The organism is Grimontia celer, from assembly GCF_900055185.1.
In the GTDB taxonomy this organism is placed as follows: domain Bacteria; phylum Pseudomonadota; class Gammaproteobacteria; order Enterobacterales; family Vibrionaceae; genus Enterovibrio; species Enterovibrio celer.
Map to the genome: position 1 here is coordinate 1,903,157 of NZ_FIZX01000001.1, position 57,671 is coordinate 1,960,827.

At 49.1% G+C, this 57,671-nt stretch carries 53 protein-coding genes and 1 other annotated feature (2 of these 54 running past the window's edge); of the genes, 30 read left to right on the plus strand and 23 right to left on the minus strand.

The features are described from left to right. Positions 1-332, minus strand: partial view of a GGDEF domain-containing protein gene (locus GCE9029_RS08330; RefSeq protein ID WP_062662528.1) — the beginning only. 520 nt of this gene lie to the left of the window's left edge; only the first 332 of its 852 coding nucleotides appear in the window; its start codon is at positions 330-332; the stop codon falls past the left edge of the window. Between the two features lie 227 nt (positions 333-559). On the opposite strand from GCE9029_RS08330, the gene GCE9029_RS08335 reads away from it, so the two are divergent. Then, positions 560-1,828, plus strand: coding sequence for an O-acetylhomoserine aminocarboxypropyltransferase/cysteine synthase family protein (locus GCE9029_RS08335; RefSeq protein WP_062662530.1), 1,269 nt, complete (start codon positions 560-562; stop codon positions 1,826-1,828). A 66-nt stretch (positions 1,829-1,894) separates the two neighbouring features. Here the strand turns inward: GCE9029_RS08335 and GCE9029_RS08340 are convergent, their stop codons facing one another. The 3 genes from GCE9029_RS08340 to GCE9029_RS08350 form a co-directional block, all read right to left on the minus strand. Further along, a complete protein-coding gene (locus GCE9029_RS08340) occupies positions 1,895-2,437 on the minus strand; it encodes a regulatory protein ToxS (protein ID WP_062662532.1) in 543 nt (180 codons plus the stop codon). After that, the gene (locus tag GCE9029_RS08345; protein ID WP_062662535.1) at positions 2,425-3,183 is read right to left on the minus strand and encodes a winged helix-turn-helix domain-containing protein; all 759 of its coding nucleotides are present in this window, start codon (positions 3,181-3,183) and stop codon (positions 2,425-2,427) included. Before GCE9029_RS08345 ends, GCE9029_RS08340 begins: the two co-directional genes overlap by 13 nt. 313 nt (positions 3,184-3,496) lie before the next feature. Further along, complete coding sequence (locus GCE9029_RS08350) at positions 3,497-4,456, minus strand: OmpA family protein (RefSeq protein WP_062662537.1); 960 nt, start codon at positions 4,454-4,456, stop codon at positions 3,497-3,499. A 506-nt stretch (positions 4,457-4,962) separates the two neighbouring features. Between GCE9029_RS08350 and GCE9029_RS08355 the strand changes: the two genes are divergently transcribed. Both GCE9029_RS08355 and GCE9029_RS08360 read left to right on the plus strand, forming a co-directional pair. Next, positions 4,963-5,472, plus strand: coding sequence for a VC2046/SO_2500 family protein (locus tag GCE9029_RS08355; protein WP_062662540.1), 510 nt, complete (start codon positions 4,963-4,965; stop codon positions 5,470-5,472). A gap of 268 nt (positions 5,473-5,740) precedes the next feature. Beyond that, positions 5,741-6,427 (plus strand): SDR family NAD(P)-dependent oxidoreductase, encoded by a 687-nt coding sequence (locus GCE9029_RS08360; protein WP_062662542.1) that lies wholly within the window; start codon positions 5,741-5,743, stop codon positions 6,425-6,427. A gap of 174 nt (positions 6,428-6,601) precedes the next feature. Here GCE9029_RS08360 and adhE read toward each other — a convergent pair whose 3' ends face one another. Further along, positions 6,602-9,310: a bifunctional acetaldehyde-CoA/alcohol dehydrogenase gene (gene adhE, locus GCE9029_RS08365; protein WP_062662544.1), complete on the minus strand. Its 2,709-nt coding sequence runs from the start codon at positions 9,308-9,310 to the stop codon at positions 6,602-6,604. Between the two features lie 605 nt (positions 9,311-9,915). On the opposite strand from adhE, the gene GCE9029_RS08370 reads away from it, so the two are divergent. After that, positions 9,916-10,554 (plus strand): YchE family NAAT transporter, encoded by a 639-nt coding sequence (locus tag GCE9029_RS08370; RefSeq protein WP_062662546.1) that lies wholly within the window; start codon positions 9,916-9,918, stop codon positions 10,552-10,554. A gap of 88 nt (positions 10,555-10,642) precedes the next feature. Next, a complete protein-coding gene (locus tag GCE9029_RS08375; protein ID WP_062662548.1) occupies positions 10,643-11,479 on the plus strand; it encodes an ion transporter in 837 nt (278 codons plus the stop codon). Between the two features lie 29 nt (positions 11,480-11,508). On the opposite strand, the gene GCE9029_RS08380 is transcribed toward GCE9029_RS08375, so the two are convergent. From GCE9029_RS08380 to cysS, 3 genes are all read right to left on the minus strand, one after another. Further along, on the minus strand, positions 11,509-12,462 hold the full coding sequence (locus GCE9029_RS08380; RefSeq protein ID WP_062662550.1) for a porin: 954 nt from the start codon (positions 12,460-12,462) through the stop codon (positions 11,509-11,511). Positions 12,463-13,011: 549 nt separating this feature from the next. Further along, a complete protein-coding gene (locus GCE9029_RS08385) occupies positions 13,012-13,980 on the minus strand; it encodes a porin (RefSeq protein ID WP_062662552.1) in 969 nt (322 codons plus the stop codon). A 339-nt stretch (positions 13,981-14,319) separates the two neighbouring features. Further along, positions 14,320-15,702, minus strand: coding sequence for a cysteine--tRNA ligase (gene cysS, locus GCE9029_RS08390; protein WP_062663180.1), 1,383 nt, complete (start codon positions 15,700-15,702; stop codon positions 14,320-14,322). Between the two features lie 224 nt (positions 15,703-15,926). Between cysS and GCE9029_RS08395 the strand changes: the two genes are divergently transcribed. The 3 genes from GCE9029_RS08395 (at position 15,927) to GCE9029_RS08405 (ending at position 17,965) form a co-directional block, all read left to right on the plus strand. Continuing rightward, a complete protein-coding gene (locus GCE9029_RS08395; RefSeq protein ID WP_062662554.1) occupies positions 15,927-16,424 on the plus strand; it encodes a peptidylprolyl isomerase in 498 nt (165 codons plus the stop codon). A 42-nt stretch (positions 16,425-16,466) separates the two neighbouring features. Next, positions 16,467-17,189: a UDP-2,3-diacylglucosamine diphosphatase gene (gene lpxH, locus GCE9029_RS08400; protein WP_062662557.1), complete on the plus strand. Its 723-nt coding sequence runs from the start codon at positions 16,467-16,469 to the stop codon at positions 17,187-17,189. Between the two features lie 167 nt (positions 17,190-17,356). Next, positions 17,357-17,965 (plus strand): EAL and HDOD domain-containing protein, encoded by a 609-nt coding sequence (locus GCE9029_RS08405; RefSeq protein ID WP_062662559.1) that lies wholly within the window; start codon positions 17,357-17,359, stop codon positions 17,963-17,965. A gap of 68 nt (positions 17,966-18,033) precedes the next feature. Here the strand turns inward: GCE9029_RS08405 and GCE9029_RS08410 are convergent, their stop codons facing one another. Together GCE9029_RS08410 and aptA are read right to left on the minus strand one after the other, a co-directional pair. Continuing rightward, positions 18,034-19,518 (minus strand): CoA-acylating methylmalonate-semialdehyde dehydrogenase, encoded by a 1,485-nt coding sequence (locus GCE9029_RS08410; RefSeq protein ID WP_062662561.1) that lies wholly within the window; start codon positions 19,516-19,518, stop codon positions 18,034-18,036. Positions 19,519-19,538: 20 nt separating this feature from the next. Continuing rightward, entirely contained in the window at positions 19,539-20,876 is a 1,338-nt protein-coding gene (gene aptA / locus GCE9029_RS08415) for an omega-aminotransferase AptA (RefSeq protein ID WP_062662562.1), read from the minus strand. Between the two features lie 197 nt (positions 20,877-21,073). On the opposite strand from aptA, the gene GCE9029_RS08420 reads away from it, so the two are divergent. Further along, complete coding sequence (locus GCE9029_RS08420) at positions 21,074-22,570, plus strand: aldehyde dehydrogenase (protein WP_062662564.1); 1,497 nt, start codon at positions 21,074-21,076, stop codon at positions 22,568-22,570. Positions 22,571-22,643: 73 nt separating this feature from the next. On the opposite strand, the gene GCE9029_RS08425 is transcribed toward GCE9029_RS08420, so the two are convergent. Together GCE9029_RS08425 and GCE9029_RS08430 are read right to left on the minus strand one after the other, a co-directional pair. Further along, positions 22,644-23,864, minus strand: a complete 1,221-nt coding sequence (locus tag GCE9029_RS08425; RefSeq protein WP_062662567.1) for a bifunctional alpha/beta hydrolase/OsmC family protein — start codon at positions 23,862-23,864, stop codon at positions 22,644-22,646. 143 nt (positions 23,865-24,007) lie between these two features. Next, on the minus strand, positions 24,008-25,312 hold the full coding sequence (locus GCE9029_RS08430) for an NAD(P)/FAD-dependent oxidoreductase (protein WP_062662569.1): 1,305 nt from the start codon (positions 25,310-25,312) through the stop codon (positions 24,008-24,010). Positions 25,313-25,660: 348 nt separating this feature from the next. Between GCE9029_RS08430 and GCE9029_RS08435 the strand changes: the two genes are divergently transcribed. After that, positions 25,661-26,209 (plus strand): cupin domain-containing protein, encoded by a 549-nt coding sequence (locus tag GCE9029_RS08435; protein ID WP_062662571.1) that lies wholly within the window; start codon positions 25,661-25,663, stop codon positions 26,207-26,209. Between the two features lie 45 nt (positions 26,210-26,254). Here the strand turns inward: GCE9029_RS08435 and GCE9029_RS08440 are convergent, their stop codons facing one another. From GCE9029_RS08440 to GCE9029_RS08475, 8 genes are all read right to left on the minus strand, one after another. Then, the gene (locus GCE9029_RS08440) at positions 26,255-27,595 is read right to left on the minus strand and encodes an NAD(P)/FAD-dependent oxidoreductase (RefSeq protein ID WP_157487787.1); all 1,341 of its coding nucleotides are present in this window, start codon (positions 27,593-27,595) and stop codon (positions 26,255-26,257) included. 10 nt (positions 27,596-27,605) lie between these two features. Then, positions 27,606-28,445: an ABC transporter permease subunit gene (locus GCE9029_RS08445; protein WP_002542171.1), complete on the minus strand. Its 840-nt coding sequence runs from the start codon at positions 28,443-28,445 to the stop codon at positions 27,606-27,608. After that, positions 28,442-29,299 carry an ABC transporter permease subunit gene (locus GCE9029_RS08450; RefSeq protein WP_002542170.1) on the minus strand — a complete coding sequence of 286 codons (858 nt, stop codon included), beginning with the start codon at positions 29,297-29,299 and terminating at the stop codon, positions 28,442-28,444. Before GCE9029_RS08450 ends, GCE9029_RS08445 begins: the two co-directional genes overlap by 4 nt. Before the next feature lie 92 nt (positions 29,300-29,391). Then, entirely contained in the window at positions 29,392-30,519 is a 1,128-nt protein-coding gene (locus tag GCE9029_RS08455) for an ABC transporter ATP-binding protein (RefSeq protein ID WP_062662577.1), read from the minus strand. Positions 30,520-30,593: 74 nt separating this feature from the next. Continuing rightward, on the minus strand, positions 30,594-31,694 hold the full coding sequence (locus GCE9029_RS08460) for a polyamine ABC transporter substrate-binding protein (protein ID WP_062662579.1): 1,101 nt from the start codon (positions 31,692-31,694) through the stop codon (positions 30,594-30,596). Between the two features lie 155 nt (positions 31,695-31,849). After that, positions 31,850-33,238 carry an aspartate aminotransferase family protein gene (locus GCE9029_RS08465; protein WP_062662581.1) on the minus strand — a complete coding sequence of 463 codons (1,389 nt, stop codon included), beginning with the start codon at positions 33,236-33,238 and terminating at the stop codon, positions 31,850-31,852. A 94-nt stretch (positions 33,239-33,332) separates the two neighbouring features. Continuing rightward, positions 33,333-34,679, minus strand: coding sequence for a glutamine synthetase family protein (locus GCE9029_RS08470; protein WP_062662583.1), 1,347 nt, complete (start codon positions 34,677-34,679; stop codon positions 33,333-33,335). Next, positions 34,666-35,445, minus strand: a complete 780-nt coding sequence (locus tag GCE9029_RS08475) for a gamma-glutamyl-gamma-aminobutyrate hydrolase family protein (RefSeq protein ID WP_062662585.1) — start codon at positions 35,443-35,445, stop codon at positions 34,666-34,668. The genes GCE9029_RS08470 and GCE9029_RS08475 overlap by 14 nt, the downstream gene beginning before the upstream one ends. Before the next feature lie 337 nt (positions 35,446-35,782). On the opposite strand from GCE9029_RS08475, the gene GCE9029_RS08480 reads away from it, so the two are divergent. The 20 genes from GCE9029_RS08480 (at position 35,783) to arsJ (ending at position 55,402) form a co-directional block, all read left to right on the plus strand. After that, positions 35,783-37,168 (plus strand): glutamine synthetase family protein, encoded by a 1,386-nt coding sequence (locus GCE9029_RS08480; RefSeq protein WP_062662587.1) that lies wholly within the window; start codon positions 35,783-35,785, stop codon positions 37,166-37,168. A 115-nt stretch (positions 37,169-37,283) separates the two neighbouring features. Beyond that, on the plus strand, positions 37,284-37,760 hold the full coding sequence (locus tag GCE9029_RS08485) for a YchJ family metal-binding protein (protein ID WP_062662589.1): 477 nt from the start codon (positions 37,284-37,286) through the stop codon (positions 37,758-37,760). A gap of 62 nt (positions 37,761-37,822) precedes the next feature. Beyond that, entirely contained in the window at positions 37,823-38,005 is a 183-nt protein-coding gene (locus GCE9029_RS08490; protein ID WP_062662591.1) for a hypothetical protein, read from the plus strand. A 211-nt stretch (positions 38,006-38,216) separates the two neighbouring features. Beyond that, the gene (locus GCE9029_RS08495; protein ID WP_062662594.1) at positions 38,217-39,470 is read left to right on the plus strand and encodes a beta-propeller fold lactonase family protein; all 1,254 of its coding nucleotides are present in this window, start codon (positions 38,217-38,219) and stop codon (positions 39,468-39,470) included. A 226-nt stretch (positions 39,471-39,696) separates the two neighbouring features. After that, positions 39,697-39,836: a sequence feature (His leader region), on the plus strand. Positions 39,837-39,913: 77 nt separating this feature from the next. Beyond that, entirely contained in the window at positions 39,914-40,810 is an 897-nt protein-coding gene (gene hisG, locus GCE9029_RS08500) for an ATP phosphoribosyltransferase (RefSeq protein ID WP_002542155.1), read from the plus strand. Positions 40,811-40,813: 3 nt separating this feature from the next. After that, complete coding sequence (hisD, locus tag GCE9029_RS08505; protein WP_062662597.1) at positions 40,814-42,109, plus strand: histidinol dehydrogenase; 1,296 nt, start codon at positions 40,814-40,816, stop codon at positions 42,107-42,109. A 19-nt stretch (positions 42,110-42,128) separates the two neighbouring features. Further along, positions 42,129-43,169 carry a histidinol-phosphate transaminase gene (gene hisC / locus GCE9029_RS08510; RefSeq protein WP_197475350.1) on the plus strand — a complete coding sequence of 347 codons (1,041 nt, stop codon included), beginning with the start codon at positions 42,129-42,131 and terminating at the stop codon, positions 43,167-43,169. Positions 43,170-43,193: 24 nt separating this feature from the next. Beyond that, complete coding sequence (hisB, locus tag GCE9029_RS08515; protein ID WP_062662601.1) at positions 43,194-44,261, plus strand: bifunctional histidinol-phosphatase/imidazoleglycerol-phosphate dehydratase HisB; 1,068 nt, start codon at positions 43,194-43,196, stop codon at positions 44,259-44,261. Continuing rightward, positions 44,261-44,863, plus strand: a complete 603-nt coding sequence (gene hisH / locus GCE9029_RS08520) for an imidazole glycerol phosphate synthase subunit HisH (RefSeq protein WP_062662602.1) — start codon at positions 44,261-44,263, stop codon at positions 44,861-44,863. The genes hisB and hisH overlap by 1 nt, the downstream gene beginning before the upstream one ends. A gap of 6 nt (positions 44,864-44,869) precedes the next feature. Beyond that, entirely contained in the window at positions 44,870-45,607 is a 738-nt protein-coding gene (hisA, locus tag GCE9029_RS08525; RefSeq protein ID WP_002542149.1) for a 1-(5-phosphoribosyl)-5-[(5-phosphoribosylamino)methylideneamino]imidazole-4-carboxamide isomerase, read from the plus strand. Beyond that, on the plus strand, positions 45,589-46,362 hold the full coding sequence (hisF, locus tag GCE9029_RS08530; protein WP_046305799.1) for an imidazole glycerol phosphate synthase subunit HisF: 774 nt from the start codon (positions 45,589-45,591) through the stop codon (positions 46,360-46,362). The genes hisA and hisF overlap by 19 nt, the downstream gene beginning before the upstream one ends. Beyond that, complete coding sequence (gene hisIE, locus GCE9029_RS08535) at positions 46,359-46,991, plus strand: bifunctional phosphoribosyl-AMP cyclohydrolase/phosphoribosyl-ATP diphosphatase HisIE (protein WP_046305797.1); 633 nt, start codon at positions 46,359-46,361, stop codon at positions 46,989-46,991. Before hisF ends, hisIE begins: the two co-directional genes overlap by 4 nt. Before the next feature lie 152 nt (positions 46,992-47,143). Further along, on the plus strand, positions 47,144-48,139 hold the full coding sequence (gene pseB / locus GCE9029_RS08540; RefSeq protein WP_062662604.1) for a UDP-N-acetylglucosamine 4,6-dehydratase (inverting): 996 nt from the start codon (positions 47,144-47,146) through the stop codon (positions 48,137-48,139). Next, on the plus strand, positions 48,136-49,284 hold the full coding sequence (gene pseC / locus GCE9029_RS08545) for a UDP-4-amino-4,6-dideoxy-N-acetyl-beta-L-altrosamine transaminase (RefSeq protein WP_062662606.1): 1,149 nt from the start codon (positions 48,136-48,138) through the stop codon (positions 49,282-49,284). The genes pseB and pseC overlap by 4 nt, the downstream gene beginning before the upstream one ends. Positions 49,285-49,291: 7 nt before the next feature. Then, the gene (pseF, locus tag GCE9029_RS08550) at positions 49,292-49,993 is read left to right on the plus strand and encodes a pseudaminic acid cytidylyltransferase (RefSeq protein ID WP_062662608.1); all 702 of its coding nucleotides are present in this window, start codon (positions 49,292-49,294) and stop codon (positions 49,991-49,993) included. Next, positions 49,990-51,576, plus strand: coding sequence for a UDP-2,4-diacetamido-2,4,6-trideoxy-beta-L-altropyranose hydrolase (gene pseG / locus GCE9029_RS08555; RefSeq protein ID WP_062662610.1), 1,587 nt, complete (start codon positions 49,990-49,992; stop codon positions 51,574-51,576). Before pseF ends, pseG begins: the two co-directional genes overlap by 4 nt. Further along, positions 51,573-52,625 carry a pseudaminic acid synthase gene (gene pseI / locus GCE9029_RS08560; RefSeq protein WP_062662612.1) on the plus strand — a complete coding sequence of 351 codons (1,053 nt, stop codon included), beginning with the start codon at positions 51,573-51,575 and terminating at the stop codon, positions 52,623-52,625. Before pseG ends, pseI begins: the two co-directional genes overlap by 4 nt. Positions 52,626-52,771: 146 nt before the next feature. After that, a complete protein-coding gene (locus tag GCE9029_RS08565) occupies positions 52,772-53,113 on the plus strand; it encodes a metalloregulator ArsR/SmtB family transcription factor (protein ID WP_002542138.1) in 342 nt (113 codons plus the stop codon). 12 nt (positions 53,114-53,125) lie between these two features. Continuing rightward, positions 53,126-54,127 (plus strand): ArsJ-associated glyceraldehyde-3-phosphate dehydrogenase, encoded by a 1,002-nt coding sequence (locus GCE9029_RS08570; RefSeq protein WP_062662613.1) that lies wholly within the window; start codon positions 53,126-53,128, stop codon positions 54,125-54,127. Between the two features lie 54 nt (positions 54,128-54,181). Beyond that, positions 54,182-55,402, plus strand: a complete 1,221-nt coding sequence (gene arsJ, locus GCE9029_RS08575) for an organoarsenical effux MFS transporter ArsJ (protein ID WP_062662615.1) — start codon at positions 54,182-54,184, stop codon at positions 55,400-55,402. 69 nt (positions 55,403-55,471) lie between these two features. On the opposite strand, the gene GCE9029_RS08580 is transcribed toward arsJ, so the two are convergent. The 3 genes in view from GCE9029_RS08580 to GCE9029_RS08590 are tightly spaced (at most 51 nt apart) and all read right to left on the minus strand, a layout consistent with a single transcriptional unit that may run on beyond the window. Then, positions 55,472-56,470 (minus strand): formate dehydrogenase subunit gamma, encoded by a 999-nt coding sequence (locus tag GCE9029_RS08580; protein ID WP_062662617.1) that lies wholly within the window; start codon positions 56,468-56,470, stop codon positions 55,472-55,474. Positions 56,471-56,521: 51 nt separating this feature from the next. Then, the gene (gene fdh3B, locus GCE9029_RS08585; RefSeq protein WP_062662619.1) at positions 56,522-57,127 is read right to left on the minus strand and encodes a formate dehydrogenase FDH3 subunit beta; all 606 of its coding nucleotides are present in this window, start codon (positions 57,125-57,127) and stop codon (positions 56,522-56,524) included. Between the two features lie 13 nt (positions 57,128-57,140). Continuing rightward, a protein-coding gene (locus GCE9029_RS08590; RefSeq protein ID WP_062662621.1) for a formate dehydrogenase subunit alpha crosses the window boundary here: on the minus strand, positions 57,141-57,671 show its final stretch. It continues 2,325 nt past the right edge of the window; 531 of the gene's 2,856 nt are visible here — the last part of the coding sequence; its start codon lies off the right edge, out of view; the stop codon is at positions 57,141-57,143.

Consider the following 57,671-nt stretch of genomic DNA (forward strand, 5'->3'; position numbering starts at 1 on the left):
AAGCCATACGAGATAAGCACCATCCCCATGATGGTCAGACTGGTATCGAGATAAAGTATTTTGAATTTCTCGCTGCTTACCAACTCATCAAGCACATCGAAGAGATTACCCAAGCCGTAGACGAGCCAGCCTATCCAGAGCCAAGTTGCCATTCGCATACTTTCATAGCGAAAGCACTCGAATGCCACAGATAAACCTATCCCTAACCCGATAATTTCCTCATAAATCCCGGCATCTTCTTTGATGGTGATGGCGTCAACACACACCATCATCGTGACGAGGATCGTCCAGATAACCAAATGGTACAGCCAACGTATTGAAATTCGATTCAAACCGCCCTCCTGGTTACTTTTCGATCGATTCAGGTCACTTTAAAAGAAATTCGATGCAAACCCTCATTCGAATTCATTTATTCGAGATGTGACTCGAAACTGCCAGAAACCCCTATTGACAGCTGTGTCAGCTAAAAATCGAGAAAATCTTGAACACGTACAAGTAAACCGAGCTGGCTTTGTGCCATAGTGAATCTTTTCGGTTAAATCACGCACAAGGACGAAGTATGAAAGACGAAACTCTCTCGATCCACGCTGGCTATCAGACGGACCCAACAACAAAGTCGGTAGCAACACCGATTTACCAAACCGTCGCCTATGAATTTGATAGCGCGCAACACGGCGCGGATCTGTTCAATCTTGAAGTCCCAGGGAATATTTACACCCGCATTATGAACCCAACCAATGATGTGCTGGAACAACGCATGGCCGCGTTGGAAGGTGGTTTGGCATCACTGGTTGTGAGTGCAGGTAGTGCGGCGATTAACTACGCTATCCTCACACTGGCGGAAGCTGGCGACAATATTGTTTCAACGCCGCAACTCTACGGTGGCACTTACACCCTTTTCGCGCATATGCTGCCGAAACAAGGTATTGAAGTGAAATTCGCTAAAGACGACAGCCCGGAATCACTGGCTGAACTTATCGATGACAACACCAAAGCAGTGTACTGTGAAAGTATCGGTAACCCTGCGGGTAACATTGTCGATCTTGGCCGAGTGGCAGAATTGGCTCATGCGAAAGGTGTACCGGTTATCGTGGATAACACAGTAGCTACACCAGTACTCTGTAAGCCAATCGAACATGGTGCAGATATCGTGGTGCATTCTCTGACCAAATATATTGGTGGTCACGGCACCACACTGGGCGGCGTGATTGTTGATTCCGGTAAGTTCCCTTGGGCGCAACACAAAGAACGTTTCCCTGTGTTTAACCAGCCAGAGCCTTCTTATCACGGTGTGGTTTATACCGAGGCGTTTGGTGAAGCTGCCTTTATTGGCCGCGCACGTACCGTACCGCTGCGCAACACCGGTGCCGCGCTATCGCCTATGAATGCCTTTATGTTGATGCAAGGTTTGGAAACCCTGCCGCTTCGCATGGAGCGTCACGTAGAGAATGCACTGAAAGTTGCCGAATACCTGAAGGGCCACGAGAAAGTGAGCTGGGTCAGCTATGCCGGCCTGCCAGAATCTGAGCACCATGAACTGGCGCAGAAATACATGGATGGCAAACCTTCGGCAATCCTCTCGTTCGGTCTGAAAGACGGTTACGACGCAGGTGTTCGCTTTTACGATGCGCTGGGTCTGTTCAAACGTTTGGTGAACATTGGTGATGCCAAGTCTCTGGCTTGTCACCCTGCTTCAACCACTCACCGCCAGTTGAGCGTGGAAGAGCAAGCGCAAGCTGGCGTTTCGCCGGAAATGATCCGTCTTTCCGTCGGTATCGAACATATCGATGACATCATTGCAGACTTGGAACAGGCACTGAACGCCTAAGTCCTATGCCCGCTAAAAGCCCGTCTTGTGCAAGGCGGGCTTTTTCATTGGCTTAGCACTAAACGGTCAGGGTTTCACGCGACGACTAAGCAACAAAGGGGCATTGTTAATGCTGTTCAGCATGACGGTATTATCGTCCAACCAATGCATATCCTGGCTTTGGTTGAAGGTCTGATGGATTACGTTTTTCACAATTTCTAAGCCATAAGCCTCGAAAGAACTGGTCTCTACTGGCTCCCACTCATCCATAAAGGTCGTTTTCAATAACAGCCTGTCACCATCGATCAGCCACTCACCGTTGTTAAGTAAATAGTAAGTTTCGCTATTTCCGCTTTTTACTGCCGTATAGGCAAATTGGAAGCTTGCTGAGTATGTGTTGTCACTGTTAAACACCACACTGCCCGACCAGTTTGCGTCGATATTGCCTTCCACACCCTCAAGTACCACCCGCTCGCCATCATTATTAAGGAAGTAATGAGATTCAAACGCCCATTTGTCTTTAGTCAGTGCCCGCTTGGCACCGAATACAGATTCAATCACCGCAGAGAATACAAAAAAGGAAATCACAAACACGATGAGATAGGACAGACACTTCTTCACAGTTGGCATTGGTTTTCCTCCAACAACAATGAAGAGTTCAGACCAATGCGAAAGGCATGACCCAGCGATTGTTCATGGAAAATAAGCAGGGAGATAGAATCGGCATGATTGGCAGCAACCAGTGCTTTGGAGACAGGTTTGTTTTCCTGTTCCACAATCACATTTACGCACCTTTCTATTACTGGTACCAACTTGGGGTTTATCTGGTTGCCCGCCAGTTTATAAATGGGAATGGGAATAGAGGCAGATTCAATGGCCTCCATATTCGAAGCTTGCGGTTTCTCGACTGCAAACCAAGCGGCAACAAAGGCGAGTAAAACCACTGCCAGATAAGGGCCCCAGCCCATCGACGCTTGGTGACTGTTCTCTGCCACTGATTCAGAAGGCGACATCACTTCACAAGGGTTCGCTTCCAAGACCAACAGATAGCCCATCTTGGGAATGGTTTTAATTACCATCTGATCTTTCGCGTTGTCATTAAACGCTTTGCGTAAAAGTGAAATGCTTTGGTTCACGCTGCTTTCATCCACCACCAGTCCGCGTGGTTCCCAAACATCCGCCAGAATTTGCTGGCGCGACACTATCTCCCCTTTCTCTTTGATCAACAGTTGAAGCAACAGTGATTCATTGAGCGATAACTCAGTCATCTCACTCGTGTCTTCATTGGTCAGGGTATGGAGCCGGGTGTCTAAGAGGAAGATATCCCCAATGCGGTAGTAGGCAGACACCTGCTCTGGGTTAGATTTGTTACTCACACGCTTACCAGTTCACTCAATGATATGGCAACAAAATTAGCTGATGGGACAAACCTAAGGCTGTCCAATTTCGATACAAAAACAGAATGGTTGGATAATACGAAAAAGGCATGTCGCTCCAGACATGCCTATATACCAATCGTAGTAAATATTTGCTCATCCTAGCTTGTTAAAATGCTCGATAACTGCGTTGAAAAATTTGATTGTAGAATAACTACTTATCGAAATTTTTCGCCTTGTTCTCGAGCATTTTTCCTACGCTATGTCTGACCACCTACCTACTGTGATTGGTATTATTCGATTCCTATGATGTTTACAGCAAGGTGATCTCTACCGAGCGCTCCAGCAATGCATCTGATTGGGAGATTGGCGACTGGTCTGCGACTGAGATAACCGTGATGCGCTCAGCTTCTACGCCTTTGCTGACCAGATATTTCGCAACAGCGTCAGCGCGGGCAGCGGAAACACGTTGGTTCGTTGCATCAGAGCCACTGGTATCTGTGCGGCCAATCAGTTCAGCCTGCAGATCAGGGTTTGCCAGCATCGAATGCGCGACTTCATTCAGGTTAAACGCACCATATTCGTTAATATCTGCGCTGCCTACCTTGAAAGGAAGTACGTAGTGAACGCGTGAAGGAATCTCTTCAACCACCTCTACGGTTTTTACCACCTCTTCAGTCACTACCATTGGCGTTGCTGGTTGACCGAATTTGTAGCTCATACCCCAGTAAACCTGATGAAGGTCAGTCTTACCGCCATTAGCTTTTTCAACATCGGCATAAATGTCGTAACCGACCTGAGTGCTGACGGCGTGGGTCAATTGATATTCAAGGCCAACACCTGCTGCGACAACCGCGTTTTCTTTTTTGAATACGTCACCGTCAGTGTTGTCAGCAAAGATGTAAGCACCACCTACTTTACCGAACATCGACAGGTTCTCAGTCACGTCTAAGTCACCTTTTACACCCATTTCCGCAATGTGTAGGTCAGCATTTGCACCTTCATTCACACCAAAATCATTCATGTAGCCATAGCCACCATACACACTGAAATGGTTACCGAAGTCATAACCCCCTTCCAGTTTGAGTGCATGTGCATCATGCTCTGAACCTGCTGGCATTTCTGATTCTTCAATCAGACCCATACCGGTGCCCGCACCGATGTAAAAACCTTCGCCAGTTGCTTGCTGAATATCAGTGTCAGAAGCAAACGCCTGAGGCGCAATACCAAACATGCTGATGAGAATTGCTGAAGAAATGAATGTCTTTTTCATCGTTACTACCTTTATTGGTTATTCGTTTTCAAAGGCAAATCCCTGCCGACGTCACTGCTTTTTAATACCCGCTGGCTAATGCGGATATCGTCCGTTGCAAACACAAATCCATCTTGTTGGTGGAAGCAGGAGAAGACCAATAAACGGTTGTAATTCGTTGTGATGAGAACTAATTAAGGGGGTTAAATGGGCATAAAAAGATATAAAAACTGTTTAGCAAATCACTCAAGGTATTGTTTTGTATCAGGTTAAAATTAAGAATAACTAAACCTAGGCTCTCTAGATGAAATCCGAAATGCGAGAGTTTTTCCGTGGATGGCTAGGTGAAAAATGTTTAGATTCGATAAAGAGTCCATTCCTTTTGTCTGCCAAGACGATTTCCAAATCGCTTAAGAAACGGACGACAACTGTTCGCATGTTGAGCGGTAAGATTTTTCCCGTTTTTTATTAAAGTATTACGTCGCAATACCGATACAAAGGGGGTAAGAAGTCAAAGTCAGGTTAACATGCAAATTCACGCGCTCGATAAAGCCCAACTCATTACAGATATACAGCTAGGGGGAAACCTCAACCATGCTGTGTATCAGGGTCGTCGTTCGGATTTTGCTTTAATGCTGGCGCTGCTCTCTGGCGATGCAACAGAAACCACACCGCTCAATCCTCCCTATCCAGAAAAGATAACAGAAGCTCAGCTTCGAAAAGCGTTTGATCTTCCAGAGCCTACCCGTTTAGTTGCTGAAGAAAGAGACTATGAGCTTTGCGGATCTCAGGCTGATGCCTTTCACAAAGCGGGTTTAGCGAGCGCAAAACTCAATGATTGCGTCAGCCCCTCTGCACTACATTTTCCTGCTATTGGAACACATAATTTGGGTGAAGATGTTTATCATAATTTGTCAGGACATCAACGAAGACAATTAGATAGCGAAAATGGCAAGACTGCCGCATTGGATCCGGTAAATTTATATAATCAATTGGTGACCGCTAAGCGTTTCAATGAAATGCATATTCAGGCGTAATTCTTTGATTTAATTACCATTAGAACGTTTCAATAACACACTCATCATATCAATTCAACTTCTTCCACTCAAAAAAATCAAACTGTGATCACTTACTAAAAAAATCATTTTGCACACAGTTTGCACAACCTTTTTTGAACAAATTCACACCACTTTCGTAGATCATGGTCCAAGATTGTTATCCGCCTCTTAAAAAGCTGGGTATAAGTTGTTAGTCATCGTCGTATAACAATGAAGTGTGTCGGAAATAAAATAGAAAGGTTAGACAATGGATATTGCTAAATCCGTCATTGTGATTACAGCTGCTGGGACTCCAACAGGTCGCGCTATGGCTGAACATTTTTGCAGGCTAAATGCCCGCGTAGCTCTCGTGGATACGGACTCTCACCAACTTCAGTCAACGTACGAGTCGTGCCTGAAAGTCGGAGGAATTTGCTTTTCCTTTTACCTCGCGAACCGCAGTGTAGAGAATATTTCTTACCTGTTTGAAGAGGTAAATCGCGAGATGGGAGCTGTGGATGTACTTATCAACTACTGGCAAGGCGGATCACTACCAAATCTCCTCGCCAGTCAGGATGCAGCGAACGATGTTGTGAAAGACACCATCGCAGACGTTGCTTCCAACCTGTACCTGTTCGGACGAGGCGCAGCATTCAATATGCTGAACAAAGGACGCAAGGGCGTGATCGTGAATATCCCCGGCGTACTTACCCCTAATAACACTGCTCCAGCCTTTGATAGCTCTAACGCAGTGATCAAAGGCCTGACCCGAAGCTGGGCACAGGAGCTGGAACACGCGAACATTCGAGTAGGCGGCGTATTGCCAAGGCTTCGCCACACTGATGAAGGTAACGTCCACTATCACCCTGCAGTGAACTACGACATGATTGATGGTGCCGCTTACATCGTCGAAAACGACAGTTTCACCGGCCGTATCTTAGAAGCAGCAAGTTAAACGGCTGGTGAAATTTGCCGTAGCCGCTTCTATGCCCTGTTAATTTGAGTTGACCGCATACCAGGCGATTGGATAGGTCCCATCGTCAGGGAGTTGTCACCTCAAAAGGGTATTTGCCACTGCCAATAAAAAAGCCCGCTTACGCGGGCTTTCTCTTTATTTCTGATTCAGAAATTATGCTTTAGCAGCTTCTTTCTTTGCTTTCGCAGCTGGTTTAGCCGCTGCAGCGTTACGGTCTTCACTTTTCTTGATAACCGTAGTGCCTTCGAAAGTCTCACCTTCTACGAACGCTTTACCGTAGTATGATGCCAGCAGAACTTCTTTCAGCTCAGTGATCAGAGGGTAGCGTGGGTTCGCACCAGTACACTGGTCATCGAACGCTTCAACTGCCAGCTCGTCAATCTTCGCCAGGAAGTCAGCTTCCTTCACACCCGCTTCCTGAATAGACATTGGGATATCCAGGTTGCCTTTCAGCTCGTCCAACCATGCCAGAAGACGTTGGATCTTCTGAGCAGTGCGGTCGCCCGCTTGAGTCAGACCCAGGTGGTCAGCCACTTCTGCGTAACGACGACGTGCTTGTGGACGGTCGTACTGAGAGAACGCAGTTTGCTTAGTTGGGTTGTCGTTTGCGTTGTAACGAACAACGTTAGAAATCAGCAGTGCGTTCGCCAGGCCGTGTGGCAGGTGGAACTCAGCACCGATTTTGTGCGCCATTGAGTGACATACACCCAGGAAGGCGTTCGCAAACGCGATACCAGCGATAGTTGCTGCGTTGTGTACTTTCTCACGAGCGATTGGGTCGTTTGCACCATTCGCGTAGCTAGAAGGCAGGTATTCTTTCAGCATCTTAAGCGCTTGCAGAGCCTGACCGTCAGAGTATTCGTTCGCCAGAACAGATACGTAAGCTTCCAGTGCGTGAGTTACTGCGTCGTAGCCACCGAATGCAGTCAGCGACTTAGGCATGTTCATCACCAGGTTCGCATCTACGATAGCCATTTGAGGCGTCAGTTCGTAGTCAGCCAGTGGGTATTTCGCACCGGTCTTGTCGTCAGTTACAACCGCGAATGGCGTTACTTCTGAACCTGTACCTGAAGTGGTAGTGATACATACCAGCTCCGCTTTCTTACCCATTTTAGGGAACTTGTAGATACGCTTACGGATGTCCATAAAGCGCATTGCCAGTTCTTCGAAATGCGTTTCTGGGTGCTCGTACATTACCCACATGATTTTCGCAGCATCCATTGGTGAACCACCGCCCAGTGCGATAATCACGTCTGGCTGGAAGCTTTGCATTGCTGCAGCACCTTTTTCTACTACAGTCAGCGTTGGGTCTGCTTCTACTTCGAAGAACGTCTGTACTTCCATGCCTTGTGCTTTCAGCAGGGCAACAACTTCGTCTGAGTAACCGTTGTTGAACAGGAAGCGGTCAGTGACAACCATTGCGCGTTTCTTACCTTCCAGATCACCCAGTGCGATTGGCAGGCTGCCACGACGGAAGTAGATAGATTTCGGTAGTTTGTGCCACAGCATGTTTTCAGCTCGCTTCGCTACAGTTTTCTTGTTGATAAGGTGCTTAGGACCAACGTTCTCAGAGATTGAGTTACCGCCCCAAGAACCACAACCCAGAGTCAGTGATGGTGCAACGTTGAAGTTGTACAGGTCACCGATACCACCGTGAGTGGTTGGGATGTTCACAAGAATACGTGCGGTTTTCAGCTTGTCGCCGAAGTACTTGATGCGCTCTTGGTTGACGTCTTGGTTGGTGTACAGGCCAGAGGTGTGACCGATACCGCCGATTTCAACCATAGTCACTGCTTGCGCTACTGCATCTTCAAAATCCGTTGCACGGAACAGACCCAGTGTTGGAGACAGTTTCTCGTGAGCAAATGCGTCATCAACAGACACTTTGTCCAGACCTTCACCTACCAGTACTTTGGTATCAGCTGGAACGGTTACGCCTGCCATTTCAGCAATCGCTGCAGCTGGCTGACCAACGATGTTTGCGTTCAGAGCGCCGTCAATCAGCAGTACTTTACGTACTTTGTCTGCTTCATCTTTGCTCAGTACATAACCTTTGTGAGAAGCAAAACGCTCTTTCACTTCGTCATATACAGAGTCAACAACAATCGCTGCCTGCTCAGAAGCACACACTACACCGTTATCGAAAGTCTTAGACATCAGGATAGAAGCAACTGCACGCTTGATGTCAGCCGTTTCGTCGATAACAACAGGAACGTTACCTGCACCTACGCCGATAGCTGGTTTACCAGAAGAGTAAGCCGCTTTAACCATGCCTGGCCCGCCAGTAGCAAGGATCAGGTTGATGTCGTCGTGCTTCATCAGCGCGTTAGACAGTTCTACTGAAGGCTGGTCAATCCAACCGATGATGTCTTTTGGTGCGCCCGCTGCTACTGCTGCGTCCAGAACCAGTTTAGCTGCATCATTAGTAGAGTTTTTCGCACGTGGGTGTGGCGAGAAGATAATACCGTTACGGGTCTTCAGAGAAATCAGAGATTTGAAGATCGCGGTAGATGTCGGGTTGGTAGTTGGAACGATACCACAGATGATACCTACTGGCTCAGCGATAGTGAAAGTACCGAACTCGTCGTTCTCTTCCAAGATGCCGCAGGTTTTTTCATCTTTGTATTTGTTGTAGATGAATTCAGAAGCGAAGTGGTTTTTGATGACTTTGTCTTCGACAATACCCATGCCAGATTCCGCAACAGCTTGTTGAGCTAGAGGAATACGGGCGTTGTTAGCAGCCAAAGACGCTGCACGGAAGATTTTGTCTACTTGCTCTTGAGAGTAAGTTGCAAACTCTTTCTGCGCTTTCTTTACACGCTCAACCATTGCGTTGAGTTCGGCTACGTTAGTTACAGGCATAGTTGTCTCCTACATACCTAAAGTTTGAAAATTATTTAGTAACTACATGCTCGTTTGTTTAGAGGCCTAAGCGTCACACTTCCTCAGTGAGCCTTGGCAAGCATTTAGTAAATAACTTTCAAAACTGATTATAGATTTTCATAAAAGCAGAAAATTGATCGGGATCATGTGTAGTAAACTTTCACAAAGATTTTCATCAACCGGTCAATAATCAATCAAATCACGCTATAATCGACGTTTTGAAAGCCTAAAACCACAAAAAAACTACGCGAATGTAACACATGCGTTTTGTGTCTCATACACCTGTATAACTTCTTTTTCGTATGTTGTCCCAGTTAGATTTTCAGATGTGATCGCTATCACATGCATAGGTTGACAACCTACCGTACAGAGAAGTTTCCAGCACTTATATACCAGTTATATTTAGTACACTTATTGCTCATAGCGCCCGAAATACCTGACCTTCGAACCAGGGAAAAATTTTTCTCGCTGACGCTGCCACTGTGGATTGGCATTTCATCTTTCGACGTTATACTAGCTCCCAAGATTGGCACTTTTGCGATCCACATCTAATCCTTCCGTTTCTCAGATTCGAGTGTTTGGGAATGAATAGCATCGAACTTGTAATATTTTTTCAGTTTTTCATTGGTTTGTTTGCAGCCGTGAACCCGTTGGGCATCATGCCTATCTTTGTTTCTTTAACTGCCCATCAGGATCCAGTTGAACGGAACAAGACTGCATATACGGCAAGTCTAGCCGTGGCTGCTATTCTGGTTGTCTCATTATTGGCGGGCCAGTTACTGCTGGATTTCTTCAGCATCTCACTGGACTCTTTCCGTGTTGCGGGTGGCCTACTGCTGGTTAGCATCGCTTTCACCATGATGAGCGGTAAGCTGGGTGAAGATAAACAGAATAAACAGGAACAATCAGAGTCTGTTAGCCGCGAACAGATTGGTGTTGTGCCACTAGCGATGCCACTTCTGGCTGGCCCTGGTGCGATCAGTTCTACCATTGTTTATGCCAGTCGTTATCCTGGCTCTGTCGATACTTTTGGTCTTATCACCAGTATTTGTATTTTTGCAGCCGGCATCTGGGGCTTACTCCGACTCGCACCTACCATTGTGAAGTTCTTGGGTCAGACCGGTATCAACGTGATCACCCGTATTATGGGTTTGATTCTGGCAGCCCTCGGTATTGAATTTATTGCCAATGGTCTTCGCGCCTTGTTCCCTGGTCTAAGCTAAACATTCCTTGTTTTATAGCCCGCTCATCTCCCGAGCGGGTTTCTCCTGCTAAACTTTTCATATCTAAATACTTTCTAGAGTACTTGGCATGAGCAGGAATGCTGTTCAGGAGACCCTTTACACCACCATTTTCGGCACTGAAACACGTGCTGGGAAAACCTTTGATATCATACTGATCGTTATCATCCTCGCGTCTATTGCGGTATTGATGCTCGAGTCTGTCGGGGACATGCAAGCCAAGTATGGGGATTGGTTCTTCACTATCGAATGGGGATTCACACTGTTCTTTACTGTGGAGTATGCACTGCGTCTATACTGTTCCCCCGCCCCCAAGGCCTATGCAAAAAGCTTTTACGGCATCGTCGATTTACTTGCCATTCTACCCACCTATATCGCCATGCTTTTCCCGGGCACCAACTATCTGATGGCGGTACGCCTTCTCAGGGTGTTACGTATCTTCCGCGTCCTTAAACTCATGCGGTACCTTGAAGAATCAAACGTCCTGTTGGAATCACTTAAATCCTCGGGCAGGAAAATCTTTATCTTCTTTTATGCTGTGATGGTGTTGGTGACCATCTTTGGATCATTGATGTTTGTTATTGAAGGCCCCGAGCACGGTTTTACCAGCATTCCTTACAGCATTTACTGGGCCATCGTGACCATGACGACAGTCGGATACGGCGATTTGGTGCCGCAAACGGACATTGGCAAAGCATTGGCCTCGATAACCATGCTGATGGGTTACTCCATCATTGCGGTTCCCACAGGCATTATCACCGCCCAGATGGGGCAACATATGACTAAGCAAAGACAAACAACGCTTTGCCCCAACTGTTCGAAACCCGGTCACGAAAATGACGCCACATTTTGTAAATATTGTGGCAGCGATTTAGCCGCGACAAGAGCCGATAAAAGTGGAAAATAAAAAGGGAGCCTAAGCTCCCTTTTTATTTTTTAGAAATCGTAGCGAAGCCCCATTTGAATTTCATCATCCTGGGATTTTCCATCAACTTTCTGGTTATCGAATTTATAACCGGCATAAGTGGTAAAGTTTTTCGTCGCCTTATATGCAACTTCAACAGCGTGATAATTAAATTCATCAGCGTCTGTCAGTCGGCTAGTATTATCAATATCTTTGTAGTTAAACGCATATTGGAAAATAACACTGTTCATGGTGTAAGACGCCGCTACTTCCCACGCTTCCATGTCGTCATTATCGACTTCACCTGTTGCATAAAGTGCACCCAGATAGAAATCATTCAGAGTGTAAGCAGCTGTCACATTCAACTGGTTAGCGTCTCGGTCATCTTGTTTGCCATCAACATAACCTAAGCCTAACTGCAGACCAAAAGGCATTTCATAAGCAAATGCGGCACCCGTGCTGTAGTTGTCTTTCTCATCACTTTGAACGTGGTTCAAAGACAGGGTAAATGCATCTGCAAACGTATTGGTGTAAACAAAGTTGTTGTCACGCTTGTCCTGGTTACCTTCAATCAGGTCAGCCGCGTCGCCACCAAAGGTGTAGAGAATATCTGTGGTATCTGTCAGCATCACCTGCGCTGAGTCTTGCTTACCGTATGAGAATGCACCCCAGGTAGTATCGAATCCTGCAAACATATAACGGTTACTGATGCTGGAATCTTCTGTTGTCAGTTCGCCTTCGTAGAAGCCAAACACAGACACATCGTCATTGACTTTGGTTTCACCTGCCACGTTGATACGCGCGCGGCTGATATCGTTAAAAGAGCTGTTCTCTGCCGTTTCGTTCTTGTCAGAGATATTGAATCGGGCTTCTGCACGTCCACCGATTTCAAGTGTCGAATCTTCATCCTGATAGACAGTTGCTGCGTGTGAAAGGCTAGAAGCGAAGGTAGCTAAAATAGCTGATGCCAATGCAAGTTTTTTCATTTTATTACCTTTAAGGTCCATGTTGTAAGAACTGGGACCGAGGTTAACGCCAGAATAAAACTTGCGAAATAATTATATTGAATCCGTTCAACTCAGGTTCAGGTTAATTGGAAAATTCACATATTCCCGAAATCAACAATAACCACCATGAGTTAATTCACAACTATAAATAAAAATATCAAATTAGAATGAAATATTAATTAATTCATCACTCTATTCAGTTGATATTCAGGAAGTACTAAATTCGGTTGAGAGAAATACTGAAAGACAACTTATTCAACTTACATTAAGGTTCGAGGCGTAAAGTCATTATCAAAGGTAGGCGTCTCAACGCATCACGTCTTGCCTTGCTTAAGCTTCGCTTACTGCTGGTTTCCTGAAGGCACAAGTTTCATTTCCTGTCCTTGAATGACGCTTGTTGGTTTATCTCCCCTCTGTAACGGTTGGGCCTTCCCTCAACTCCTTCGGGAAACCATTTTTTTGCCAAGCTTGCTCCACAAAAAAGCGGAGCATCAGCTCCGCTTTTTTTACCTTCTGTCGATAGAGATGTCAGAATTTGTAACGAACCCCCGCCTGCATCTGATCATCATTCTGCTTGCCATCGAGACGATTGAACTCATAGCCTGCGTACCCAACAAAGTTGTCAGTGACGTTGTAAACACCTTCTACCGCGTTGTAATCCACATCATGCGAAGCATTATCTGAATCTCGGTAGTTAAAGACATATCGGAAAATAACGTCATTGATGTCATACGCCAGAGCAATCTCGTAACCGTCTACATCTACGTTATCAACTTCGCCCGCAACGTACAGAGCACCAATATAGAAATCACTGAAGGTATACGATAGAGCAACGTCATACTGATCGACCTCCACACTGGCTAAGCCCACCCCAGTTCTTTGGTCGCCAGAAACATACCCGACACCGAAATCCAACCCTATAGGGCTCTCATAGAGCACCGAACCACCAGCAGTGTCGTTGTCTTTCTCATCCGCAGCAACATAGTTGAGAGTGACCGTCAGACCGACTGGCATTTCCAGCATATAGACAAAGTTGTTTTCTCTTTTGTCTTGATTGCCTTCAATAATGTCAGCCGCGCTGCCACCAAAGGTTTCCATAATATCCGTGAAGTCGGTCAGAATGACCTGAGAAGAGTCCTGCTTACCGTAGGAGAACGCACCAAAGTTGGTGTCAAAGCCAGCGTACATATAGCGGTTTTCGATATCGGAGCTGTCTGACGTCATTTCCGCTTCGTAAAAGCCAAAGACACTAAGATTATCATTAACCTTGGTTACACCATCAAAGTGGAGACGAGCCCGGCTAATGTCATTGAATGAGCTGTTGCCATTCGCATTACCATTTTCATCCACTTCATTTGCATCAGACACATTGAATCTGGGTTCGATACGACCGCCTATATCGAGCGCTGACTCATCACTGGAGTAAACAGTGTATGCATAAGTGTTAAAGCCAACTGCCGCGCCAATAATCGACGCTGTAATCATCGTTTTTTTCATTTCAATCCATCCCTGCGGCTTTACAGCCGCTTGAGTTCCATCAAAACAACTGCACGTAATCGCGCCTACAACGATTAGAAAAATAATTACGACAAGCGCCTAAACATCATGCCTAGAATCGCTCAAAGCCACTAAAAATGGGCTCCCATAAGTGAGATTATGAAAACAAACTCAATGAATAAGTGCTCTTATAGAAGTGTCGATGATGAATAGAAGGATTTAGGTGTCTTCATGCAAACAATTTGAGGAGTACTTTTTTTGATTAAGACAATGCACAAGGGAAGGAAGGAAATAAAAAACGGAGCTCGAAGCTCCGTTTTTTATTCTAAGCAATATGGCTTATTTACGACGCCAAGTGGTACCTGCTGCACCGTCTTCCAGAACGATACCCATAGCAGTCAATGCATCACGCGCTGAGTCTGCTGCCGCCCAATCTTTGCTTGCACGCGCATCATTACGTGCTTTGATCAGAGCTTCGATTTCCGCCACTTCATCATCGCCACCTGCATTGCCTTGCAGGAACGCTTCTGGGTCTTGCTCCAGCAAACCAAGCACTTCTGCCAGTTCACGCATGCGCGCTGCCAGTTTCGAAGCCGCCTCCACATCTTCCGCTTTCAGGCGGTTGATTTCACGCGCCATGTCGAACAGCACTGAATACGCTTCTGGCGTGTTGAAGTCATCGTCCATCGCGGCTTTGAAGCGCTCGATGAAGTCTTCACCGCCTTCTGCCGTCACAGACAGATCAAGGCCACGCAGTGAAGTGTAAAGACGCTCCATTGACGCACGTGCTTGCTTAAGGTTCTCTTCGCTATAGTTCAGCTGGCTACGGTAATGACCAGACATTAGGAAGTAACGAACAGTTTCCGCATCGTAGTGAGCGAGTACATCACGGATAGTGAAGAAGTTACCCAGTGATTTGGACATCTTCTCACGGTCAATCATCACCATACCGCTGTGCATCCAGGTATTCACATACTGGGTGTCATGTGCACAGCAAGATTGCGCGATTTCATTCTCGTGGTGTGGGAACGTCAGGTCTGAACCACCACCGTGGATATCAAAGTGATTACCCAGAATCGCCGAGTTCATTGCAGAACATTCAATGTGCCAGCCCGGGCGGCCTGGGCCCCATGGCGATTCCCAAGTCGGTTCACCTGGCTTAGACATTTTCCACAGTACGAAGTCCAACGGGCTTTTCTTCGCTTCTTCCACATCAACACGTGCACCTGCCTGAAGCTGATCCAAGTCCTGACGTGACAGCTTGCCGTATTCGTCAAACTTCGCGACTTCGAACAGCACGTCGCCGTTAGAAGCAACATAAGCGAAACCGCGCTCAATCAGACGCTCCACCAGCGCAATGATTTCATCGATGTACTGAGTGGCGCGCGGTTCAATATCTGGACGTTTCATGTTCAGCGCATCAAAGTCAGCATACATTTCACCGATCAGACGCTCAGTCAGTGAATCACAGCTTTCACCATTTTCAGCAGCTCGCTTGATGATCTTGTCGTCAATGTCTGTGATATTACGAACAAACTTCAGGTCATAACCAAGGAAACGCAGGTAACGCGACACCACGTCAAATGACACAAAGGTGCGGCCGTGGCCGATGTGACACAAATCGTAAATGGTAACCCCACACACATACATGCCAACCTTGCCAGGATGAATAGGTTTGAATTCTTCTTTTTGCTTGGTGAGGGAGTTGTAAATCTTCAACATGGTAGTCGGGTTACCCATTACAAATTAAATGATAAGTCGAATGGCATATTACACCTTTTCCGCCGTCTTTAGGCAAGGGTGAACAAAGGTACGCACACATTTAAAGCAAGCAGGCACTATGCTGAGTCATGAGACTGATTTTTCTGGTGGGATCAGTTGAATGTCACGACCACTAGGATAGAATCAAACGTTCAAAGCTAAACGCGAATTTATAGGAACAAATCATGGTTACGCTTCATACCAACTTTGGTGATATCAAAATCCAACTGAACAGCGAAAAAGCGCCAGCAACTGCAGAGAACTTCCTGCAATACTGCCGTGACGGTTTCTACAACGGTACTCTGTTCCACCGCGTAATTGACGGTTTCATGATTCAGGGCGGCGGCATGGCGTCTGGCATGCAAGAGAAAGAAACCCGCGCATCTATCAAAAACGAAGCTAACAACGGTCTGAGCAACAAAGTCGGTACCATTGCAATGGCACGTACTATGGAGCCGCATTCTGCTAGCTCTCAGTTCTTCATCAACGTGAACAACAACACCTTCCTGGATTTCAAATCAGAAACGCCTGACGGTTGGGGTTACTGTGTATTCGGTGAAGTGGTTGAAGGTATGGACGTAGTTAACAAGATCAAAGACGTTGCTACCGGTAACTGGGGCTACGTTCATCAGGACGTACCTGTAGAAGAAGTGCTTATCGAAAGCGTGACTATCGAAGAATAAGGCACTGAAGGGCAGCAAGCACTTGCTGCCCTCATAATATCTATGACCGTATTATTTATATCTGATCTCCACCTCAGTCCTTCCCATCCTGAAATTACCCAGTGTTTTCTCCGTTTCCTCAATGAGGAGGCGCCGAAAGCAAGCGCACTTTACGTGCTGGGTGACTTGTTCGAGTCCTGGATTGGCGATGACGATGGAACCCCACTTCAAATTGAAGTTGCTGACGCATTCAAAGCGCTCAGCGATAAGGGGGTACCGATTTACTTCATTCACGGAAACCGGGATTTTCTGGTCGGTAAACGGTTTGCCAAAGCATCAGGCATGACATTACTCCCCGAACACAAAGTGATCGATCTGTTCGGCAAACCGACATTGATCATGCATGGCGATACGCTGTGTATTCAGGATGAAGCTTACCAACGCTACCGCAAGAAAGTGCACAACCCTTTCATTCAGTGGCTGTTTTTTAGATTACCGCTATCAGTAAGACGCCGCATCGGTGAGAAGATCAGGGCTGGCAGCACTAAGAGCAATCAGGAAAAGTCTGAAGACATCATGGATGTGGATCAATCTGAAGTCCTGCGCGTAATGAAAGAAAGCGGTGTGAAACAGCTTATACACGGTCATACGCACCGCCCGGATATTCATGACATTCAACTCGACACTGATCCGGCTCAACGAATTGTACTCGGCGATTGGTACACTCAAGGTTCAGTTTTGGTCTGTACCGAAGAAGGCTGCTCACTGCAAACACGCGCGTTTTAAAATTCAGATGCAATTCGCGCGCTGTTGATTACGCCGTCAAGATGAGAAAAGTATTAGTTTCCTCATTATTTTTCTTCGCGAAATATCAACCTTTATTAGCACTCTCGAATATGAGACTTGCTATACACTTAGTTTCGTAATCCTCTTTAAGGAATTGTTGGCATTCTATGCGTTCAAACATTGCACGACAGGCGATCTATAACTCCGAGCACACGATAGTTGCCTACGAGTTACTGTTTCGCGAAGGCTGTCGTGATTCTTTTCCTTGTGTGGAATCAGAAATCGCCACCGCAAGCGTACTGAAAGATCTCTTCTCCGAATCCAATAAAGGCGTCACACACGTTTCTGATGGACTGCCCTGCTTCGTTAACTTTTGTTATGAAAGCCTTACCCAAGGTAAAGCGCTTAGCTATCCGGTGGAAGATCTTGTCGTGGAAGTGCTGGAAGATTGCCCAGCAGATGCTTCGTTATATACGGCATTGGAAGGTCTCAAATCGCGGGGATACCAAATCGCCTTTGACGATTTTATTCCTTCTTCCGACTGGATCCCTTTTCTACGTTTGGCGGATTACGTCAAAATCGATTTTCGCGCACAAACCCTGTCGGAGATCGCCCAGTTTGTTGCCAAATACCGCAAGCGTTTTGCTTTTAAACTGCTGGCAGAAAAGATTGAAACAGACGATGAATACCACGCAGCGCTTGAAATGGGCTTCGACCTGTTTCAGGGCTATCAGTTAAGTAAGCCTGAGCGCATTTTCTTTTCAAACGTTGCTTAACGTTCAATCAGTACCCCACATGAAAAAAGGAACCGTCCGGTTCCTTTTTTCTTTCAGGTAAATTGCCATTATTTCATAGTCGGCATGATGAAATCGGCGTTTGCCCTGAGCCCGGTTGGCCACCGTGCAGTGATCGCCTTACGTCTAGTGTAGAAACGCACACCATCTGGACCATGCACATGAAGTGAACCAAACAGCGAGCGCTTCCAGCCGCCAAAGCTGTGGAATGCCATTGGCACAGGGATGGGCACATTCACACCAACCATACCTACCTGAATCTCATGGCAGAACTGGCGGGCTGCATCGCCATTTTGGGTAAAGATTGCCGTACCGTTACCAAACTCATGTTCGTTGATCAGTTTTACCGCCGTCGCATAATCCGGTACGCGAACCACGGATAGCACAGGTCCAAAAATTTCGTCGCGGTAGATAGTCATCTCTGGAGTAACGTTGTCGAACAGACAGCCGCCCAGAAAGTACCCGTCTCCGCCTTCGCCCTGAATACCACGACCATCAACGAGGAGGTCCGCTCCCTCTTCCACACCTTTCGAGACATAGCCTTCCACTTTGCTCAGGTGCTCTTTCGTTACCAAAGGCCCCATTTCCATGCCTTCAATCACGCCATTACCAACACGAAGCTCTCTAACTTTTGGCGTCAGCTTTTCAATCAGGACATCTGCCACATTGCCTACCGCAACCGCCACAGAAATCGCCATGCAGCGCTCACCGGCAGAACCGTAAGCCGCGCCCATCAAAGCCGCAACCGCTTGATCGAGGTCCGCATCTGGCATCACCACCATGTGGTTTTTCGCGCCGCCCAATGCCTGAACACGCTTACCGTGCGCCGATGCCGTGCTGTAGATGTATTCTGCAATCGGGGTAGAACCCACGAAGCTGACCGCTTGCACATATGGGTTAGTCAGCAACACATCTACTGCTTCTTTATCACCGTTAACGACATTAAATACACCATCAGGTAATCCCGCTTCAGTCAGCAGCTCTGCGATACGTAGCGTTGAACTTGGATCTTTTTCCGAAGGCTTCATCACGAAGGTGTTACCACAGGCAATGGCAATCGGGAACATCCACATTGGCACCATCACCGGGAAATTAAATGGCGAAATCCCTGCCACCACACCCAATGGCTGATTGAGCGACCAGGCATCAATACCCGAGCCAATTTGCTCTGTCATCTCGCCTTTCAATAAATGAGGAATACCGCAGGCAAACTCGACGACTTCAAGCCCACGGGTTAACTCGCCTTTGGCATCTTCCAGCACTTTGCCATGCTCTTTGGTGATGAGCGCTGCCAACTCGTCGATGTTTTCTTCCACCAGCGCCTTGAATTTAAACATCACGCGGGCACGGCGAAGTGGCGACATTTCAGACCACGCTGGAAAAGCGGCTTTGGCAGAAGCAATCGCAGCTTCGGTTTCGGCAACTGATGCCAAAGAGACTTCGCCACTTTGCTCGCCTGTCGCTGGGTTGAACAGCGCTTGTTTTCGCTCGCTTTCCTCTGTGTATTTGCCATCAATATAATGCGTTACAGACATATCCTTATATCCCCTTACAGTTAAATCGCTTGCTTGATGGCGCGTTCCAGCGTGCTGACCATCTGATCGATATGTTTCGATTCCATAATAAGTGGCGGCGACATGGCGATAATGTCGCCGGAAGCGCGAACTAACACGCCATCGTAGAAGCAGCGTGTAAAGATGTCGTAGCCGCGTTTACCGATTCCCTCACTGCTCGGAGCAAACTGAATGCCGGCAATCAAGCCAGTGTTTCGAACATCAATCACATTCGGCAAATTATCGAGCGAATGCAGTGCTTCTTCCCATTCGGTTTCCAACTGCCTTGCACGCTCGAATAGGTTCTCGTCACGGTAAATATCGAGCGTCGCCAGCGCCGCTGCTGCCGCGACTGGGTGACCGGAATAGGTGTAACCATGGAATAGCTCAATCGTGTCTTCCGGCGCCGTATTCATGCAGGCATCGTAAATACTCTCGCTCACCATCACCGCGCCCATTGGGATCGCGCCATTGGTCAGGGCTTTTGCGGTAGTAATGATGTCTGGCGTGACATCCCAGCGCTGCGACGCAAAGGCATCACCCACACGGCCGAAGCCTGTGATTACTTCATCAAAGATCAGCAGAATATCGTGTTTAGCGGTAATTTCACGAAGACGTTTTAGATAACCTTTTGGCGGGAGAATAACGCCGCCCGAGCCTGACATTGGCTCAACCATCACTGCCGCGATATTTTCTGCACCGTGCAGCGCAATCAGCTGTTCCAGCACTTCTGCTCGTTCGATACCGTGTTCTGGCAAACCTTTCGAAAAGGCATTGCGTTCTATGTCCAGTGTATGTGGAAGATGTGCAACACTCGGCAGCAATTGACTATTAAACGCTTTGCGGTTATTCACCATGCCGCCCACTGAAATACCGCCAAAACCTGTTCCGTGATAGCCCTGCTCACGACCAATAAACATGGTGCGATTGGCATGACCACGGGCCCGCTGATAGGCCAGTGCAATTTTCAACGCCGTATCGGCAGATTCAGAGCCAGAATTGGTGAAGAACACGCGGTTCAAATCGGCAGGTGCTAATTCTGCTAAACGCTCGGCGAGTTCAAATGGGAGAGGATGCCCCATCTGGAAGGTTGGCGCATAGTCGAGTTCTTTGATCTGTTTACTTACGGCATCAGTGATTTGATCACGGCTATGACCCGCGTTGCAGCACCACAATCCGGCCGTCGAATCTAGCACTGAATTCCCCTCAACGTCGGTGTAATACATGCCTTCCGCTTTTGCGAGTAATCTTGGCGTGGTTTTGTACTGACGGTTTGCGGTGAAAGGCATCCAGAAGTTATCCAGACGTGCTCCTTCATTCTGTGGTTTGTTCACTGCCATAGTCAGGTATCCTTGCTTGCTTCCGTTGTTAACAAGATGTTGCCTAGCGGCCAATATTTGCAATACTATGTCAAATATAACGAACAGTAAACGTATTTTGTTCAATATCCAAAGAACAAATTGCACTAATTGTAAAATATTTTGAAATGGTGCACAGTGACCATATTCATCGCACATAACAGGGAAAAGGGGCTGCTATGACTTCGCACAAGTCTCGTCAAGACTGGGATGCACTCGCACAATCTATAACAATTAAAGGACAGGCATTTATCAATGGCGAATACCGTGATGCGGTCGCCGGAGAGACCTTTGCCTGCATCAGTCCTGTTGATGGTCGCGTCTTGGCGAATGTTGCCAGTTGCGATCTTGCTGACGCCAACCTTGCCGTCAGCAATGCCCGTGCAACGTTTGAGTCTGGTGTATGGGCTCACCTTCCTCCTGCAGAGCGTAAGAAAATCGTGATCCGTTTTGCGGAATTAATAGAAGAAAACAGCGATGAACTGGCGCTCCTTGAAACGCTGGATATGGGCAAACCTATCCGCTATTCCAAAGCGGTTGATGTGAACGGTGCCGCCCGTGCTATTCGTTGGTCGGGTGAAGCCGTCGACAAGATTTATGACGAACTCGCTCCTACGCCGCACAATGAAATCGGCATGATCACCCGTGAACCTGTGGGTGTTGTGGCCGCTATCGTGCCCTGGAATTTTCCCATGCTGATGGCCTGTTGGAAGCTTGGCCCTGCCCTCGCCTCTGGTAACTCTGTTGTCCTCAAACCTTCAGAGAAATCACCACTCACCGCCATCCGTCTTGGCGAACTTGCCATTGAGGCAGGTATGCCAAAAGGCGTACTGAATGTGCTGCCCGGCTTTGGGCACACAGTGGGCAAAGCGCTCGCGCTGCACATGGATGTTGATACTCTGGTGTTCACCGGCTCAACCAAAATCGCCAAACAACTGATGATTTACGCTGGAGAATCAAACATGAAGCGTGTCTGGCTGGAGGCGGGCGGTAAGAGCCCAAATATCGTCTTTGCTGATGCGCCAGATCTAGATGCTGCTGCCTCTGCTGCTGCTTCTGCCATTGCGTTCAACCAGGGCGAAGTCTGTACTGCTGGTTCGCGTTTGTTGGTGGAAGCTTCAATCAAAGATGTTTTTATCGAAAAAGTCGTCGAGAACCTGAAAGGCTGGCAACCCGGACACCCACTAGACCCGGAAACTCAGGTCGGCGCTGTCGTTGACCAACAGCAGTTGGATACCGTGCTTACCTATATTGATAAAGGCGCTCAAGGCGGGGCCAAGATGGTGTGTGGCGGCAGTCGTGTCATGGCAGAAACCGGCGGTTTATTTGTCGAACCCACGGTGTTCGATAATGTGAACAATGATATGGCGATTGCCCGTGAAGAGATTTTCGGCCCTGTGCTGTCCGTGATCACCTTCGACACCCCAGAGCAAGCGGTCGCGATTGCCAACGATACCGACTATGGTCTTGCCTCTGCGGTATGGACATCAGACATCGGCAAAGCGCACAAAACCGCGAAAGCGCTGCGCACTGGTATGGTGTGGATTAATCATTATGATGGTGGCGATATGACAGCGCCATTTGGTGGCTACAAGCAATCCGGCAATGGCCGCGATAAATCACTCCACGCGTTCGAGAAATACACGGAAGTGAAAGCGACCTGGATTGCGCTTTGATCTGACTAACACCTTAACTTTCGTAAAAAAGACCGGCTCATCGAGTCGGTCTTTTATATTTACCAATGCCGTATTACTTATCTTTCAGTTCGGTAGTGATAACTATCTTGCCTTCCAGCGTTTTGTGTACCGGACACTTATCGGCAATTTCCAGTAGGCGCTGACGCTCGTCATCAGTTAGGTCACCAAACAGTTCGATTTCGCGGGACATGACCTCGACCTTCGCGTTGTTTTCATCACAGTGCTCGCAATCTTCACCATGCTGACGACTGTGCGACAGGGTCACTTTTACATCATCCAATGGCAGCTTTTTGCGGTTAGCGTACATACGCAACGTCATAGATGTACACGCGCCCAGTCCAGCCAGAACATGTTCGTAAGGGTCTGGTCCTAGATTGTCGCCACTGTAATCGACAGGTTCATCGGCAAACCACTGGTGATGGTCTGTTTGGATGGTACGGGTAAATTGTTTGTTGTGCTCATGCACCAGCACCTCACCACGTTTCACGCCCTCTTCTGCCTCTTTAATTGGCGCAGCCCTGTCGATGTAGCGGTGTGACCAAGCCGCGATAAGCTCAGCCACATATTGCGCATCGTTTTTGTTGGTGAGCAGGTGATCGGCGGAATCCAACGTCATAAAGCTCTTAGGATGCTTAGCGCGGGTATAGATTTTCTCGGCTTCTTTAATAAGTACGATGTTATCAGTTGGGGAATGCATCACCAGCAGCGGTACACGCAGGTTTTCGATATCATCATTGTCGGCGCGGATATCATCAAGGAACTGTTTCTTGATAGTGAAAGGACGGCCAGCCAAAGAAAGCTCTGCTTCACCTTCGGCCTCAATTTGTTCCACATGAGCTGCAAACTGTTTAGACACATGTTCAGCATCTGCTGGCGCGCCAATGGTCGCCACCGCTGACACTTCTGGAATACGGTGCGCCGCCGACAGCACTGCACGGCCGCCCAGACTATGACCAATCAGCAGCAGGGGCGCTTCATAGTTATCGCGCAGGAAATCTGCCGCTGCGACCAAATCATCAACGTTGGAAGAGAAGTTAGTATTGGCAAAATCACCGTCACTGCCGCCCAGCCCCGTAAAGTCAAAACGAAAGACCGCAAAGCCGATGTTCACTAAAGCACGTGAAATACGGGAAGCCGCCGCCACATCTTTTCCGCAGGTAAAGCAATGTGCAAACAAGGCATAGCCTCTTGCATTTTGCTCTGGCGTCTCTAACATTCCGGCAAGTTCAAGCCCATTGCTTTGAAAGGTTACCTTGCTTCTTTTTGCTGCCATTTCCGTCTCCCGGTTATTTAATTCGCGTCATTTAGCTCACGCTAACACTCATAGACATGACCGGAACAGATCGCAAAAGATAACAAAGCGCCTCAGCCTTAAGCTTGAGACGCTTTGATGGGGTTTCGTATGAAATGAAAGGCTTAAGATAAAGCTTCTTTTAATCGATGATAAGTCATCCCGATAGCTAACAAAGGCGAACGCAGCAGAGGCCCACCAGGAAAGGTCATATGTTTCACCTTGGCGAACACATCGAAACGCTCTGCAGTCCCTGAGATCGCTTCTGCGATGACTTTGCCGGCCATGTGCGTGGCATTAACACCATGACCGGAATACGCCTGTGCATAGAAGATATTCGGGGCATCCGGCAACTGGCCAATTTGTGGAAGACGATTAGCACCAATGCCAATCATGCCGCCCCATTCGAAGTCGATACTGACACCTTTCAGTTGAGGAAAAACCCGCTCAAGATTTGGTAGCAAGGCTCCAGTGATGTCTTTGGGATCTTTACCGGAATAGGTACACAACCCGCCAAACAATAATCGGTTATCACCAGACAAGTGGTAGTAATCGAGTGCAATACTGAGATCGGCAAACGCCATGTTCTTCGGAATGGTGCTGGCGACCTGTTCGTCATTCAGTGGCTCAGTCGCAATGATATAGCTGCCTGCTGGGAGTACTTTTCCGCCGATATAGGGTTCCAGTTTGTGACCGATATATGCGTTACCTGCCAGCAGCAGATAATTGCAAGTAACTTGCCCTTGTGCAGTATTCACAATGGGCTTTTGGCCCTTGATGATTTCCGTGGCTGCACTATCTTCGAAAAGCTGGACACCAAGACCCACAGCGGCGGCCGCTTCGCCTGTCACCAAGTTCAGTGGATGCAAATGACCACTACCCATGTCCAACATGCCACCGATGTAACGGTCAGACCCAATCACTTCCGCAAGATCTGCTTTTTCGAGCATGCGGATTTCATGGGGGTATTGATTCGCGCTCAGATCATCAAAATCTTCCTGAAGCTCTTTCATGTGGGAAGGCTTCATTGCCAGATCGCAATATCCCATCGCGAGATCGCAATCGATGCTGAACGCTTCCACACGATCTTTGACGATCTGGACCGCTTCCAATCCCATCTGACTGATGGCGGCGACACCTTCTTTACCTATCTGGTTGGTAAACTGCTCAATGCCATGGCCAATACCACGGATCAATTCGCCACCATTGCGGCCTGACGCCCCCCATCCAATCTTGTTGGCTTCCAGCACAGCCACGGAATAGCCACGTTGAGCCAGTTCAATGGCACTGTTCACACCACTAAACCCACCACCAACAATACAAACATCCACACTGATAGATTCGGTCAGAACCGGATAACGCTGAGGATACTTTGCCGTTGCGGCGTAAAAAGAAGAAGTATGGGGAAGATTTGATGCTGTATGCGCCATGCCTTACATCCTTTGTAAAATATAATTAACAAAGACTATCGTATTTACATCGTTGTAGTGAAGCAAAAAATATACGCTTTACTTGCTATTCAATACCGGTTCATCACTGCTCTCCAAGAATGAGACAAGCTTTATTCGAGCTGATTCATCTGCTTTCATCAAAGAAAGATAATGATCAACAAGACGCATTGTTCGCCATGTATCGTTGATTTATATTTTTTACATAATGACGATAACATCACAAAACGCTTGATTACTGTCCCAGTGAAAGTAGGATTGCTTGTTCAAAATCTATTACAGTGATTGGGCACGCTTAAAAAACCCAATTAAAGCAGGGAGAGTCGAACATTGGACATTGGTGCAAACCTTAAAGCCGTTAGAAAAAGTCGCGGACTATCGCAACGCGAACTCGCTAAACGCGCAGGCGTAACCAACAGTACCATCTCGATGATTGAGAAAAACAGTGTCAGCCCATCGGTCAGCTCACTGAAAAAAGTCTTGTCCGGCATCCCTATGTCATTGGTCGAGTTCTTTTCAGCTGACATCGGTCAAACTGAATCGGCACCTGTCGTCTATCGCCAGCAGGATTTGCTGGAAATTGGCGACGAGTCTGTATCTATGAAGCTCATTGGTAAAGAGTTCCCGAATCGCGCCATCTCGGTGCTTTCTGAGACCTATCCGCCAGGCGGGCATTCCGGTGAAGAAATGCTTCAGCATGAAGGTGAAGAAGCTGGTCTGGTGGTTGAAGGTAAACTCGAACTCACTGTCGGAGACGATATTTTCGTTCTGGAAGTGGGCGACAGCTATTACTTTGACAGTAATCGTCCACACCGTTTTGCCAACCCTTTCGATGCGACCTGCCGTCTGTTCAGCGCAACTACGCCCGCTAACTTCTAAGCAAGTCCAATTCCAGAAAAACGCCCGACGACGGGCGTTTTCTTTCTAGATGCCAAATTTGTCCCGAACTGTGTAATACCAGGCTCCCAGTGCCGAAAAAGGTACGCTGAGAAGATGCCCTCCTGGGAAAGGCAAGTGCGGCAAATCAGCAAACGCATCAAATCGCTCTGCCTGCCCCTTCAGCACTTCTGACATCAATCTTCCCGCTAAGTGGGTGTAAGTGACACCGTGACCACTGCAGCCCTGTGAGTAATAAATATTGCTACCAATACGCCCTACTTGCGGCAAACGGGACAAAGTCATCAGGAAATTACCCGTCCAGCGGTAATCAATGTTCACACCGCTAAGCTGCGGAAAAGTCTTTAGCATTTTGGGTCGGATAATCGCATCTATGTCTGCTGGGTCACGCGCACCATAAACCACACCACCACCATATATCAGCCGTTTGTCACCAGACAGCCGGAAGTAATCAAGAAGATAGTTACAGTCCTCCACGCAGTAATCCTGCGGCAGTAAACTTTGCGCCTGCTGATCGGTCAGTGGCTCAGTGGCAATCACCTGTGTTCCACAGGGCATTGATTTCGCACGAAGCTCTGGCATCAGGTTACCGAGGTAAGCATTGCCTGCAACGATGACGAAAGAGGCGGTAACAGAGCCTTGCTCCGTCACCACCTTCGCCGGCTCACCACGGTCAATGTTCACCACTGGCGAGTGCTCGTAGATTTTGCCACCCAAGCTTTCCACCGCAGCTGCTTCCCCTAAGGCAAGGTTCAATGGGTGAATGTGACCGCCCGATTTATCCAGCAAGCCACCGACATAACGCTCCGTATCGACAACCGAACGGATATCGCTTTCGCTGAGCATTTCCATTTGGGTGTTGCCGTACTTTTCCCACAGCGCTTTTTGGCTTTCCAGTTCATGCATCTGCTTGGCATTGAGTGCTGCAAACACGCCGCCGTCCTTTAGATCGCACTGGATGTTATATTTCTCTACGCGCTCGCGAATGATTTTTCCGCCTTCAAAGGCCATCTCGCCAAACAGGCCAATCTTTTCTTTACCGACGGTTTTCTCAATCACATCAATATCGCGACTGAAGCTATTTACAATCTGGCCACCATTGCGGCCTGATGCCCCCCAGCCAACTTTAGCGGCTTCCAGCACCACAACCTTGAAACCGGCTTCAAGTAAATGCAGTGCGGATGAAAGCCCCGTATAACCGGCACCAACAATGCAGATATCTGTGGTGATATCTTCATTCAGCACTTCGCGTAACGCTGAAGTGTTGGCAGACGCGGCGTAATACGAAGGCGCATGTGCCTGACTGGCTTCCTGTCTGGTGTGTTGAGACTGACTTTGTTGGTTTTGAATCGAACTGACTTGTTCCATGATGACAATCCTATTCCTGAAGCTCTTGGTTGAGGCGCTTCATGTCTTCCAGCGATTTTTGCTCTGCGCGACGAGCCACGTACCAGGACAAAAACGCAAACAGCGACACAACCAAAATGATGATAGTGGCAAGTGCATTAATTTTCGGTGAAACCCCAAGCCTGACAGAAGAAAAGACCACCATAGGCAACGTGGTAGAACCTGGCCCAGAGACGAAGCTCGCGATAACCAGATCATCAAGGGAAAGACTGAAGCTCAGAAGCCATCCCGCCACCAACGCAGGGGCAATCATGGGTACTGTAATAACGAAGAAGACTTTAAACGGTGTCGCACCTAAATCCATACCTGCCTCTTCAATCGAGAAATCCAGTTCCCTGAGTCTTGAAGAGACCACCACTGCGACATAAGCGGCACAGAAAGTAGAGTGCGCAATCCACACCGTGGTCATACCGCGCTCTGCTGGCCAACCAAATAGCTCACCCATCTGTACAAACAGAAGCAGCAAGGACAGACCAATAATCACATCCGGCATCACAAGCGGTGCGGTGATCATATTGGAGAGTGTTAACCGTCCCCATGAACGTCGGAACCGCGTCATCACGAAGGCTGCCAGCGTACCGATAATCACCGCCATGGTAGAGCTATAGAACGCAATCCGGAGGCTGGTCCAAACCGCCTGCAGGATTTGCTCATCTTTGAACAGCTCGGCATACCATTTGGGTGAGAATCCACCCCAGACGGTGACCAGCTTAGAAGCATTAAAAGAGTAAATCACCAGGATCAGCATGGGCAGGTAGAGGAAAACCAAACCTACCCAGAGCATGACCGTCGAAAATTGCCAGCGTTTCATCGGTCAGCCTCCATGTCTTTGGACTGATAATGGTGGAATAGCGTGATTGGGATAATGAGTAGAAGCAGCATCACAATCGCCAGCGCAGAGGCTACTGGCCAATCACGGTTATTGAAGAATTCCTGCCACAGCACTTTACCGATCATCAGGGTTTCAGGGCCGCCCAGAAGTTCAGGGATCACTACTTCACCCACCACGGGAATGAACACCAGCATAGAGCCTGCGATAATGCCGCCTTTCGACAGCGGTAAGGTCACTTTCCAGAAGGTGTTGAAGTTGCGTGAACCCAAATCTGCAGCCGCTTCCAGCAAGCTGCCATCCAGCTTCACCAGATTGGCGTATAGCGGCAGCACCATAAATGGCAGGTAGGTATACACAATGCCAATATACACTGCGGTGTTGGTGTTCAAGATCTGAATCGGATCGGATATCACACCCAGCCACATCAAGGTGTTGTTGATGATCCCTGTGTTGCTAAGTAGACCCATCCAGGCATACACACGGATCAAAAATGAGGTCCAAGATGGCAGCATGATCAGCAGCAAAAGCACCGTTTGCATTCTCGCTGGCGCGCGGGCAATCGCATACGCCATGGGGTAACCCAAAAGCAAACAGCCTAGCGTTGATACAAAGGCGATTTTTACCGAGCTCAGATAGGCAAGGTAGTAGAGGTCATCATCCAGAATCCGCAAATAGTTCTCGAGATTCAGGGTAATCTCGATGACTTCATCAACATAAGCAACGATGGCTTCATAGGGAGGAATGGCCAACGCAGCCATCGAAAAACTGATTTTAAAAACGATAAGGAATGGCACAGCAAAAAAGAGCAGCAGCCAAAGGTAAGGAATACCCATGGTGATGTGCCGTCCCTTGGGAAACAGCATCTTATTTTTGTGCGGCTCTTTGCTTGGTGCTGGCGTTTTGCTCTGGGAATTCGTCAAGGTCGTCATACGCGCAATACCACACCACCGGTGGCCTCCCAGCTGATGAACACCTCGTCGTCCCAGGTTGGACGGTCTTGATGGCGTGAAACATTAGCCATGCTGCACATCACCACTTTGTTGCTTGGTAACTTCACGTAGTACATGGATGTGCCGCCAAGATAGGCAATGTCATGAACGGTGCCTTTTGACCAGTTGTATTCTCCATTCGGTTGCTCGCGGCTAATAAAGGCTTTTTCTGGGCGAACTGCCAGCCAGACTTTTCTGTCTTCCACGTTGGTTGCCACACCGTGCCCCACGTAAATTTGTTGAACGGTGTCGCTGGAAGAAATGACACAATGGTCAGTTTCATCCACCACGATTTCGCCTTCAAACAGGTTAACCGAACCAATGAACTCTGCAATCATGCAGCTGTTTGGCGACTCGTAAATATCTGTGGGTGTACCAGTTTGGGCAATCCAGCCTTCATGCATAATGGCAATGCGCCCCGCCATCGTCATGGCTTCTTCCTGATCGTGGGTCACCATCACACAGGTCACACCTACACGCTCGAGAATGTCTACCACTTCCAGCTGCATCTGGTTACGGAGCTTCTTATCCAGTGCGCCCATCGGCTCATCAAGCAGCAAGAGTTTCGGACGTTTCGCCAAAGATCGAGCCAAAGCCACACGCTGACGCTGACCACCTGACAATTGGTGCGGCTTACGTTTGGCGTATTGCTCCATGTGCACCAGTTTCAGCATCTCTTTAACGCGCTCTTGAATATCGGCTTTCTTGAGTTTGTCCTGCTTTAGGCCAAACGCAATATTCTGTTCAACCGTCATGTGCGGAAACAAAGCGTAAGACTGGAACATCATGTTGATGGGCCTGTCATAGGGCGCCATATCGGTAATGTCTTCCCCATCGAGATAGATGCGTCCACTCGACGGGGTTTCAAAACCTGCCAACATGCGAAGTAAGGTCGATTTCCCAGAGCCAGAGCCTCCAAGCAAGGAGAAAATCTCGCCTTTCTCGATCGTTAAGGAAACATCATCCACCGCGCGGACATCGCCATAAAGCTTGCTGACACGATCAATTTTCAACAACTCCGGCTTAATCGCGCCGTTGCCATTTCCATTTGGGTTACTGGTCACTGTTTCATCCTCCCTGCGACTACCCGACACACACGAAAACAGGGAGCTGAATCCTCAGCTCCCTTGCAAAGCCATTACTGGCCCGTTTTCATGCGTGTCCAGGTGCGGTTGGACGTGCGACTGATTTTCAGCGGAAGCACTTCAGAGACAAAGAGCTTGTCCATCACTTCCTGGGGCGGATAAATAGAAGGGTTGTTCAGAACTTCCGGGTCAACCAGCTTGTTAGAGGCTGGATTTGGGTTCGCATAAGCAACATAGTCAGTGATTGGCGCGATAACCTCAGGACGCATGATGTAGTTCATAAAGGCATGGGCGTTTTTGGCATTTTTCGCATCTGCCGGTATCGCCATCATGTCGAACCAAAGCTGTGCGCCTTTGCTTGGAATCGAGTAGTCAATCACCTGACCATTGCCCGCTTCTTCAGCACGATAAGCCGCCTGGAAGATGTCACCGGAGAAGCCGTAAGCCAGACAAATATCGCCGTTCGCTAAATCGGTGATGTAGCGTGATGAATGGAAGTAGGTCACGTAAGGGCGGATTTTCGTCAGCGCTTCACCTGCTTCCTTGTAATCGCCTTTCTTGGTGGAGTTAGGATCTTTGCCGATGTATTGCAGCACCTGAGGCATCACCTCGTCGGCAGAATCTACGACTGCAATGCCGCAATCTTTAAGCTTTGCGGCATATTTAGGGTCTAGCAGCAAATCCAGCTTGTTTTCTGGGATGTCGTCGCCCAAACGTTCTTTTACTTTATCGACGTTGTAGCCTATGCCATTAGTGCCCCACATATAGGGAATCGCGTATTGGTTACCCGGGTCAGCCATTTCCAAGCGCTTCATCAGTTTCGGGTCCAGGTTGCCACTGTTGGTCAAAAGACTCTTATCCAGAGGCTGGAAAGCACCCGCTTTGATTTGTTTGGCGAGGAAGTTATTCGAAGGGACAACCAAATCATAACCTGAGTTACCCGACAGCAGCTTGGCTTCCAGCACGTCATTGCTGTCGTAAACATCATAGGTGACCTTGATGCCAGTCTCTTTCTCGAAGTTTTCTATCGTGTCTTCCGCGATATAGTCACTCCAATTGTAAATTCGAAGGATTTCTTCAGCCTGTAGCCCGGTTGAAACCATCAATCCTGCCAACACAACGGCAGAAATTTTGTTGCGGATTACCATCTTCATGTTTTCTCCTTTTGGCTCGAATCCCATCGAGCGCGTTACTACATTCCAATGTCCAAACCAGAGCCGAACTTTTGCTCATTAGCTCTGGTTTTGATGGTTCGCCGGCACAAGAATCTATTGACCCTTGCTTCCGGCAGAATTCAATACTTGTTGGGCTAAAGCACACCCTTATCCTTGAGTTCCTGCAGCGTTAAATCCAATGCCATTTTGGCTTTGTGGATCAGTTCGTCCACCTCGGCACGGGTAATAACCAATGGCGGGCTGATAATCATGGTGTCGCCACAGGCACGCATCACAAGGCCATTTTCTACGCTGATATCACGGCATATTTCGCCAATACCAACTTCCTCATCGAAGCGTTTGCGGGTTGCTTTGTCTTGTACCAGCTCAATCGCCGCCACCAGCCCAACGCCTCGCGCTTCACCCACCAAGGTGTGCTCAGCCAACGTTTGCCACTGGGATTGCAGGTAAGGTCCAATATCTTCCTTCACATACTGAACCAGATTTTTCTCTTTCATCACCTTAAGGTTTTCCAGCGCTACTGCGGCTGCGACCGGATGGCCGGAATAGGTATAGCCGTGGTTAAAATCACCGCCTTTTTCTTCAAAAGCGTTGGCGACGCGGTCACTGATAATCACCCCGCCCATAGGGATATAACCGGAAGTCATGCCCTTCGCTATTGGCATAAAATCGGGTTTGATATCAAAAGTCTGGCTACCGAACCATTCACCGGTACGACCAAAACCACATATAACCTCATCCGCAATCATCAGGATGTCGTACTTCGCCAGAATGCGGTTAATTTCCGGCCAATACGTCGACGGTGGAATGACGACTCCACCCGCCCCTTGAACAGGTTCAGCGATAAATGCCGCGACCTTGTCTTCGCCAATTTCCAGAATTGCTTTTTCCAATTCCTGTGCGGCTTTTACACCAAATTCTTCCGGTGTCAGGTCACCCCCTTCTCCAAACCAATACGGCTGGGGAATGTGGTGAATACCAGGAATGGGGAGGCCGCCCTGTTTGTGCATGGCTTTCATGCCACCCAAGCTTGCCCCTGCAACCGTGGAGCCGTGGTAACCGTTATGACGACCAATGATAGTGAACTTTTCAGGTTGCCCTTTCAGGGTCCAATAGTGGCGGACCATGCGCAAAACCGTGTCGTTGGATTCAGAGCCTGACCCGGTAAAGAACACTTGGTTCATGTGATCTGGTGCGAGCTCTGCGATCTCTTTTGCCAACTCAACCACAGGTGGATGGGCACATTGGAAGAAGCTGTTGTAGTAAGGAAGCTCAAGCATTTGGCGATGCGCAGCGTCTGCAACACGCTTTTCGCCATAACCAATATTGGTACACCAAAGTCCTGCCATGCCATCAAGAATACGATTGCCGTCACTGTCCCAAATATATACACCCTGCGCGCGAACAATCATGCGCGCTCCCTTTTCCCTCAGCGCTTTATGATCGCTAAATGGATGAAGATAATGGGCGTTATCCAATGCTTGTAGCGTTTGGGTATCTGGGTGTTGTACGACGTGTGTCATTCTGACCTCCACATCCTTGAAGTTTGAAACATCGGCAACCAGAAAGGCTGTCTCCCTTGTAAAACATGAACAAACGAATCTGTTTCTTTTCGCGCTATACCGTCAACAGAAGGAACTCCCGCTCCCAAGAACTGATCACGCGTTTGAAGTTTTCTTGCTCTTTACGTTTCACGGCGATGTATCCACGGGCAAAGGACTCACCAAGGTACTCCGCTACCTCATCGCAGTTTTCCATCATCTCCAGCGCTGCTTCGAGTGTATAAGGCAGTATCGGGCTTCGGATTTCATAACCGCGTCCCTGTGCTGGCGGCGTCGGTTTCAGATCGCGAACCATACCGATGTAGCCACACAACAGACTTGCTGCAATAGCAAGATAACTATTGGCATCCGCGCCTGGCAGTCGGTTTTCTACTCGGCGCGCCTGTGGTGAACAGCTCGGCACACGAAGACCACAGGTACGGTTTTCTTCACCCCATTCCACATTTACAGGTGCTGAGGTATCAGGCAGGAATCGGCGGAATGAATTCACGTTCGGGGCAAACATTGGCAGCATTTCAGGAATGAACTGCTGAAGGCCGGCGATATGTCCGTAAAACAAGGAAGAGCTGGTGCCATCTTCATTGGTAAAAACGTTCTTGCCCGTTTTAGCGTCAACAATGCTTTGGTGCAGGTGCATCGCACTGCCCGGCTCATCAGTAATGGGCTTGGACATAAAAGTCGCCACCACCTGATGCTTGAGCGCGGCTTCACGCAGTGTGCGTTTAAACAGGAACACCTGATCTGCCAGCACCAAAGGATCGCCATGACGGAAGTTGATTTCCATCTGAGCGACGCCCTCTTCGTGGATCAAGGTATCAATGGCGAGCCCTTGCGTTTCACACCATTCGTACATGTCTTCGAACAGCGGATCGAACTCGTTTGCCGCATCAATCGAAAAGGACTGGCGGCCAGTTTCCATGCGACCAGAGCGACCAATCGGCGGCTCAAGCGGTAAATCTGGATCCTCGCAACGTGCTGTCAGGTAAAACTCCATTTCCGGTGCGACAACGGGCTTCCAGTTTTTCTCTTCGTAGAGCTTCAACACTTTTTTCAATACGTTGCGTGGTGTCAGCTCAATCGGGTTGCCCATCTTGTCGAAGGTGTCGTGAATGATTTGCGCGGTTTTCTCGACCGTCCATGGCAGGAGGTAGACGGCGTCTTCATCAGGCTTACAGATAAAGTCGATATCCGCTTCATCAAGCAACGCGTAGTAGATATCATCATCCACATAGTCACCCGTCACAGTTTGCAACAAAACACTCTCTGGAAGGCGCATTTCACCTTCATTGATGAACTTATCGACTGGTGCAATCTTCCCACGTGCAATGCCTGACAAGTCGCTGACAACACACTCAACTTCCGTAATCTCGTTTTCTTTCAACCACTTCTTAAGCTTGTCCATATTCTTTCTCACGCTGATTCGCCCTTATTCGGCAGGCTTCCCCAAACATATCGAAGATAGCTGAATAAAAAGGATTTTTCGTGACCTTCCACTCAGGATGCCACTGAACACCTAAGGCGAAATTTTTTGCATCGATGACAGAGACAGCCTCTATCAGTCCGTCCGGGGCGTACGCTTCTGGTCGCAGTCCTTTGCCTAGTCTGTCGATGCCCTGGGTATGGACAGAGTTCACGTCAGCAGAAGTGCGACCCCAAGCCTCGTAGAGAAGCCCCCCAGGTTCGATGTTAATGGTGTGAGAAATACCGTATTGGATATCAACGGAAGCCGTTTTGTCTTCGCGGTGTTCGATATATCCGCCCACCTCATGAAGTTTTTGATGCAGGGAGCCCCCCATCACAACGTTGAGTTCCTGAAAACCACGGCATATAGCAAGTACAGGCACACCCAATTCAATGGCAAGAGCGAGCAGTGGCAGAGTAGTCGCGTCACGCGCAGGGTCGTGCTCAGTGCCTTCTTCGCTCGCTGCTCCCTGATAATGGTGTGGTTCAATGTTTGATGGAGAGCCAGTAAACAAAATGCCGTCCAATGATGTCAGCATGCGCTTCATCGGTAAGTCTTGGCCTAATGCAGGAATGACCATTGGGCATGCGCCCATGGCGTCGGAGACGCTTCTGACGTACTTATCGCCAACAATATGGAAAGGATGCAGACCCAGCTGAGAGGTACACCCTGTCACGCCAATCATTGGGATAGTTGAATACTCCATATCTTCCTCTGCATTTCCGGCCGAGTCTCAAAGCAAATCACTGCTTACTATCAGTATGCTATGCGTTCGTTTTTTTTCACGCTACACGTTAAAAATAAATTACGCAAGTGACGCGCACAACAAATTCGATCTATTTATTTATCATTTTCTTAACATCGATAACCTTATGTTCTTACGAGGCTTATCGTATTGATTTGCAGTAAAAACAGAGGTTTTGTGAAGTGAAACGCTGTTGACATAATCAAGCCTTTACTATTCACTCAGAACTAAACAACGAGGTGATTGATATAATTTACACTCAGGTAGGTGTTTCATGCGATATCAAACAGACAGGGAAATGTTTACACCTGAAGATGCACAGTTACCGGATCCGAACGAGGCCATTGAATTCCTTGAGCAGAATCCGGATATTGAGTTTGTTGATTTGCTCTTACTCGACATGAACGGCATCGTGCGTGGCAAGCGTGTAGAGAAGGACAAACTACAGAAAGCCTACGAGCAGGGGATTGCTCTGCCAATTTCCATTTACGGCATGAATATCAAAGGCACTCCTGTCGAAGAAACTGGATTAGGGCTTGAAATCGGCGAATCTGATGCGATTTGTTACCCGGTAGCAGGCTCACTCACCCGCCAGCCTTGGCAAAAACGCCCCATCGCGCAGCTGATGCTGGAAATGTATGAGGACAGAGAAACACCACTCTTCGCTGACCCACGAATGATCTTACGCCGCATCGTTCGGCAATTTAAAGCACGTGGACTGACACCCGTTTCGGCGTATGAGCTTGAGTTCTACCTGATTGACAGCAAAGCGCCCGGCAACGCTCCTCTTCCTCCTGTTTCGCCGATCACTGGCAAGCGACCTGAAAATACCCAGGTTTATTCACTCGATGAACTGGATGAATACGCAGAGCTTCTTACTCAAATCATCGAAGCCGCCCGCGAACAAGGTTTGCCTGCAGACACCATTGTTGCAGAATCTGCTCCTGGCCAGTTTGAAATTAACCTCAAGCATACTGATGATGCGCTCGCTGCCTGCGATCATTCCATCCTACTCAAGCGTGTTATCAAGCAAGTTGCTCATGACAACGACCTCGATACCACCTTTATGGCTAAGCCATACGCTGATCAAGCAGGTAACGGAATGCACCTGCACATCAGCCTTCTCGATGACGACGGCGACAACGTTTTCGAGCCAAAAGCCGAAGGTGAGATGACAGATATGCTTCGTTACGCGCTGGGAGGAATGTTAGCGCTGATGCCACAGTACTTGGCAATCATGTGTCCAAACATCAACTCTTATCGACGTTTCGCACCAGATTTTTACGTGCCGAATGCCGCAACTTGGGGTATCGAAAACCGCACCACAGCCCTTCGCATTCCGGGGGACGTACCCGCTGCGACGCGCATCGAACACCGTGTAGCAGGAACAGATGCCAACCCTTACCTGATGATGGCTGCTTTGCTAGCATCCATCATGTATGGCATCGACAACAAAATTGAACCTTCAGAGCCTGTGGTTGGTAACGCTTACGATTTAGAAAATGAACCGCTGCCCACCAACCTTCGTGATGCATTGCGTGAACTTTCAGCGTCTGATGCAATGCGACAGTTCCTCGGCACAGACTTTGTAGACGTGTTCGTCACCTGCAAAGAAAAAGAGCTTGAAGAGTTCGAACAGCACGTTACTGCGCTCGAATACGATTGGTACTTGCACGCCTTCTGATTTCTCGACTTTCCCCAGACCGGTTTTATCGCGGTCTGGGTCGGCACTTCACCTTGACTCACTTAACACTCACTTGGACAATACCGCCGTTATTTATTCAACGCGGTTTCTAGCTATGACGACAGCGCTTTGCCCTTGTGGCAGCCAAAAACCTTACAGCGAATGCTGTGAGCCAATCCATCAAAACCACGCCAATGCTGATCACCCAGAAAAGCTGATGCGTTCTCGCTACTCGGCTCATGTGAAAGGTCTGGTTGATTATGTGGTGAAAACTTACCACCCATCTTGCAGCGCGGAGCAACATCGCGATGCGATTGCGGACTCTATCAACAGTGAGTGGTTGATGTTGGAAGTACTATCAAGCTCAGTTGATCAGTGTGGCAAACAAGGCTTCGTTGAATTCAAGGCCCATTATAAAGACGCTGACAAACAATATTGCCTGCATGAAAAGTCACGCTTTGTCACCGAAGAAAAAGACGGCGAAACGCTTTGGTATTACATCGACGGTGAATACCCGAAGGCTGAGAAAGTTGGGCGTAATGATCCCTGCCCATGTGGTAGCGGTAAAAAACACAAGAAGTGTTGCGGTTAAAAAACCATCAAGCTTTTAAGCGCTGAGCCGATATAAAGGGGGAACAATCAAGGAGCAGTAACATGACCTGGTTCCCCAACATCTCTGACTATTCACCGCAAAAAGTCGGTAACGTCGTCAAACAGGACAAAACTAAACAGCAGGATAAACGCGCTGAGGAAGAAGACCGTCAAGACGACGAACAAGAAAAGACCACAGAAGAAAACAAAAAGAAAAATGACGGCTTGCTAGACATTTACGTTTGAAGCATTAACCTGCATATACACCTAAATACCCAGCCACTGTCGGCTTTTCTTCCCGCTCGGCTTCCTGCCAGTCACTTCCAACGCACCGCAATCGGTTTGGGCGACTCACAACCCGCTCAATGCGAATCAAATACGGTAAAGTCGATTTAACTTATAAAAATACCTCCTAGGATGAAATTTTGGCTGATTCATCTCTAAATAGGACGTTTATATGAAACAGAAGTTATCTCTGATTGCGACACTACTTCTCTCCACCTATGCAACGCATGCAGCTGCAACCGATATCTACGTGGTCACCAACAAAGCTGACGGCAACACGATCGCCCATTTCAAAGATGACAAAGGAACCTTCGCAATGGTTGCTGAATATTCTTCTGGCGGTACAGGAACAGGCGATTTGGAAATCCCTGCACTTGAGAAAAACCCAGACCACCCGTTAGCCAATGGCGATGACCCACTCATCTCAGCCAACGCCATTCGCGCTTCTGCTGACGGTGATCTCATTGTCTCTGTCAATCCCGGTGATGCCACCATCGCGCTGTCTGAAAGACAAAAAGGCGGAAAGCTCGCATTGGTGAACACGGCGAAAGCATCTGACCTGTTCCCTATTTCCGTCGACATTTCCGGTGATTTAGTTGTTGCAGCGAGTGTGGGTGACAACAATGGCACTGGTTCCATCGCGCTTTACCAAATCAAAGATGGCAAACTGATGATGGTGGCAGATAGCCGACGCGACCTAAAAGCCCGCCCTTCTACGATCAGTTTCTCAACCAATGGTGAGTTTGTTTACGTCAATGAGCTGGTCACAGGAAAAGTGAAGGTTTTCGGTATTGAAAACGACAACCTGACTGAGTCCCCAGTTTCCAGCATCGACAGTCCCCGTGCTGAGGCATCCCGCTTTCAGGCCATTCCAGTTGGGTTTGATGTGCGTGGTGACAACAATAAAGATGTCATCCTAATGTCGGAAGCACGATTCCTGACACCAGACTTCAAGCTCCGAGAGGGTAATGGCGAAGTGGTACAAAGTCCGCTCTATAGCTGGCAAACGGGTTCACTTTCAACTTACACCGTGGATAAAAAGGGCAAGATTGCTGCCGTTTCACAGGACGTGCTCACCGGAAGCAATGTCGAAGGCGATGAGATTGCCAACTGTTGGGTAGCCCTCTCTCCAGACGGCAAGACGCTGTGGGCTGCAAATGCACTTTCAAGCTCAATCAGTTCGTTTTCGGTTGGCAAAAAAGGCGATGTCACGTTAAAAAATGACGTTGCGTATAAAGACAGTTCAGAGACAGCATTTTACAGTGATATGACAGTGAGCCGCGATGGCAAACACCTCTATCAATTAGTCGGTAACCAAGGTGTGATTTTGGTTTTCGACATCAAGCCCAATGGCGACCTGACACTGAACCAACAAGTTGGCGGAATGCCAGAACTTGGCACCTACGGTATGCTCGCGCTTGATTAGGGGTTTCCCACTAAACGCCCGGCAAATCAGCTGGGCGTTTTCATTTCAATTTCCATCAATTTCAAGCATTCCCTCCAATAAGCACTGCTAAGGTTGTTTTTAAGTCGTTTTTAATCGAAATAATGTGTTGCAATCTTTATCGATTTTGTTAGTGTTGATGCCAAGCAAACGTTAAATCGTTACAGCACTTAGAGAAGAAAAATATGCAAAAATCGCTCATGACCATTCATCACCATCATCATCCTGACTAGTCTTTCGGGAGATGTGGTTTCGACTGGAAGACAAGGAGTAAGGTTCTTCCACCGGTCATCAAAGCGAACACAAGATTCAGACCCCCGGAAGCGAACCTTCCGGGGGTTTTTACTTTTAGGATTCAAAAAATTGCGATGACACTTTAAGGAAACGGGAAGTCGTCATAGCGAAAAAGATACAGGGAATAGATCATGCAAACAGAACGTCTAAGAATTGCCATTCAGAAAAAAGGCCGCCTTGCGAAAGAGTGTCACGAACTGCTCAAGCGCTGCGGTGTAAAAATCAACTTTTCCGGCGACCGTCTGATCGTTCACGCCGAGAACATGCCAATCGATTTATTGCTGGTGCGCGACGACGATATCCCAGGCCTCATCATGGATGGTGTGGTTGATTTGGGTGTTATCGGCGAAAACGAACTCGAAGAAGTACGTTTAGAGCGTGTTGCACTGGGCGAGCCAAACGAGTATGTGAAGCTTCGTCGTCTTGACTTTGGTGGTTGCCGCCTGTCTGTAGCTATCGATAAAGACAAAACTTACAACGGCCCACAGGATTTGGCTGGCAAGCGTATTGCCACGACTTATCCAAATATCCTCAAAGATTACCTCGACAAACAAGACGTTAAATTCAGCACCTGTATGTTGAACGGTTCTGTTGAAGTCGCGCCGCGCGCTGGTCTTGCGGATGCTATCTGTGATTTGGTTTCTACAGGTGCAACGCTGGAAGCCAACGGCCTGAAAGAAGCAGAAGTTATCTTCCGCTCTAAAGCGGTACTTATTCAGCGCATGGGTGAGTTCGATGCAGACAAAACTGCACTGATTGAACGCCTGCTGACCCGCATCAAGGGCGTTATCCAAGCAAAAGAATCAAAATACATCATGCTTCACGCGCCAAGCGAAACCTTGGAGCAAGTGGTTGAATTGCTGCCAGGCGCTGAAGACCCAACCATCCTGCCTCTTGCACACGACAAACAACGTGTCGCTGTTCATCTGGTGAGTACCGAGAACCTGTTCTGGGAAACCATGGAAAAACTGAAGGCCTTGGGTGCGAGCTCCATTCTGGTGCTGCCAATCGAGAAGATGATGGAGTAAGCCATGAAAACAGTGGTTTGGAAATCCCTCAGCGATACACAGCAGGCAAAAGCGCTTGAGCGCCCTGCTATCTCTGAAAGTGCATCAATCACTGAAGCCGTTGAAGGCGTGATCAAACAAGTCCGCACTGGCGGTGATGCTGCGCTGAAAGCGCTGACAGAGAAATTCGACAAAGTGGTACCTGAGAATATTCAGGTTTCACAAAACGAAATCGATGCGGCAGAAGCTCGTTTGGGTGAGGAAATCAAAACAGCACTCAAACAGGCTTACGACAACATCGCCTGCTTCCACAAAGCGCAAAAAGCAGAGCCACTGACGGTAGAAACTATGCCGGGTGTGGTTTGTGAGCTGGTAACCCGCCCGATCAACCGCGTTGGTCTTTACATTCCAGGTGGCAGCGCGCCGCTGCCATCAACCGTATTGATGCTGGGTGTGCCTTCACAAATTGCAGGTTGTCGTAAAGTGGTGCTTTGTTCTCCACCACCAATCGCCGATGAAATTCTTTACGTTGCCAAGCTTTGTGGCATTGACGAAGTCTACAACCTCGGTGGTGCACAAGCCGTTGCAGCCATGGCTTACGGCACAGAAACGGTAAGCAAGGTTGATAAGATTTTTGGCCCGGGTAACGCCTTCGTGACCGAAGCCAAACGTCAGGTCAGCAATGATCACCAAGGTGCTGCGATTGATATGCCAGCTGGCCCTTCTGAAGTGCTGGTGATTGCGGATGAAGACGCTGATGCAGATTTCGTTGCTGCAGATTTGCTGAGTCAGGCTGAACACGGCCCTGATTCTCAGGTTGTGCTTGTCACTCCGTCGCCTGTGCTGGCAGAGAAAGTAGCTGACGCTGTCAAAGCACAGCTAAAAGTACTGAGCCGCGCTGATATCGCAAGCCAGGCACTGGGGTCTAGCATCATCATCATTGCAGACAGCCTGACCCAGTGTGTCGCGATTTCAAACAACTACGGCCCTGAGCACTTGATTGTCCAGACCAAGAACCCACGTGAATTGTTGCCACTGTTGGATAACGCAGGCTCGATTTTCCTGGGCGCATGGTCACCGGAATCTGTTGGCGATTACGCATCTGGCACCAACCACGTGCTGCCAACTTACGGCTATACACGCACCTACTCAAGCCTTGGTCTTGCCGATTTCAGCAAGCGCATGACAGTGCAAGAGTTGTCATCTGATGGCCTGCAAGCATTGGCCCCGACAGTCGTTGCGATGGCCAACGCTGAAGGTCTGGATGCGCACCGAAACGCCGTGACCCTTCGTGTTGAAAAACTCAATAACAAAAAATAATAAAGGGGAAGCAATGGACATTGAAAAATTAGCCCGTAAGGACGTTCAGGCACTGACCCCTTACATGTCCGCCCGCCGATTGGGCGGTTCCGGTGATGTTTGGCTGAATGCTAACGAATCACCATTTAACAACGAATACACCATCAACGGTGCTGGCCTAAACCGCTACAGCACCTGTCAGCCTGAAGAACTGATCCGTGCTTACGCAGACTACGCAGGCGTTCGCCCAGAACAGGTCCTGACCTCTCGTGGCGCAGATGAAAGCATCGAACTGCTGATCCGTACTTTCTGTGAAACCGGTGAAGATAGCATTCTGTTCTGCCCACCGACTTACGGCATGTATGCCATCAGCGCAGAAACAACTGGTGTTGCCCGAAAAACAGTGCCACTGACCAATGAGTGGCAATTAAACCTGCCTGAAATCGAAAAGAACCTTGATAGCGTCAAACTGGTGTTTGTGTGTAGCCCAAACAACCCGACCGGTAACCTGATTAACCGTGACGATATTGAAACGCTACTGGAAATGACGGCTGGCCGCGCGCTGGTTGTGATGGACGAAGCCTACATCGACTTCTGTCCAGAAGCCTCAACCGTTGACCTGCTGGTACGCTACCCGAACCTTGCGATTCTTCGTACTCTGTCAAAAGCCTTCGCTTTGGCTGGCTTGCGCTGTGGCTTCACGCTGGCGAATCAGCAAATCATTCAATTGATGACCAAAGTGATTGCGCCATACCCAGTGCCAGTGCCTGTCACTGAAATCGCGGTACAGGCGTTAAGTGAAGCAGGCCTTGCCCGCATGAAGTATCAAGTGCTGGACTTGAATGCCAACCGTGCCTATCTGCAGGCGGGTCTTGCGATGCTGCCGGGCGTGGAAGTGTTTGATGGCTACGGCAACTACCTGCTGGTGAAATTCCCAGACGCTGATCTTCTGTTCTCAGCCCTTTGGGACAACGGCATTATCTTGCGCCGTTCGCCAATTGAAGGATGCATCCGAATCAGCGTGGGCAACCGCGAAGAGTGTGAAAAGACCCTGACCTTTATCCGCCAGCAACTGGCATAAAGAGCGCAACAAAAGGAATTTGTAGTGAAAGAAAAAATCCTCTTTATCGACCGCGATGGCACGCTGATTGTTGAGCCACCTGTAGATTTTCAGGTCGACCGCCTCGACAAACTCAAGCTTGAACCTTTCGTGATCCCTGCCCTGCTGGCACTGCAAGACGCTGGTTACAAGCTGGTGATGGTGACCAACCAAGATGGTCTAGGCACCGACAGCTACCCACAGGAAGACTTCGACGCCCCACACAACATGATGATGGAGATTTTCGAATCTCAGGGCGTGAAATTTGCTGACGTTTTGATTTGCCCGCACTTCGACCACGAAGATTGTAGCTGCCGCAAGCCAAAACTTGGTTTGGTTAAAGACTACCTCCAGCAAGGCCGTGTGGATTTCAAAACCTCTGCCGTGATTGGCGACCGTCAGACCGACCTGCAGCTTGCTGAAAACATGGCAGTCCGCGGTATTCAATACAACCCGGAAACCATGGGCTGGCAGCAAATCCTTAAGGATTTGACCACAAACCCTCGCGTGGCAACAGTTGTTCGTACCACCAAAGAAACGGACATCCGTATCACGGTGAACCTCGATGAAACTGGCGGCAATAAGATCAGCACAGGACTTGGTTTCTTCGACCACATGCTGGATCAAATCGCGACCCACGGTGGCTTCCGTATGGAAGTGGCAGTTGATGGCGACCTGCACATCGACGATCACCACACCGTAGAAGACACGGCGCTGGCGCTGGGTCAGGCGTTGAAAGAAGCGCTGGGTGACAAACGCGGTATTGGCCGTTTCGGTTTCAGTCTGCCAATGGATGAGTGTCTGGCGCAATGCGCGCTGGATTTGTCTGGCCGCCCATACCTCAAGTTCGAAGCGACCTTCTCTCAGGACAAGGTTGGAGATCTTTCAACTGAAATGGTCGAGCACTTCTTCCGCTCACTGACTGACACCATGGCGTGTACCCTGCACCTTTCATCAGATGGCGACAATACGCACCACATCGTGGAAAGCCTGTTCAAAGCCTATGGCCGCACATTGCGTCAGGCGATTCGCGTAGAAGGTAACGAGCTGCCAAGCAGCAAAGGGGTGCTGTAATGAGCGATGCAAAGATTGTCATCATCGACACGGGTTGTGCAAACGTCAGCTCTGTGCGTTTTGCGATTGAGCGCCTCGGTTACGATGTCACGATCAGCCGCGACCCAGACGTTGTGCTGGCAGCAGATAAACTCTTCCTACCGGGTGTAGGCACCGCGTCCGAGGCGATGAAAAACCTGGAAGAGCGCGACCTGATTTCGCTGGTACGCGAAGTAAAGCAGCCTCTTCTCGGCATTTGCCTTGGTATGCAGCTTCTGGGCAAATCCTCACAGGAAGGCAAAGAGCAGGTGAACTGCCTAGGCCACGTTGATGCCGACACCAGCTTGATGGAAACCGGCGAGTTGCCGCTTCCCCACATGGGTTGGAACACGGTCACCCCAGTGAACAATCACCCGCTGTTTAAAGACATTCCAGAAAACAGTTACTTCTATTTTGTTCACAGTTACGCCATGCCAGTCGGTGACTACACCATTGGTCAGTGCGACTACGGCAAGCCGTTTACCGCAGCAGTGCAAAGTGGCAACTATTACGGTGTGCAATTCCACCCTGAGCGCTCAAGCAAAGCTGGTGCGCAACTGATTAAGAACTTTTTGGAGATGTAATTAAGGATGATCATTCCCGCTTTGGATTTAATCGATGGGCAGGTCGTCCGTCTCTATCAGGGTGACTACGGACAAGTTACCGAATACAAAGTTGACCCAAGCGAACAGTTCGCGATTTACCACAACGCAGGCGCAAACTGGCTGCACTTGGTAGACCTGACCGGAGCAAAAGATACCTCTGCCCGTCAGCTGCCATTGATTGAAAAGCTGATTGCCAGCACACCAGCCAACATCCAAATTGGCGGTGGCGTACGTAAGGAAAGCGACGTGGTTGAGTTGCTGCGAGCCGGCGCAAAACGTGTCGTTATCGGTTCTACTGCTGTTAAGCAGCCTGAGCTGGTTAAAGGCTGGATGGAAAAATACGGCGCAGAGCAAATCGTGCTGGCGCTGGACATCAACATTGATGACAACGGCAATCGCATGGTCGCGGTTTCCGGCTGGCAGGAAGATTCTGGCGTGACTATTGAAGCGCTGCTGGACGACTTTCTTACCGTTGGTCTCAAGCACGTGCTGTGTACTGATATCTCTCGTGACGGCACCTTGGCAGGTTCCAACGTCGATCTATACAAAGACTTGTGTGCGGCGTACCCACAGGTTCAGTTCCAGTCTTCTGGCGGTATCGGTTCTCTGGCTGACATCGAAGCGCTGAAAGGCACAGGCGTCGCAGGCGTTATCGTTGGCCGTGCGTTGCTGGACGGCAAGTTCACTGCAGAGGAGGCATTCGCATGCTGGCAAGAAGGATAATCCCATGTCTTGATGTTCGCGATGGTCAGGTGGTGAAAGGCGTTCAGTTCCGTAACCACGAAATCATCGGCGATATCGTCCCGCTGGCCGCACGTTACGCGGCAGAAGGCGCAGACGAACTGGTGTTTTACGATATCACCGCATCCAGTGATGGCCGCGTGGTAGACAAAAGCTGGGTCGCGCGTGTGGCAGAAGTCATCGACATTCCATTCTGTGTCGCTGGCGGTATTAAAACCGCAGAGGACGCTAAGCGCATTCTGGAATTCGGTGCAGATAAAATTTCCATCAACTCCCCTGCGTTGGCCAATCCAGAACTCATCACCGAGCTTGCGGAGAAATTCGGCGTGCAATGTATCGTGGTCGGTATCGACTCCTACTACGACAAAGACACAGGCAAGTATCAGGTTTATCAGTTCACGGGTGATGAAACCCGCACTAAGGCGACCCAATGGGAAACACGCGACTGGGTACAGGAAGTGCAAAAACGTGGCGCTGGTGAAATCGTGCTGAACATGATGAACCAGGATGGCGTGCGCAACGGCTACGACCTTGAGCAATTAAACATGGTCCGCGAAGTGTGCCACGTTCCACTGATTGCTTCGGGCGGCGCAGGTGAAATGGTGCACTTTGCCGAAGCTTACAAGAAAGCGAATGTTGACGGTGCATTGGCAGCGTCTGTATTCCATAAGCAGATCATCAACATTGGTGAACTGAAACAATACTTAAAACAACAAGACGTGGAGATCCGCTTATGAGCCAGACACAATCAAACGCGGCGCTCGCTGAAAGCATCGACTGGGAAAAAGTCGACGGTTTGGTGCCAGCCATTGTCCAAAACTCGCAGAGCGGACAGGTTCTGATGATGGGTTACATGAATCAGGACGCGCTGGCCAAAACGCTCGATACCGAGCAAGTGACCTTTTTCTCACGCACCAAGGAGCGTCTTTGGACCAAAGGCGAAACCTCCGGTAACGTGCTGCGTCTCAAGCATATCGCCGTGGACTGCGATAAAGATACCCTGCTGGTGCAAGCCGACCCAATCGGCCCAACCTGTCACCTTGGCACCGAAACCTGCTGGGGAGAAGACGACGCAAACAAACCTGCTCTGGTGTTTCTTCATCAATTGGAGCAGGTCCTGGCTTCCCGTCGAGGATCCGATCCTTCAACGTCTTATACGGCGTCCTTGTATGCCAAGGGCACCAAGCGCATTTCGCAGAAAGTGGGCGAAGAAGGCGTCGAAGTCGCGCTTGCAGCGACGTCGGGCGATAAGGAGGAGCTGATCAACGAGTCTGCAGACCTGATGTACCACTTAATGGTGCTGCTGCAAGACCAAGGCTTCTCGCTCGAAGACGTAGCGAATAAGCTGAAGGAACGTCACAAGTAAGCTTCTCAGCTAATCGCAATAAAAGGCAATTTCGAAAGAGATTGTCTTTTTTTTCGTCATCCAATCACGGTGTAGGCAATTTTCTCCCACCGAAATTGGCGCTATCAGTTAAAATTTCAATCAGATACTGAGACGAATGCTTAAGGATTGAAATGTTTAACGGCAAGTCGATTTTGATCACCGGTGGTACCGGATCATTTGGAAAGAAATACACCAAGACCATCCTTGCGCGTTACAAGCCTAAGCGACTCATCATTCTCTCGCGCGATGAATTAAAGCAATTCGAAATGCAGCAAGAGTTTAATGACCCTTGTATGCGCTATTTTATCGGCGATGTACGCGACGCTGGCCGCATGATGGAAGCCATGAATGGTGTTGATTACGTCATTCACGCAGCCGCTCTCAAGCAGGTTCCTGCCGCCGAATACAACCCGATGGAATGTATCAAGACCAACGTCCATGGTGCAGAAAATATCATCCGCGCAGCCATTGCTAACAAGGTCGAAAAGGTCATCGCCCTTTCTACTGACAAAGCCGCCAGCCCAAATAACCTCTACGGTGCCACCAAGCTTTGTTCAGACAAACTCTTCGTAGCAGCGAACAACATGACTGGTGGCGGACAAACCCGCTTTGCCGTTGTTCGCTATGGCAATGTGGTGGGTTCCCGTGGTTCTGTGGTGCCGTTTTTCAAAAAGCTGGTTGAAGATGGTGCAGATGCACTGCCGATTACCCACCCTGATATGACCCGTTTTTGGATCACCTTGCAGCAAGGCGTCGACTTTGTTCTGAAGAACTTCGAACGCATGCAAGGCGGTGAAATCTTTGTCCCGAAAATCCCATCTGTCCGCTTGATGGACTTAGCCACCGCTTACGGTAATGGTCTACCAGTAAAAGAGATTGGTATTCGCCCGGGCGAGAAAATGCATGAAATCATGTGCCCAAGCGATGACTCTCATCTGACGCTGGAATTTGCTGACCACTATGTAATGCGCCCAACTATCAAATTCTATGCGGCTGATTACGACTATTCGGTGAATCCTCTCGGCGAAAAAGGCGAACCTGTTGCAGCGGGTTTTGAATACCATTCAGGCAGCAACCCGGATTTTCTGAACGTTGAGCAGATCCTGGAATTTGAGCAACAAGCATGATCCCTTACGGCAAACAAAACATTAGCCAAGACGATATCGATGCCGTCGTTGACGCTTTAACGTCTGACTTCATCACTCAAGGGCCGCGCGTTACTCAATTCGAAAACGCTGTCGCCCAAAAAGTCGGGGCGAAACATGCCGTCGCCGTGAACAGTGCGACTTCAGCGCTGCATATCGCTTGCTTGGCACTGGAGCTTGGCAAAGGTCAGCGTCTATGGACGTCTCCCAATACTTTTGTGGCGTCAGCAAACTGTGGTTTGTATTGTGGTGCAGGTGTCGACTTCGTCGATATCGACCCAAGCACCTACAACCTTTGCCCAAAGCGCTTAGCTGAGAAGCTGGAACACGCAAAGCTGACTGACACCCTGCCGCATATTGTGGTCGTCGTACATATGTGCGGCCAAAGCTGCGATATGGAAGCTATCCATCAGCTTTCTGAGCAGTATGGTTTCCGCATCATCGAAGATGCCTCTCACGCCATCGGCGGCAAGTATCAGGATCAGTATGTTGGCAATTGCCAATACAGCGATATCACCGTTTTCAGCTTTCACCCGGTAAAAATCATCACCACCGCAGAGGGTGGCATGGCGCTGACCAACAATCCAGCGCTCGCCAAAGCGATGGAGAATCTTCGCAGCCATGGTGTTACGCGGGATTTGGAATCTTTGGCCGACAGCAACCAAGGTGCCTGGTACTACGAGCAGCAGTCACTGGGTTTCAACTACCGCATGACGGATCTTCAAGCCGCACTGGGAACGTCTCAGCTGGCGAGACTGGATGCTTTTGTAGAGCGCCGACAAGCACTTGCAGACCGCTACACTGAAAAGCTGTCGGCACGGCCACTGATCACACCAACATTACTTCCCGCCAGTAAATCGGCATGGCATTTGTATGTCATCCAGTTAGCGGAACTAGATTGCCGCCGCCGCGTGTTTGATGAACTTCGCGCGAAAGGCATCGGTGTACATGTGCATTACATTCCGGTTCACACCCAACCGTATTACCGCGAGTTGGGATTTGAGTGGGGACAATTCCCTGCTGCAGAAAATTATTATCGAGCTGCGCTCAGCCTGCCTCTTTACTTTGATATGACGGAAGATGAGCAGGACACCGTGATTCAGGCTCTGGCTGACGCGCTGCGCTGAGGACGAAATGAAAGTCTGTATTATTCCTGCCCGTGGCGGCAGCAAACGTATTCCGGGAAAAAACCTCAAAACCTTTATTGGCAAACCAATCATTGCCTATGCCATTGATGTCGCCATAAAGTCTGGCCTGTTTGACCGCATCATTGTCTCGACAGACAGCGAGGATATTGCCGGTGTCGCCAAAGAACATGGAGCAGAGGTGCCTTTCCTTCGTCCTGCAGATATCGCGAATGACCATGCGACAACGCTGGATGTGATCAAACACGCCATCGAATGGCTTCAGGAGAACGATACCCGTCCATTGGGCTCGGTCTGCTGTCTTTATGCCACCGTGCCGTTTACCCGCGTCAGGGATCTGGAAGAAGGTCTGGCGCTACTGGAAAAAGAACAGACCCAATACACTTTCGCCGCCACACGCTTTTCATTCCCCATTCAGCGGAGTATCCGAATGAATGGCGAAGGCAATGTGGAAATGTTCTGGCCTGAGCATTTCTCCACCCGCTCACAGGATTTAGAGACCGCTTATCACGATGCGGGGATGTTTTACTGGGGCAGGCCGGACGCATTCCTTTCCGGCAAACCAATTTTCGCGCCACACTCCAAAGCCGTTCAGATCCCTCATTTCCGAGTTCAGGATATCGATGAACCCGACGATTGGATCCGCGCTGAAATGCTCTATCAAATTCTTGAACAGCGGGGAGAGCTATGAAGGTTGCCATTCGCGTCGATGCCTCCAGTCAGATTGGCACCGGACATATCATGCGCTGTCTGGTGCTGGCAAAAAAGCTGATTGAGCGCGGCCATGAAGTTGTGCTTCTTAGCCGTCCTCTGACAGGCAACCTTATCGATTACAGCAAAGCTCAGGGTGTCGATGTGATTTCTCTGAAAACTATTCAAGAAACCTTCTTACCCGATGCCGGCGATTACAAGCACTGGCTCGGCGTGACACAGGAAGCTGATGCGAACGAATGTTTGACAGCACTGAAAGGGTTTCAGCCAGACTGGATTGTTATGGATCATTATGCGCTCGACCGTGAGTGGCAAGACTTGATGCGTACATCTGGTGCTAGAATCTTTACCATCGACGATCTGGCTAACCGTGAACACAAGTGTGATGTGCTCTTGGACCACAACCCGTGGCCGGATTTTGAAAACCGCTATCATCAGGTTGTGCCCAAGGAATGTACTCAACTTCTGGGACCCAAATTTGGCCTGCTGCGCCCACGCTTTTCCGAGCTTCGCCAACAGCCTCCAGCGCTGAAGAATGTGGTACTGGCTTTTTTCAGTGGCACAGATCCAAGTGGAGAATGCATTAAGCTACTAAACGCCAGCAGACATTTTGATTCACTCCCTTTCCGATTGCATATTGTGCACGGACTGGCGAACCCAAGGAAAGACGAAATTGCGTCGCTGCCTTTACCGGAGTTCGTGACGCTTTCTGAAAACTTGCCCGACTACGAAGCTGAACTTGCCGCCTGCCGATATGCTTTTGGCGGCGCGGGGGTCAGCGCGATAGAACGCGCCAGTCTCGGTGTGCCGGGAACCCTCGTTTCCGTGGCAGAAAACCAACGCCAAATGGCCGAACACCTTGGTGCCAGCGGCCTGTATCGTTACCTTGGTGTCAGCGATAAAACCACCGAGCACGATTACGCCAATGAGCTGAAGTGGCTGGCTGAACATTGGAAGACTTTGCCTTATCGCTTGGAAAAATCAGACATCGACGGCAATGGTGCACAGCGCGTAGCAGAAGTCATGGAAAGTTTTTGCCCGCCAGAAGGGGATAATCAGATGACATTCCGCTCCATGACGACTGAAGACTTCCCCATGGTTCGGGGTTGGCGAAATGACCCTGGCGTTCGCGAAATGATGTTTACTCAACATGAAATCAGCGCTGAGGAGCATGAGCGTTGGTTTGCCAAAGCTTCAACTGACGCCACCAAACAGTTTTTTATTGCACACTCTGAGGGAACGCCAGTTGGCATGGTCTCCTTCACCGATATTGAAAGACAATCAAACACCGCAGAATGGGGGTTTTATAAATCCCCTGAAGCGCCCTCAGGCAATGGCTTTACGCTGTTATCGGAAGCATTGCAGCTAGGCTTTGATAAGTTGGGGCTTGAAGGTATTCGCAGCCGGGTGCTTTGCAGCAATCCAAAAGTCCTTTACCTTCACCACAAGCTTGGCTTTTCAAAGAAAAAGGACACGCAAACACTTATCACAGCAGAGGGGAACAAAGACTATTTTGCTTTCTTCCTTTCACGTGAGGACTGGAACGGTAACACAGCATCATGACCCCGTTTATTACCATCGACGGCCGTAAAATTGGCCCAGATCACAAGCCTTACATCATCGCTGAAATGTCAGCGAACCATAACGGCTCCATCGAACGTGCTTTCCAGACCATCGAAATGGCCAAACGCGCCGGCGCTGATGCAATTAAGATGCAGAGCTACACCGCGGACACCATTACGCTAAATTGCCATTCTGACGAATTCCAAATCAAAGGCGGGCTCTGGGATGGTCGCACTCTTTACGACCTTTACCAAGAAGCCCACACGCCCTTTGAATGGCACAAGCCGCTGTTTGATAAAGCGCACGACGTGGGTATTACCCTGTTCAGCACGCCATTTGATTTTACAGCGGTGGATTTGCTGGAAGATCTCAATGCACCCGCGTACAAGATAGCGTCGTTTGAAGCAGTCGATTTACCGCTTATCCGTTATGTGGCGCAAACCGGAAAACCGATGATCATCTCCACTGGCATGGCTAACGGTGATGAAATTGCCGAAGCGGTAGCGACTGCCCGTGACAATGGTTGTGAGCAACTGGTACTTCTTCATTGCATCAGCGCCTACCCTGCTCCAGCTTCCCAAAGCCATCTGCGTACCATTCCCGATCTCGCAGAAAAGTTCGGTGTGATAGGCGGTCTGTCTGACCACACATTGGGTACCACAGTGTCTGTTGCGGCTGTTGCGCTCGGCGCGTCCGTTATTGAAAAACACGTCACTCTGAGCCGCAATGAACCAGGCCCAGACTCTACTTTCTCTCTGGAGCCTGATGAATTGACATCGCTCTGTCGGGACACAGAAGCCGCGTGGCAATCGTTGGGACAAGCGGGTTACCAGCTCAAAGAAGCGGAAAAAGGCAATGTGCAATTTCGCCGTTCGCTCTATGTTGCTCAAGACATCAAGAAAGGTGAAACCCTCAATTCAGACAACGTGAGAAGCGTTCGTCCGGGGTTTGGTTTAGCGCCCAAGCACTATGATGCTGTAATGGGACGAATCGCGCTCTCAGATATTCCCGCGGGTACGGCCCTTAATTGGGAACTCATTTCCAAATAACCATTTCCAAACAAGCAACAGTGTTCCAGAGACTCTGTTGCTTAGTTCTGGCTCCAAATATGAAGCTTTCATGACATACCTTTTTTCCTATTGACTCCTGCTTTGATGAAATTAACATATGGATATTCGCATATGGAGATATTCAAATGTTACCTCATCAGTTTTTCAAACTGCTCGCAGATGAAACCCGCGTGAGATGTTTATTGCTCATCGCGCGGGAAGAAAAAATCTGCGTGGGCGAGCTAACGGAAGCACTCAACGAGAGCCAGCCAAAGATCTCCCGACACTTGGCACAACTTCGCTCAAGTGGCGTGATTTTGGATACCCGCCAAGGTCAGTGGGTGTTTTACCGTCTGTCTGACCAACTTCCCGGTTGGATGCGCAAACAAATTCAAGGGCTGGTCGATTCGAACTGCCTTAAACAAGAATACCAGCAAGATATCCAGCGTCTCTCGGAGATGAAATCTCGCCCAGAGTGCTGTGTTTAGAGGAAAATTGAGATGTCTATTAAAGTAGGAATTAATGGTTTTGGCCGTATCGGCCGTCTGGCACTTCGCGCCGCATTCGACTGGCCTGAACTTGAGTTTGTTCAAATCAACGATGTCGCTGGCGATACAGCAACTCTGGCTCATCTTCTGGAGTTCGACTCTGTTCAGGGCCGCTGGCATCACGAAGTCACCAACGATGGCGATGCCATGCTGATCAATGGCAAAACCATCCGCACGACACAGCAAAAGAACATCAGTGATATCGACTGGTCAGGCTGTGACGTTGTTATCGAAGCAACGGGTGTACACCGTAAATCCGAGTTTCTGAATCAATACCTGGAGCAAGGCGTTAAACGCGTTGTTGTCTCTGCACCCGTGAAAAAAGATGGCGTTGCCAACATTGTTGTGGGCGTCAATGACAACATCTTCGACCCAGAAATCCACCGTATCGTGACTGCGGCATCGTGCACCACCAACTGTATCGCTCCTGTAGTGAAAGTGATTCACGAGAAGCTGGGTATCGAGCAATCTGCTTTCACGACGATTCACGATCTCACCAACACCCAAACCATTCTGGATGCGCCTCACAAAGACCTTCGTCGTGCGCGCGCCTGTGGCATGAGTTTGATCCCAACCACCACAGGTTCTGCGAAAGCTATCGTTGAAATCTTCCCTGAGCTGGAAGGTAAAATTAACGGTCATGCAGTCCGTGTTCCGCTGGCGAATGCCTCTCTGACTGACATCATCTTCGATGTGAAGCGCGACACTACCGCAGAAGAAGTGAATGCCCTGCTTAAAGAAGCGTCTGAAGGCGAGCTGAAAGGTATTCTTGGCTTTGAAGAGCGTCCACTGGTGTCTATCGATTACAAAGGCGACCAGCGTTCTACCATCGTTGATGCCCTCTCTACTATGGTTGTTGGCAAGCGCATGGTGAAAGTCTACGCCTGGTATGACAACGAAATGGGCTACGCTACGCGCACCGCAGAGTTGGTTCGCAAAGTAGGCTTGGCATAAACATAAAAGAGATATCAAGAGCTGCAAACGCAGCTCTTTTTTGGGCGAGTTGTTATGCTGTCTCAATTAAATTCCCACGTTCGCCAGTACATGCTGGTGACATTCAATTACTGGAATTTCACCATCACCGACGGTGCACTGCGCATGTTGGTGGTGCTTTATTTTTATGACCTGGGTTACTCCAGTCTGGAAATCGCTTCACTCTTTCTTTTCTATGAATTCTTTGGTGTGGTGACCAACCTGGTTGGCGGTTGGCTCGGCGCAAGGTTGGGTCTCAACCGAACGATGAACATTGGTCTCGGCATGCAAATTGTCGCGCTCGCCATGCTGGCGGTCCCGACAGCTTGGCTCAGTATTCCTTGGGTAATGGCAGCGCAAGCCATGTCCGGTATTGCCAAAGACCTCAATAAAATGAGCGCAAAGAGCTCAATAAAAACGCTGGTTCCTGAAGATGCACAGGGCGCACTCTACAAGTGGATTGCGATCCTTACTGGTTCTAAGAACGCATTGAAAGGTGCCGGTTTCTTCTTGGGTGGCGCGCTGCTTTCCCTGATTGGCTTCCAGTACGCCGTTGCTGCGATGGCAGGTGTCTTGTTGCTGGTATTTATTGGCAGCCTGCTGTTCCTGAAGTCAGACATGGGCAAGGCAAAAACCAAGCCTAAGTTTTCAGAGATTTTCTCGAAATCCAGCAGTGTAAATATTCTGTCCGCTGCACGTATGTTCCTGTTTGGTGCCCGTGATGTCTGGTTTGTGATTGCACTGCCCATCTACCTTGGCACCACCTTTGGCTGGGATCACAGTGCCGTCGGCGCATTTCTGGCGACTTGGGTCATTGGCTATGGCTTTATTCAGGGGATTGCTCCGAAAATCACGGGCAAAGCTTCTGGTAAAACGCCGGATGGCAAAGCCGCGATTTATTGGGCGCTGTTGCTTTCTGTCGTCACCGGAATCATCGCCGTCAGCGTTCAACAACAGTGGCATCCGGAAACCGTTATCATTGTTGGCTTGATGGTGTTCGGTGCGGTGTTCGCGGTGAACTCGTCACTGCACTCTTACCTGATTGTCAGTTATGCCAAAGGTGACGGCGTTTCGCTGGATGTGGGTTTCTATTACATGGCGAACGCGATGGGACGCTTGATTGGCACCATTCTCTCGGGGTGGGTATTCCAGATCTGGGGATTCGCAGCGTGTCTCTGGGTGTCTTTCGCTTTCCTCGCAACAACCACAGTGATTTCGTTTTGGCTGCCTACGGCCAAAAACGAGTCTGTCACCTAGGGGCTGTTGACCTTTGCAATCAACACAAAAAAGCCCGCACTTGCGGGCTTTCGTTTACTTGCCTAAACGTCAGGTACTTCGTTGCTCTTTCGCTTCTGTCGTTTGAGCACTGCTTTGGCCTTGTACTTCATCCAGCCAAAGCTTGTGGTGTTGCTTCGCCCAACTTTCATCCACGTAGCCTGTTGCCATCCCTTCAAGCGCACCTTCAGTACCCACTGTACCGATGTAGATATGCCCTAACGCCGCTGCGAACAGGCCCAAAGAAGCAATGCCATGGAGCAGGTTTGCTATCTGCATATCTTCACGGGTTTGACCAAAGAGTGGGAAATCCATCACCAGACCAGTAATACAGACCACCACACCAACGGTTGCCAGCAGCCAGAACCAGATCTTCTCGCCACCATTACAAAAACCTGCATCCGGGTGTTTACCGTTTGGCAGAATACCACCGCCCTGCTTGAACCATTCAATGTCCACTTTGTTGATGAAATTGTTCTTCATCCACTTCACCAACATACAAAGCAGTCCGAGCACAAACAGCGGACCCAGATAATTATGCGACACTTTAGCCGCATAGATAATGCTGCCCCAAACTGCTTCAGGCGCCACAGGTTTAATAAAGTGCTTACCGTATAGCAAGAGCACCCCACTGAACCCCAAGATCAGGAAGTTGATGGCGGTAAACCAATGCATGGCGCGCTCAAACGGTGTCCAGCGCATCACCTTTTTGCCAGTGCGCTTGTGTGTTAGTTCAATACGCCCGGCCCACAGGTAAAACAACAACAAGCTGCCTGCAGATGCGCCAAGGAAAATCAAACCAAGCGGACTGATCCATTCATTACGAATTTGACGCCAGCGCTCTCCGTTTACATTGATAAGCTGACCCGCCTCTGCACCCGATGCCGTAGTATAGCCCGAGCCACCAGCACGAAGTTCTTTCCAAAACTCAGCACCTGCCAACTGCACCATTTCTTTCTGGGGGTCCGCCTTTGAGCCTTCTTCAGCAAGGCCAAACGGGGACCAGACACTTGCTATCACCATTAGCATGGCGAGCAATGTTCTAAACATATTTTTCCTCCCGATACTGCGGAGCAAATGCCCCGCAGTCTCTCATGCTAATCAGCTTTTGGTGGCGTCGTAGGCGAGGTCGTCGCCGTTCGTCCAACCTGCGCCTTTCGCACCGCGCTCTATAACGCGCTGGCGGAAGATGGCAGACACTTTTTCCGCATCACCGGCAAGCAGTGCCTTGGTAGAACAAAGCTCCGCACAAAGTGGAAGCTTACCTTCAGCTATACGGTTCGCGCCGTACTTCTCGCGCTCTGCCGCAGAACCATCAGGCTCGGGACCACCTGCACAGAAGGTACATTTATCCATTTTGCCGCGTTCACCAAATGCGGAAGTTTTCGGGAACTGAGGCGCACCGAACGGACAAGCAAACAGGCAGTAACCACAACCGATACAGGTATCTTTGTTATGCAGGACGATGCCATCTTCCGTTCTGTAGAAACAGTCTGCGGGGCAAACTGCCATACAAGGTGCGTCCGTACAGTGCATACAGGCAACAGAGATGGAATTCTCACCCGGTTCACCGTCGTTCAGAGTTACCACTCGGCGGCGCTGGGTACCCCAGGTTACCGCGTCGTCGTTTGCGTTCTTACACGCCGTGACACAGCCGTTACACTCAATGCAGCGTTTGGTGTCACATAGAAATTTCATATTAGCCATAACGTCTGCTCCTTTACGCTGCGCTTATCTTACAAAGAGTGACTTTGGTTTCCTGCATCAGGGTAACCGGGTCATAACCATAGGTCGTGGCGGTATTCGCCGCTTCACCTACCACGTAAGGGTCAGCACCATCAGGATATTTAGGACGCAGATCTTTGCCTTCGAACTTACCGCCGAAGTGGAATGGCATAAATGCCATTCCCTCTTTCACACGACGCGTGACCATGGCTTTCACTTTCACGCGGCCCTTTTCTGCACCTTCAACCCAGACGTCTTCTCCATCTTTAATATTCAGGTTGTTTGCATCAACCGGATTCACTTCCACAAACATTTCCTGTTGAAGCTCGGCAAGCCAAGGGTTGGAGCGCGTTTCTTCACCACCACCTTCGTATTCCACCAATCGGCCGGAAGTCAGAATGATGGGGTACTCGCCGGAAACATCTTGATCCTGAATGGATTTATATAGCGTTGGCAGACGGTAGATATCGGCTTTGTCATCCCAAGTCGGATAGTCAGCCACCAAATCGCGGCGTGGCGTGTAAAG

Excerpts from the sequence above, each read along its gene's own strand:
- GCE9029_RS08335 (WP_062662530.1), top strand. The coding sequence starts at position 560 with ATGAAAGACGAAACTCTCTCGATCCACGCTGGCTATCAGACGGACCCA.
- GCE9029_RS08340 (WP_062662532.1), bottom strand. The coding sequence starts at position 2,437 with ATGCCAACTGTGAAGAAGTGTCTGTCCTATCTCATCGTGTTTGTGATT.
- GCE9029_RS08350 (WP_062662537.1), bottom strand. The coding sequence starts at position 4,456 with ATGAAAAAGACATTCATTTCTTCAGCAATTCTCATCAGCATGTTTGGT.
- GCE9029_RS08355 (WP_062662540.1), top strand. The coding sequence starts at position 4,963 with ATGCAAATTCACGCGCTCGATAAAGCCCAACTCATTACAGATATACAG.
- GCE9029_RS08360 (WP_062662542.1), top strand. The coding sequence starts at position 5,741 with ATGGATATTGCTAAATCCGTCATTGTGATTACAGCTGCTGGGACTCCA.
- adhE (WP_062662544.1), bottom strand. The coding sequence starts at position 9,310 with ATGCCTGTAACTAACGTAGCCGAACTCAACGCAATGGTTGAGCGTGTA.
- GCE9029_RS08370 (WP_062662546.1), top strand. The coding sequence starts at position 9,916 with ATGAATAGCATCGAACTTGTAATATTTTTTCAGTTTTTCATTGGTTTG.
- GCE9029_RS08375 (WP_062662548.1), top strand. The coding sequence starts at position 10,643 with ATGAGCAGGAATGCTGTTCAGGAGACCCTTTACACCACCATTTTCGGC.
- GCE9029_RS08380 (WP_062662550.1), bottom strand. The coding sequence starts at position 12,462 with ATGAAAAAACTTGCATTGGCATCAGCTATTTTAGCTACCTTCGCTTCT.
- GCE9029_RS08385 (WP_062662552.1), bottom strand. The coding sequence starts at position 13,980 with ATGAAAAAAACGATGATTACAGCGTCGATTATTGGCGCGGCAGTTGGC.
- cysS (WP_062663180.1), bottom strand. The coding sequence starts at position 15,702 with ATGTTGAAGATTTACAACTCCCTCACCAAGCAAAAAGAAGAATTCAAA.
- GCE9029_RS08395 (WP_062662554.1), top strand. The coding sequence starts at position 15,927 with ATGGTTACGCTTCATACCAACTTTGGTGATATCAAAATCCAACTGAAC.
- lpxH (WP_062662557.1), top strand. The coding sequence starts at position 16,467 with ATGACCGTATTATTTATATCTGATCTCCACCTCAGTCCTTCCCATCCT.
- GCE9029_RS08405 (WP_062662559.1), top strand. The coding sequence starts at position 17,357 with ATGCGTTCAAACATTGCACGACAGGCGATCTATAACTCCGAGCACACG.
- GCE9029_RS08410 (WP_062662561.1), bottom strand. The coding sequence starts at position 19,518 with ATGTCTGTAACGCATTATATTGATGGCAAATACACAGAGGAAAGCGAG.
- aptA (WP_062662562.1), bottom strand. The coding sequence starts at position 20,876 with ATGGCAGTGAACAAACCACAGAATGAAGGAGCACGTCTGGATAACTTC.
- GCE9029_RS08420 (WP_062662564.1), top strand. The coding sequence starts at position 21,074 with ATGACTTCGCACAAGTCTCGTCAAGACTGGGATGCACTCGCACAATCT.
- GCE9029_RS08425 (WP_062662567.1), bottom strand. The coding sequence starts at position 23,864 with ATGGCAGCAAAAAGAAGCAAGGTAACCTTTCAAAGCAATGGGCTTGAA.
- GCE9029_RS08430 (WP_062662569.1), bottom strand. The coding sequence starts at position 25,312 with ATGGCGCATACAGCATCAAATCTTCCCCATACTTCTTCTTTTTACGCC.
- GCE9029_RS08440 (WP_157487787.1), bottom strand. The coding sequence starts at position 27,595 with ATGGAACAAGTCAGTTCGATTCAAAACCAACAAAGTCAGTCTCAACAC.
- GCE9029_RS08445 (WP_002542171.1), bottom strand. The coding sequence starts at position 28,445 with ATGAAACGCTGGCAATTTTCGACGGTCATGCTCTGGGTAGGTTTGGTT.
- GCE9029_RS08450 (WP_002542170.1), bottom strand. The coding sequence starts at position 29,299 with ATGGGTATTCCTTACCTTTGGCTGCTGCTCTTTTTTGCTGTGCCATTC.
- GCE9029_RS08460 (WP_062662579.1), bottom strand. The coding sequence starts at position 31,694 with ATGAAGATGGTAATCCGCAACAAAATTTCTGCCGTTGTGTTGGCAGGA.
- GCE9029_RS08465 (WP_062662581.1), bottom strand. The coding sequence starts at position 33,238 with ATGACACACGTCGTACAACACCCAGATACCCAAACGCTACAAGCATTG.
- GCE9029_RS08470 (WP_062662583.1), bottom strand. The coding sequence starts at position 34,679 with ATGGACAAGCTTAAGAAGTGGTTGAAAGAAAACGAGATTACGGAAGTT.
- GCE9029_RS08475 (WP_062662585.1), bottom strand. The coding sequence starts at position 35,445 with ATGGAGTATTCAACTATCCCAATGATTGGCGTGACAGGGTGTACCTCT.
- GCE9029_RS08480 (WP_062662587.1), top strand. The coding sequence starts at position 35,783 with ATGTTTACACCTGAAGATGCACAGTTACCGGATCCGAACGAGGCCATT.
- GCE9029_RS08485 (WP_062662589.1), top strand. The coding sequence starts at position 37,284 with ATGACGACAGCGCTTTGCCCTTGTGGCAGCCAAAAACCTTACAGCGAA.
- GCE9029_RS08490 (WP_062662591.1), top strand. The coding sequence starts at position 37,823 with ATGACCTGGTTCCCCAACATCTCTGACTATTCACCGCAAAAAGTCGGT.
- GCE9029_RS08495 (WP_062662594.1), top strand. The coding sequence starts at position 38,217 with ATGAAACAGAAGTTATCTCTGATTGCGACACTACTTCTCTCCACCTAT.
- hisG (WP_002542155.1), top strand. The coding sequence starts at position 39,914 with ATGCAAACAGAACGTCTAAGAATTGCCATTCAGAAAAAAGGCCGCCTT.
- hisD (WP_062662597.1), top strand. The coding sequence starts at position 40,814 with ATGAAAACAGTGGTTTGGAAATCCCTCAGCGATACACAGCAGGCAAAA.
- hisH (WP_062662602.1), top strand. The coding sequence starts at position 44,261 with ATGAGCGATGCAAAGATTGTCATCATCGACACGGGTTGTGCAAACGTC.
- hisA (WP_002542149.1), top strand. The coding sequence starts at position 44,870 with ATGATCATTCCCGCTTTGGATTTAATCGATGGGCAGGTCGTCCGTCTC.
- hisF (WP_046305799.1), top strand. The coding sequence starts at position 45,589 with ATGCTGGCAAGAAGGATAATCCCATGTCTTGATGTTCGCGATGGTCAG.
- hisIE (WP_046305797.1), top strand. The coding sequence starts at position 46,359 with ATGAGCCAGACACAATCAAACGCGGCGCTCGCTGAAAGCATCGACTGG.
- pseB (WP_062662604.1), top strand. The coding sequence starts at position 47,144 with ATGTTTAACGGCAAGTCGATTTTGATCACCGGTGGTACCGGATCATTT.
- pseC (WP_062662606.1), top strand. The coding sequence starts at position 48,136 with ATGATCCCTTACGGCAAACAAAACATTAGCCAAGACGATATCGATGCC.
- pseF (WP_062662608.1), top strand. The coding sequence starts at position 49,292 with ATGAAAGTCTGTATTATTCCTGCCCGTGGCGGCAGCAAACGTATTCCG.
- pseG (WP_062662610.1), top strand. The coding sequence starts at position 49,990 with ATGAAGGTTGCCATTCGCGTCGATGCCTCCAGTCAGATTGGCACCGGA.
- pseI (WP_062662612.1), top strand. The coding sequence starts at position 51,573 with ATGACCCCGTTTATTACCATCGACGGCCGTAAAATTGGCCCAGATCAC.
- GCE9029_RS08565 (WP_002542138.1), top strand. The coding sequence starts at position 52,772 with ATGTTACCTCATCAGTTTTTCAAACTGCTCGCAGATGAAACCCGCGTG.
- GCE9029_RS08570 (WP_062662613.1), top strand. The coding sequence starts at position 53,126 with ATGTCTATTAAAGTAGGAATTAATGGTTTTGGCCGTATCGGCCGTCTG.
- arsJ (WP_062662615.1), top strand. The coding sequence starts at position 54,182 with ATGCTGTCTCAATTAAATTCCCACGTTCGCCAGTACATGCTGGTGACA.
- GCE9029_RS08580 (WP_062662617.1), bottom strand. The coding sequence starts at position 56,470 with ATGTTTAGAACATTGCTCGCCATGCTAATGGTGATAGCAAGTGTCTGG.
- fdh3B (WP_062662619.1), bottom strand. The coding sequence starts at position 57,127 with ATGGCTAATATGAAATTTCTATGTGACACCAAACGCTGCATTGAGTGT.